At 71.2% G+C, this 56,272-nt stretch carries 52 protein-coding genes, 1 tRNA gene and 1 pseudogene (1 of these 54 cut by a window edge); 31 read left to right on the top strand and 23 right to left on the bottom strand.

The window, feature by feature from the left end; translation table 11 throughout:
* The 7 genes from ACFU53_RS03785 to ACFU53_RS03755 all read left to right on the top strand — a co-directional run.
* Nucleotides 1-19, top strand: the 3' end of a protein-coding gene (locus ACFU53_RS03785) for an MFS transporter (protein ID WP_383985713.1). Its footprint begins 1,238 nt before the window's first position; 19 of the gene's 1,257 nt are visible here — the last part of the coding sequence; its start codon lies off the left edge, out of view; the stop codon is at nt 17-19.
* Nucleotides 20-119: 100 nt separating this feature from the next.
* Nucleotides 120-749 carry a hypothetical protein gene (locus ACFU53_RS03780; protein WP_383985711.1) on the top strand — a complete coding sequence of 210 codons (630 nt, stop codon included), beginning with the start codon at nt 120-122 and terminating at the stop codon, nt 747-749.
* Between the two features lie 58 nt (nt 750-807).
* Nucleotides 808-1,713 (top strand): class F sortase, encoded by a 906-nt coding sequence (locus tag ACFU53_RS03775; protein WP_383985709.1) that lies wholly within the window; start codon nt 808-810, stop codon nt 1,711-1,713.
* A 123-nt stretch (nt 1,714-1,836) separates the two neighbouring features.
* A complete protein-coding gene (locus tag ACFU53_RS03770; RefSeq protein ID WP_383985707.1) occupies nt 1,837-2,379 on the top strand; it encodes a DUF3574 domain-containing protein in 543 nt (180 codons plus the stop codon).
* Nucleotides 2,380-2,574: 195 nt separating this feature from the next.
* Nucleotides 2,575-3,963 (top strand): aldehyde dehydrogenase family protein, encoded by a 1,389-nt coding sequence (locus ACFU53_RS03765; protein ID WP_383985705.1) that lies wholly within the window; start codon nt 2,575-2,577, stop codon nt 3,961-3,963.
* A gap of 129 nt (nt 3,964-4,092) precedes the next feature.
* The gene (locus ACFU53_RS03760) at nt 4,093-5,178 is read left to right on the top strand and encodes a Zn-dependent alcohol dehydrogenase (protein ID WP_383985703.1); all 1,086 of its coding nucleotides are present in this window, start codon (nt 4,093-4,095) and stop codon (nt 5,176-5,178) included.
* 145 nt (nt 5,179-5,323) lie between these two features.
* The gene (locus ACFU53_RS03755; protein ID WP_383985701.1) at nt 5,324-6,667 is read left to right on the top strand and encodes an MFS transporter; all 1,344 of its coding nucleotides are present in this window, start codon (nt 5,324-5,326) and stop codon (nt 6,665-6,667) included.
* Here the strand turns inward: ACFU53_RS03755 and ACFU53_RS03750 are convergent.
* Nucleotides 6,624-7,280 (bottom strand): annotated as a pseudogene (locus tag ACFU53_RS03750) (EamA family transporter); the annotation flags it as partial. The gene ACFU53_RS03755 and the pseudogene ACFU53_RS03750 sit on opposite strands and share 44 nt — an antisense overlap.
* A gap of 166 nt (nt 7,281-7,446) precedes the next feature.
* On the bottom strand, nt 7,447-8,094 hold the full coding sequence (locus ACFU53_RS03745; protein ID WP_383985699.1) for a TetR/AcrR family transcriptional regulator: 648 nt from the start codon (nt 8,092-8,094) through the stop codon (nt 7,447-7,449).
* Nucleotides 8,095-8,159: 65 nt separating this feature from the next.
* Between ACFU53_RS03745 and ACFU53_RS03740 the strand changes: the two genes are divergently transcribed.
* The 5 genes from ACFU53_RS03740 (at nt 8,160) to ACFU53_RS03720 (ending at nt 12,121) form a co-directional block, all read left to right on the top strand.
* On the top strand, nt 8,160-9,311 hold the full coding sequence (locus ACFU53_RS03740; RefSeq protein WP_383985697.1) for an acyl-CoA dehydrogenase family protein: 1,152 nt from the start codon (nt 8,160-8,162) through the stop codon (nt 9,309-9,311).
* Nucleotides 9,312-9,401: 90 nt separating this feature from the next.
* Nucleotides 9,402-9,689: a YiaA/YiaB family inner membrane protein gene (locus tag ACFU53_RS03735; RefSeq protein WP_383985695.1), complete on the top strand. Its 288-nt coding sequence runs from the start codon at nt 9,402-9,404 to the stop codon at nt 9,687-9,689.
* A 118-nt stretch (nt 9,690-9,807) separates the two neighbouring features.
* Nucleotides 9,808-10,434, top strand: coding sequence for a TetR/AcrR family transcriptional regulator (locus tag ACFU53_RS03730; RefSeq protein WP_383985693.1), 627 nt, complete (start codon nt 9,808-9,810; stop codon nt 10,432-10,434).
* 281 nt (nt 10,435-10,715) lie between these two features.
* Nucleotides 10,716-11,420 carry a glycoside hydrolase family 11 protein gene (locus ACFU53_RS03725; protein ID WP_383985691.1) on the top strand — a complete coding sequence of 235 codons (705 nt, stop codon included), beginning with the start codon at nt 10,716-10,718 and terminating at the stop codon, nt 11,418-11,420.
* Complete coding sequence (locus ACFU53_RS03720) at nt 11,417-12,121, top strand: polysaccharide deacetylase family protein (protein ID WP_383985689.1); 705 nt, start codon at nt 11,417-11,419, stop codon at nt 12,119-12,121. The genes ACFU53_RS03725 and ACFU53_RS03720 overlap by 4 nt, the downstream gene beginning before the upstream one ends.
* A gap of 65 nt (nt 12,122-12,186) precedes the next feature.
* Here ACFU53_RS03720 and ACFU53_RS03715 read toward each other — a convergent pair whose 3' ends face one another.
* The gene (locus ACFU53_RS03715) at nt 12,187-12,648 is read right to left on the bottom strand and encodes a MaoC family dehydratase (RefSeq protein ID WP_383985688.1); all 462 of its coding nucleotides are present in this window, start codon (nt 12,646-12,648) and stop codon (nt 12,187-12,189) included.
* Between the two features lie 154 nt (nt 12,649-12,802).
* Between ACFU53_RS03715 and soxR the strand changes: the two genes are divergently transcribed.
* Complete coding sequence (soxR, locus tag ACFU53_RS03710) at nt 12,803-13,366, top strand: redox-sensitive transcriptional activator SoxR (protein WP_383985686.1); 564 nt, start codon at nt 12,803-12,805, stop codon at nt 13,364-13,366.
* Nucleotides 13,367-13,426: 60 nt separating this feature from the next.
* Here the strand turns inward: soxR and ACFU53_RS03705 are convergent, their stop codons facing one another.
* The gene (locus ACFU53_RS03705) at nt 13,427-14,503 is read right to left on the bottom strand and encodes an RNA ligase (ATP) (protein WP_383985684.1); all 1,077 of its coding nucleotides are present in this window, start codon (nt 14,501-14,503) and stop codon (nt 13,427-13,429) included.
* Between the two features lie 151 nt (nt 14,504-14,654).
* Here ACFU53_RS03705 and ACFU53_RS03700 point away from each other — a divergent pair, with 151 nt between their 5' ends.
* Both ACFU53_RS03700 and ACFU53_RS03695 read left to right on the top strand, forming a co-directional pair.
* Nucleotides 14,655-14,948 carry a hypothetical protein gene (locus tag ACFU53_RS03700; RefSeq protein ID WP_383985683.1) on the top strand — a complete coding sequence of 98 codons (294 nt, stop codon included), beginning with the start codon at nt 14,655-14,657 and terminating at the stop codon, nt 14,946-14,948.
* A 238-nt stretch (nt 14,949-15,186) separates the two neighbouring features.
* Nucleotides 15,187-15,708, top strand: a complete 522-nt coding sequence (locus ACFU53_RS03695; protein ID WP_383985681.1) for a hypothetical protein — start codon at nt 15,187-15,189, stop codon at nt 15,706-15,708.
* Nucleotides 15,709-15,778: 70 nt separating this feature from the next.
* Here ACFU53_RS03695 and ACFU53_RS03690 read toward each other — a convergent pair whose 3' ends face one another.
* Entirely contained in the window at nt 15,779-16,381 is a 603-nt protein-coding gene (locus ACFU53_RS03690; RefSeq protein ID WP_383985679.1) for a hypothetical protein, read from the bottom strand.
* A gap of 334 nt (nt 16,382-16,715) precedes the next feature.
* Between ACFU53_RS03690 and ACFU53_RS03685 the strand changes: the two genes are divergently transcribed.
* Nucleotides 16,716-19,529 (top strand): penicillin acylase family protein, encoded by a 2,814-nt coding sequence (locus ACFU53_RS03685; RefSeq protein WP_383985677.1) that lies wholly within the window; start codon nt 16,716-16,718, stop codon nt 19,527-19,529.
* A 24-nt stretch (nt 19,530-19,553) separates the two neighbouring features.
* On the opposite strand, the gene ACFU53_RS03680 is transcribed toward ACFU53_RS03685, so the two are convergent.
* Nucleotides 19,554-20,873: a serine-threonine protein kinase gene (locus ACFU53_RS03680; RefSeq protein WP_383985675.1), complete on the bottom strand. Its 1,320-nt coding sequence runs from the start codon at nt 20,871-20,873 to the stop codon at nt 19,554-19,556.
* Between the two features lie 103 nt (nt 20,874-20,976).
* Complete coding sequence (locus tag ACFU53_RS03675; protein WP_383985673.1) at nt 20,977-22,230, bottom strand: exo-beta-N-acetylmuramidase NamZ domain-containing protein; 1,254 nt, start codon at nt 22,228-22,230, stop codon at nt 20,977-20,979.
* 252 nt (nt 22,231-22,482) lie between these two features.
* On the opposite strand from ACFU53_RS03675, the gene ACFU53_RS03670 reads away from it, so the two are divergent.
* Nucleotides 22,483-23,247, top strand: coding sequence for an SDR family oxidoreductase (locus ACFU53_RS03670; protein WP_383985780.1), 765 nt, complete (start codon nt 22,483-22,485; stop codon nt 23,245-23,247).
* Between the two features lie 140 nt (nt 23,248-23,387).
* Nucleotides 23,388-23,981 (top strand): TetR/AcrR family transcriptional regulator, encoded by a 594-nt coding sequence (locus ACFU53_RS03665; RefSeq protein ID WP_383985671.1) that lies wholly within the window; start codon nt 23,388-23,390, stop codon nt 23,979-23,981.
* A 250-nt stretch (nt 23,982-24,231) separates the two neighbouring features.
* Here the strand turns inward: ACFU53_RS03665 and ACFU53_RS03660 are convergent, their stop codons facing one another.
* The 8 genes from ACFU53_RS03660 to ACFU53_RS03625 form a co-directional block, all read right to left on the bottom strand.
* Nucleotides 24,232-25,446: an acyl-CoA dehydrogenase family protein gene (locus ACFU53_RS03660; protein WP_383985669.1), complete on the bottom strand. Its 1,215-nt coding sequence runs from the start codon at nt 25,444-25,446 to the stop codon at nt 24,232-24,234.
* A 5-nt stretch (nt 25,447-25,451) separates the two neighbouring features.
* On the bottom strand, nt 25,452-26,486 hold the full coding sequence (locus ACFU53_RS03655; RefSeq protein WP_383985778.1) for a phosphotransferase family protein: 1,035 nt from the start codon (nt 26,484-26,486) through the stop codon (nt 25,452-25,454).
* Nucleotides 26,487-26,663: 177 nt separating this feature from the next.
* On the bottom strand, nt 26,664-27,575 hold the full coding sequence (locus ACFU53_RS03650) for an MBL fold metallo-hydrolase (RefSeq protein WP_383985668.1): 912 nt from the start codon (nt 27,573-27,575) through the stop codon (nt 26,664-26,666).
* Nucleotides 27,576-27,712: 137 nt separating this feature from the next.
* Nucleotides 27,713-28,015, bottom strand: coding sequence for a hypothetical protein (locus tag ACFU53_RS03645; protein ID WP_383985666.1), 303 nt, complete (start codon nt 28,013-28,015; stop codon nt 27,713-27,715).
* A gap of 184 nt (nt 28,016-28,199) precedes the next feature.
* Nucleotides 28,200-28,532, bottom strand: a complete 333-nt coding sequence (locus ACFU53_RS03640) for a DUF202 domain-containing protein (RefSeq protein ID WP_383985664.1) — start codon at nt 28,530-28,532, stop codon at nt 28,200-28,202.
* Nucleotides 28,529-28,921: a YidH family protein gene (locus ACFU53_RS03635; protein ID WP_383985663.1), complete on the bottom strand. Its 393-nt coding sequence runs from the start codon at nt 28,919-28,921 to the stop codon at nt 28,529-28,531. The genes ACFU53_RS03640 and ACFU53_RS03635 overlap by 4 nt, the downstream gene beginning before the upstream one ends.
* A 51-nt stretch (nt 28,922-28,972) precedes the next feature.
* A complete protein-coding gene (locus ACFU53_RS03630; protein WP_383985661.1) occupies nt 28,973-29,488 on the bottom strand; it encodes an NUDIX hydrolase in 516 nt (171 codons plus the stop codon).
* Nucleotides 29,489-29,642: 154 nt separating this feature from the next.
* Entirely contained in the window at nt 29,643-30,539 is an 897-nt protein-coding gene (locus tag ACFU53_RS03625; protein WP_383985659.1) for a DMT family transporter, read from the bottom strand.
* Nucleotides 30,540-30,845: 306 nt separating this feature from the next.
* Between ACFU53_RS03625 and ACFU53_RS03620 the strand changes: the two genes are divergently transcribed.
* The 3 genes from ACFU53_RS03620 (at nt 30,846) to ACFU53_RS03610 (ending at nt 34,006) form a co-directional block, all read left to right on the top strand.
* Nucleotides 30,846-32,501, top strand: coding sequence for an FAD-binding dehydrogenase (locus tag ACFU53_RS03620; RefSeq protein ID WP_383985657.1), 1,656 nt, complete (start codon nt 30,846-30,848; stop codon nt 32,499-32,501).
* 91 nt (nt 32,502-32,592) lie between these two features.
* The gene (locus ACFU53_RS03615; protein ID WP_383985655.1) at nt 32,593-33,399 is read left to right on the top strand and encodes a molybdopterin-dependent oxidoreductase; all 807 of its coding nucleotides are present in this window, start codon (nt 32,593-32,595) and stop codon (nt 33,397-33,399) included.
* Nucleotides 33,383-34,006 (top strand): cytochrome b/b6 domain-containing protein, encoded by a 624-nt coding sequence (locus tag ACFU53_RS03610; RefSeq protein WP_383985653.1) that lies wholly within the window; start codon nt 33,383-33,385, stop codon nt 34,004-34,006. Before ACFU53_RS03615 ends, ACFU53_RS03610 begins: the two co-directional genes overlap by 17 nt.
* Before the next feature lie 37 nt (nt 34,007-34,043).
* Here the strand turns inward: ACFU53_RS03610 and ACFU53_RS03605 are convergent, their stop codons facing one another.
* Nucleotides 34,044-35,441, bottom strand: coding sequence for a GntP family permease (locus ACFU53_RS03605; protein WP_383985652.1), 1,398 nt, complete (start codon nt 35,439-35,441; stop codon nt 34,044-34,046).
* A 120-nt stretch (nt 35,442-35,561) separates the two neighbouring features.
* Complete coding sequence (locus tag ACFU53_RS03600; protein WP_383985650.1) at nt 35,562-36,095, bottom strand: gluconokinase; 534 nt, start codon at nt 36,093-36,095, stop codon at nt 35,562-35,564.
* 142 nt (nt 36,096-36,237) lie between these two features.
* On the opposite strand from ACFU53_RS03600, the gene ACFU53_RS03595 reads away from it, so the two are divergent.
* The gene (locus ACFU53_RS03595; protein WP_383985648.1) at nt 36,238-36,963 is read left to right on the top strand and encodes a FadR/GntR family transcriptional regulator; all 726 of its coding nucleotides are present in this window, start codon (nt 36,238-36,240) and stop codon (nt 36,961-36,963) included.
* A 105-nt stretch (nt 36,964-37,068) separates the two neighbouring features.
* On the opposite strand, the gene ACFU53_RS03590 is transcribed toward ACFU53_RS03595, so the two are convergent.
* The gene (locus tag ACFU53_RS03590; RefSeq protein ID WP_383985646.1) at nt 37,069-37,506 is read right to left on the bottom strand and encodes a YchJ family protein; all 438 of its coding nucleotides are present in this window, start codon (nt 37,504-37,506) and stop codon (nt 37,069-37,071) included.
* Nucleotides 37,507-37,559: 53 nt separating this feature from the next.
* Nucleotides 37,560-38,054 (bottom strand): LuxR C-terminal-related transcriptional regulator, encoded by a 495-nt coding sequence (locus tag ACFU53_RS03585; protein WP_383985644.1) that lies wholly within the window; start codon nt 38,052-38,054, stop codon nt 37,560-37,562.
* Between the two features lie 170 nt (nt 38,055-38,224).
* On the opposite strand from ACFU53_RS03585, the gene ACFU53_RS03580 reads away from it, so the two are divergent.
* The 3 genes from ACFU53_RS03580 (at nt 38,225) to ACFU53_RS03570 (ending at nt 41,595) form a co-directional block, all read left to right on the top strand.
* Nucleotides 38,225-39,181, top strand: coding sequence for a hypothetical protein (locus ACFU53_RS03580; protein ID WP_383985643.1), 957 nt, complete (start codon nt 38,225-38,227; stop codon nt 39,179-39,181).
* Nucleotides 39,182-39,266: 85 nt separating this feature from the next.
* Nucleotides 39,267-40,229 (top strand): hypothetical protein, encoded by a 963-nt coding sequence (locus ACFU53_RS03575; RefSeq protein WP_383985641.1) that lies wholly within the window; start codon nt 39,267-39,269, stop codon nt 40,227-40,229.
* A gap of 13 nt (nt 40,230-40,242) precedes the next feature.
* On the top strand, nt 40,243-41,595 hold the full coding sequence (locus ACFU53_RS03570) for a hypothetical protein (protein ID WP_383985639.1): 1,353 nt from the start codon (nt 40,243-40,245) through the stop codon (nt 41,593-41,595).
* On the opposite strand, the gene ACFU53_RS03565 is transcribed toward ACFU53_RS03570, so the two are convergent.
* Nucleotides 41,571-41,894, bottom strand: a complete 324-nt coding sequence (locus tag ACFU53_RS03565; protein WP_383985637.1) for a hypothetical protein — start codon at nt 41,892-41,894, stop codon at nt 41,571-41,573. The two genes, ACFU53_RS03570 and ACFU53_RS03565, sit on opposite strands and share 25 nt — an antisense overlap.
* A gap of 51 nt (nt 41,895-41,945) precedes the next feature.
* On the opposite strand from ACFU53_RS03565, the gene ACFU53_RS03560 reads away from it, so the two are divergent.
* Genes ACFU53_RS03560 through ACFU53_RS03550 form a run of 3 tightly spaced genes read left to right on the top strand, consistent with a single transcriptional unit; the run spans nt 41,946 to nt 47,492 of the window.
* Entirely contained in the window at nt 41,946-44,759 is a 2,814-nt protein-coding gene (locus ACFU53_RS03560) for a carboxypeptidase regulatory-like domain-containing protein (protein WP_383985636.1), read from the top strand.
* A gap of 34 nt (nt 44,760-44,793) precedes the next feature.
* Nucleotides 44,794-45,996, top strand: coding sequence for a hypothetical protein (locus ACFU53_RS03555; RefSeq protein ID WP_383985634.1), 1,203 nt, complete (start codon nt 44,794-44,796; stop codon nt 45,994-45,996).
* On the top strand, nt 45,996-47,492 hold the full coding sequence (locus tag ACFU53_RS03550) for a M20/M25/M40 family metallo-hydrolase (RefSeq protein ID WP_383985632.1): 1,497 nt from the start codon (nt 45,996-45,998) through the stop codon (nt 47,490-47,492). The genes ACFU53_RS03555 and ACFU53_RS03550 overlap by 1 nt, the downstream gene beginning before the upstream one ends.
* A 12-nt stretch (nt 47,493-47,504) precedes the next feature.
* Here ACFU53_RS03550 and ACFU53_RS03545 read toward each other — a convergent pair whose 3' ends face one another.
* From ACFU53_RS03545 to ACFU53_RS03535, 3 genes are all read right to left on the bottom strand, one after another.
* Nucleotides 47,505-48,866 carry a M1 family metallopeptidase gene (locus ACFU53_RS03545; protein ID WP_383985630.1) on the bottom strand — a complete coding sequence of 454 codons (1,362 nt, stop codon included), beginning with the start codon at nt 48,864-48,866 and terminating at the stop codon, nt 47,505-47,507.
* Between the two features lie 77 nt (nt 48,867-48,943).
* Entirely contained in the window at nt 48,944-52,819 is a 3,876-nt protein-coding gene (locus ACFU53_RS03540) for a Pls/PosA family non-ribosomal peptide synthetase (RefSeq protein WP_383985627.1), read from the bottom strand.
* A 282-nt stretch (nt 52,820-53,101) separates the two neighbouring features.
* Nucleotides 53,102-53,186, bottom strand: a tRNA-Leu gene (locus ACFU53_RS03535).
* Nucleotides 53,187-53,384: 198 nt separating this feature from the next.
* Here ACFU53_RS03535 and ACFU53_RS03530 point away from each other — a divergent pair.
* From ACFU53_RS03530 to ACFU53_RS03520, 3 genes are all read left to right on the top strand, one after another.
* Nucleotides 53,385-54,710, top strand: a complete 1,326-nt coding sequence (locus ACFU53_RS03530; RefSeq protein WP_383985625.1) for a M20/M25/M40 family metallo-hydrolase — start codon at nt 53,385-53,387, stop codon at nt 54,708-54,710.
* 228 nt (nt 54,711-54,938) lie between these two features.
* Nucleotides 54,939-55,172, top strand: coding sequence for a chaplin ChpH (chpH, locus tag ACFU53_RS03525; protein WP_257563186.1), 234 nt, complete (start codon nt 54,939-54,941; stop codon nt 55,170-55,172).
* A 132-nt stretch (nt 55,173-55,304) separates the two neighbouring features.
* Nucleotides 55,305-56,234, top strand: a complete 930-nt coding sequence (locus tag ACFU53_RS03520) for a chaplin (protein ID WP_383985623.1) — start codon at nt 55,305-55,307, stop codon at nt 56,232-56,234.
* The last annotated feature ends 38 nt before the right edge of the window (nt 56,235-56,272 follow it).

The following is a 56,272-nucleotide window of genomic DNA, read 5'->3' as shown; positions in this document are numbered from 1 at the left end:
CCGGAAGAGGGATATCTGACGGGTCGTCGGGCGCGGCTCCCCCCGTGCACGGTGCGATGTGACAGAGAGTCAGGCGAAAGAGCGATTTGTGTGAAAATCGTCTGACTCGGAGGTTCTGCATGTCCACCTCGTCCCGCCCGCGCCCCGCTGGATCGCGCGCGAGTGCCGCCGCCGTCCTCGCGGCACTCACCGTCACGGGAGCCAGCCTGATCACGGCGCCGGCCGCCGTCGCCGCCCCGGGCGACCCCGACGTCGTGATCCACAAGGTGGGCTTCCCGTTCGACAACCAGCGCAACCAGCTCCTGGTCTGCGACTTCTACCTCTCCGCCTTCAACTTCCCCGAGGACCCCACGCCGACGCAGCGCATCAACTGGACGATCGACAGAGAGCCCCCCGCCCCGCGCACCGACCCCGTCGCCACGGGCGTGATCACCCTCGCGGCCGACGGCAGCGGACACAGCACGCCCGTGGCGCCCGAGGACGCGGCGCGGCTCCCCGACGGGGAGTACGTGCTGACCTGGAGGACCGTCGGCGGGACGCTCGAGGAGGGGCGCAGGACCATCAACGTCAACTGTCCGCCCGCCGGTCTCGCCGCCGGTCCCGAAGGCGCCGTCCCGGCCGGTGCCGGTGGTCTCGCCATGACCCAGGACTTCGCGCCGGTCGTCGGCGCGGCCGCCGTGGGACTCGCCGCGGTCGGCGGGGTGGCCTACCTGCGGCTGCGCCGTCGCCGCGCCGATGGCGCCGCGTAGACGCCGGCCGAGGCCCTGGTACCGGACGCGCGCCTACCGCCTGACGCGGACGGTCGTGATGACCGTCGCACTGGTGGTGGGCGGTGTCCACCTGGCGGAGGACAGGGAGCGGACCGAACCCGCCGAGGCCCGCTCCGCCTGGGCCGACACCCGGGCGCGCGGTGCGGGGGCATCGCGCGCCCAGGCGTCCCTGTACTTCACGCCCCCACCACCCGACGAGCCCGGGCGCGCCGCGTCCCCGGGAACGGCACCCGAGCGACGGACCGAGCGGACCGAACCGACCGGGCGGACCGAGCGCACCGAGCCGGTCGAGCGGGTGAGCCCGAGGGCCGCCGAGCCGGCGCGGCCCACTCCCGCTGTACCCACCGGACCGACGCCCACCGGACCGACGCCCACGGGACCCACGAGGCCGGCGCCCGCCGAGCCCGTGCGGCCCGCCCCCGCGACCAGGTCGGCCGAGCCGAAGAGACCCGCCCGGCCCCGTACGCTGCCGCCCTCCCCGGCGAAGACCGTCACCATCCAGTACCTCGGCATCGAGGCCCCGGTGATCGGGCTTCGCCTCGACAGCCGACGGAGGCTTCCCGCGCCGCCGGACGACAAGCCCAAGCTGGTCGGCTGGTACTCGCAGGGGCCCGCGCCCGGCGGGCCGGGCACGGCGGTCGTCGTCGGTCACCGTGACACCCGGACGGGCCCCGCCGTCTTCGCCTCGCTGGACGTGCTCAAGCCCGGCCGGATCGTGGAGGTCCTGCGGGCCGACGGCCGCGCCGCCGTCTACACCGTGGACGCCGTGAAGACGTACGAGAAGGACCGCTTCCCCAACAAGGAGGTGTACGGCCATCGCGGCCGCCCCGAGCTGCGGCTGATCACCTGCGGCGGGACGTACGACCGGCGGAAGGGCTACGCGAGCAACGTCGTCGTCTACGCCCACCTCACCGCGACCCGGGGACCCGCGCACAAGCCGTGAACCGGCGCGCAGGGCGCGGTGACGTGCGCCACGGCGAGCCCCGGGGGCGTACGGGGGCACGCACGGCCCGGCCCCGGCGCGGCCGACGGATCCGGAGCCGGTGGTCCCGCTAGAGGTGGACGCATGACCTTGCACTCCACGCGCACGAGCACCACCACCCCCACGAACACCAGCATTTCCACGAACACCAGCACCCGTACCCGTACCCGCCGCTTCACCCGCACCCGAGTCGCCGTCGCGGCCTCCGTCTGTCTGCTGGCCGTCGGCGCCCCGACCGCGTACGCCACCCTCGCCGAGGACCCCTCCGCCGGTTCCGTGCTCGCCCCGGCGCGCGGGACGCCGTACATCGAGACGCGGCTCCTCTTCGGCACCGAGCGACCCGACGGTGGTGCCGGCGTCACCGACGAGCAGTTCATGGCCTTCGTCGACCGGGAGGTCACACCCGGGTTTCCGGACGGACTGACCGTGCAGGAGGGGCGCGGACAGTGGCGGGACGCGAGCGGGACGATCGAGAAGGAGCGGTCGTACGAGCTGATCCTGCTGTATCCGGTGGCGGCGGCCGCCACGAGCGACCGGAGGATCGAGGAGATCCGCGGCGGCTATCTGAAGGAGTTCGCGCAGGAGGCGGTCGCGCGGGTCGACGACAGGACGCGAGTCGATTTCTGAGGCGGGGCGACTTTTCCGCGCCGGGGCGGCGGCCGGGGCCGATGCCGAGGCGCGCCTCACTGCCCGAGGCTGCCGAGGCCTGGCTCACTGTCCGACACTGAAGAGGTCTGCCTCACTGCCCGAGGCCCTGGTGCCGGAAAACTATCAGGGCTAGTTTTTGGGGCGGACGACCACGCCCGCCCGGGAGGCAACACGATGAAGGCACACGACGGCATGTACATCGGCGGTACCTGGCGGCCCGCCGCCGGGACCGACATGATCGAGGTCGTGAACCCGGCCGACGAGCAGGTGATCGACCGGGTCCCGGCGGGCACCGCCGAGGACGTCGACGCCGCCGTACGCGCCGCGCGCGACGCCCTCCCCGGCTGGTCCGCCACCCCACCCGCCGAACGCGGCGCGATCATCGGCGCGCTGCGCGACGCGCTCGCCGCCCGCCGGGAGGAGATCGCCGAGACGGTGACGGCGGAGCTCGGCTCGCCGCTGCCGTTCTCCCAGCGGGTGCACGCGGACCTGCCGGTCGCTGTCGCCGGCTCGTACGCCGAGCTGGCCGCGAAGCACGCCTTCGAGGAGAAGGTCGGCAACTCGACCGTCCACCACGAGCCCATCGGTGTCGTCGGCGCGATCACCCCCTGGAACTATCCGCTGCACCAGATCGTCGCCAAGGTCGCCCCGGCCCTCGCCGCCGGCTGCACGGTCGTCCTGAAGCCCGCCGAGGACACCCCGCTGACCGCGCAGCTCTTCGCCGAGGCCGTCCACGAGGCGGGCGTACCCGCCGGGGTGTTCAACCTGGTCACCGGTCTCGGCCCGGTAGCCGGGCAGGCGCTCGCCGAGCACGACGGCGTCGACCTGGTCTCTTTCACCGGCTCCACGGCGGTAGGTCGGCGCATCGCCGCGACCGCCGGCGCCGCGATCAAGAAGGTGGCGCTGGAACTCGGCGGCAAGTCCGCCAACGTGATCCTCCCGAGCGCCGACCTGACCAAGGCGGTCGGCGTCGGCGTCGCCAACGTCATGTCCAACTCCGGCCAGACGTGCAGCGCCTGGACCCGCATGCTCGTCCACACCTCCCAGTACGACGAGGCCGTCGAGCTGGCCGCCCAGGCCGCCGCGAAGTACGGCGACCGCATCGGTCCGCTGGTCAACGCCAAGCAGCACGAGCGGGTACGGGGTTACATCGAGAAGGGCGTGGCCGAGGGCGCCCGCCTGATCGCCGGCGGCGCCGAACCCCCGCGCGAGCAGGGCTACTTCGTCAGCCCCACCGTCTTCGCCGACGTGACCCCGGAGATGACCGTCGCCCAGGAGGAGATCTTCGGCCCGGTCCTGTCGATCCTCCGCTACGAGGACGAGGCCGACGCCCTGCGGATCGCCAACGGCACGGTCTACGGGCTGGCCGGCGCGGTCTGGGCCGGTGACGACACCGAGGCCGTGGCCTTCGCCCGCCGTATGGACACCGGCCAGGTCGACATCAACGGTGGCCGCTTCAACCCGCTGGCCCCCTTCGGCGGTTACAAGCAGTCGGGCGTCGGCCGCGAACTCGGCGCCCACGGTCTGACCGGTTACCTGCAGACCAAGTCCCTTCAGTTCTGAGCGGGTTCGGGCCGACGGCGGAAGCGGATTGCGAACGGGCGCCGGGTGAAAGCCGGTGCCGGGTGAGCCGTTCCCGCCCGCCGGGCTGAGCGAGCCGTTTCCCAGCGAGCGTAGGAGAGTCGTACCCCCATGGCCGTTCGAGCCGCCGTACTGCCCGCCGTCGGTGCCCCGTTGGAGATCACCGAGATCGAGTTGCCGGATGCCGGGCCCGGCCAGATCCGGGTGCGGCTCGCCGCCGCCGGAGTCTGCCACTCCGACCTGTCGTTGTCCGACGGCACCATGCGGGTGCCGGTGCCCGCCGTGCTCGGCCACGAGGGCGCGGGCACGGTTCTCGCGGTCGGCGACGGGGTCACCCATGTCTCACCCGGTGACGGAGTCGTCCTCAACTGGGCGCCGTCCTGCGGGAGTTGCCACGCCTGCTCGCTCGGCGAGGTGTGGCTGTGCGCGAACGCGCTGCTCGGCGCCGGCAATGTGTACGCCCGGCGCGCCTCCGACGGCGCCGATCTCCACCCCGGTCTGAACGTGGCCGCGTTCGCGGAGGAGACGGTCGTGGCAGCCGGGTGCGTGCTCCCGGCCCCGGACAGCGTCCCGCTCACCGACGCGGCGCTGCTCGGCTGCGCCGTCCTCACCGGTTACGGCGCGGTCCATTACTCGGCGCGGGTCCGCGAGGGCGAGACCGTCGCCGTGTTCGGGGTGGGCGGTGTCGGGCTGGCCGCGCTGCAGGCGGCGCGGATCGCGGGCGCGTCCCGGATCGTCGCCGTGGACGTCTCCCCGGCGAAGGAGGAGCTGGCCCGTGCGGCGGGTGCCACGGAGTACGTCGTCGCCTCCGAGGACACCGCCCGCGAGATCCGTGCCCTCACCGGCAAACAGGGTGTGGACGTCGCCGTGGAGTGCGTCGGCCGCGCGGTCACCATCCGGGCGGCCTGGGAGTCGACCCGGCGCGGCGGCCGCACCACCGTCGTCGGCATCGGCGGCAAGGACCAGCAGGTCACCTTCAACGCCCTGGAACTCTTCCACTGGGGCCGCACCCTCTCCGGCTGCGTCTACGGCAACTCCGACCCGGCGCGTGACGTGCCGATCCTCGCGGACCATGTCAGGGCCGGCCGCCTGGACCTGGCCGCCCTGGTGACCGACCGCATCTCCCTGGACGACATCCCGACGGCCTTCGACAACATGCGAGCGGGCAAGGGCGGCCGGGCTTTGGTGACGTTCTGATTCGGCTGCGGGCGACCAGCCCCCACGTACCCGCAGCCGACAGCGCACCCTTCGAGCGAACTCAACCATGCACGACCGTTGACCTACATACCGTCCGGTCAGTACGTTCCCCGGAACGTCCCCGCACCCATCGGAGTGTGCTCGCATGGACACCGCTCCTTCCTCGTCCATCCCCCAACCGCCCACCCCCGCCACCACCCCCCGCCCCCAGAGCCACCGCAAGGTCGCCACCGCCGCGGCGCTCGCCTCGGCCGTGGAGTGGTACGACTACTTCGTCTTCGGCATAGCCGCGGCCCTCGTCCTGGGCGACCTGTACTTCCCGGCCGGCAGTTCCTCCGCAGGAGTCCTCGCCGCGTTCGCCGCCTTCGCCGTCGGATTCCTCGCCCGCCCCGTCGGCGGAGTCGTCGCCGGTCACCTCGGCGACAAACGCGGCCGCAAGCCGATGCTGGTCCTGGCGCTCACCCTGATGGGCCTGGCCACCACCGGCATCGGCCTCCTCCCCACGTACGAGACGATCGGGATCGCCGCTCCGATCCTGCTTGTCCTCCTCCGCGTCGCGCAGGGCGTCGCAGTCGGCGCCCAGTGGGGCGGCGCGATGCTGCTGGCCACCGAGTACGCCCCCGAGGGCAAGCGTGGGGTGTACGGCAGCTTCGTCCAACTCGGCGTTCCCATCGGCGTGGTGAGCGCCAACACGATGTTCCTCGTCGTGGGCGCGACGACCAACGACTCCGCGTTCACCGCGTGGGGCTGGCGTGTGCCCTTCCTGGTCGGCCTGTTCGTCCTGGGACTCGCCTGGTACATCCACCGCCATGTGGAGGAGACCCCCGAATTCAGGGCGGCGGAACGTGAGTTGGCGGAGAAGGAGAAGGGCGAGCAGAGCTCCCCGCTCAGGACGATCCTCCGCGGTCACCTCGGCACGGTCTTCCTGGCCGGTGGCTCCTTCGCCGTGAACACCGCGACCTTCTACATCCTGATCACCGGCGTCCTCGACTACACCACCCGCGAACTCGACATGAAGCGCAGCGCGGTCCTCGCCGTCTCCCTCTGCGTCAGCCTCACCCAGTTGGTGCTGATCCCCGCCGCCGCAGCCCTCTCCGACCGCGTCGGCCGCATCCGGGTCTACGCGTTCGGCGCGGCCGGCATCGCCCTGTGGGCCGTCCCGCTCTTCCTGCTCATCGACACCGGCTCCCTGCTGTGGCTCGCCGTCGGCACATTCGTCGCCAGCTGCTTCCTCAGCATCATGTACGGGCCGCAAGCCGCCCTGTTCGCCGAGCTGTTCACTCCCGAGATGCGGTACACAGGCGCCTCCCTCGGCTACCAGATCGCGGCGGTGTTCGGCGGCGGCCTCGCCCCCTTCCTGATGGTCCTCCTCCTGGAGACCACCGGCACGTCCATGGCGGTGTCCGCGTACATCATCGGTCTCTCGGTGATCGCCCTCGTGTCGATCAAGATCCTCGCGGGGAGGGCGAGTTCACGAGTGGAGGGTTAGTTCCGTGCGCTGAGGGCCGGTCCCGTGTCGGCCGTCCGGGCCGCGCCCCCGGATCCACATCCGTGGGCGCGGCGCCGACCGCGCCCGCCGCCGCGCCGGCCGTCCCCTTCGTAGGCGCCCGGGACCGCGACACCGCCACACCCGCCAGACACAGCGCGCCACCGGCCGGTGTGAGCGGCCCCGGCACCTCGCCCAGCGCCCGCCACGACACCAGCACGACCAGCACGACCAGCGCGGGCACGGCGCACGTGGTCGCGCCCATGCGGCTCGCGGACGTACGGGCGAGGGCGTACGCCCAGGTGGTGAAGGCGAGGGCGGTCGGGAACACGCCCAGGTACACCATGTTGAGGGTCGCCGAGAGCGGCGCGTCCGCCGCCTGCCGCACCAGCTGCCCGGCGAATGGCAGACACTGCCCCACTCTCGGCCTCGCTCGAGCGGGAGGGGTCCCGTCCGCCCCGACGAGACAGCCGAAGGTGGTCACCTGGAGCGGGCTCGCCGAGGAGGACGACGCCCAGCACCGAGACTCCGCCCTCGCCGGACATCGACAGCCCACGGCGCGTGCGCCCGCGAACGACACCTCGACCTGCTGCTCGCCCCAGTTCAGCGCGACCATGGACCGGGAGTCGTTCGGCATGGGACCGGGGCAAGTGGGGGAGGGGCGTGGAAGCTCGCGGTTGTCAGGCGCCCAGCTCGGGAGGGTGCGTCGCATCGCGGCCGAAGGCTGTCTGTGGCTGGTCGCGCACACGCGGCGGAGCCGCATATGTCACGGCCCCGCGCCCCTAACTGGGGGCGACCTGCCCGTACTGCTGCTCCAACCCGTCCAGCAACGCCGTCAACCCCACCTCGAACGCCCGCTCGTCCACCTTCTCCTGCTGCTCCGCCAGCAGATGGGCCTGCCCGAGATGGGGATAGTCGGCCGGGTCGTACGCGCTCTCGTCGTCCACGAACCCCCCGGCGAACGACCCGATCGCGGACCCCATGATGAAGTACCGCATCAACGCCCCGATGGACGTGGCCTGCGCCGTCGGCCACCCCGCCTCGACCATGGCCCCGAACACGACGTCGGCGACCTTCAGCCCCGCGGGCCGCCGCCCGGGGCCCCGGGCGAGGACGGGCACGATGTTCGGATGGTCGCGCAGGGCGGCCCGGTACGAGACCGCCCAGTCGTGCAGCGCGGTCCGCCAGTCCCGCCCGTCCTCGAACATCGACAGGTCGACCTGCGCGCTCACCGAGTCGGCGACGGCCTCCAGGATCTGGTCCATGGTGCGGAAGTGGTTGTAGAGGGAGGGCCCGCTCACCCCCAGCTCGGCGGCGAGCCGTCGCGTGGAGACCGCCGCCAGCCCCTCCGCGTCCACCAGCGCCCGCGCCGTCTCCACGATGCGGGCGGTGCTCAGCAAGGGCTTGCGCGGTCGGGCCATGGCGCACATAGTAGGGCTGCACCCCTAAAACTAGCAGTGGTAATTTAAATGGGAACGGATGAGAGGCGGGTTACGTGAACCTGGAGCTCAGCGAGGAGCAGACCGCCGTACGCCGACTCGCGAGGGACTTCGTGGAGCGCGAGATCGTCCCGCACGTCATCGCCTGGGACCGCGCCGAGAACGTCGACCGGGCCATCGTGAAGAAGCTCGGCGGGGTCGGCTTCCTGGGGCTCACCGTCGACGAGGAGTACGGCGGCTCCGGCGGCGACCACCTCGCGTACTGCCTGGTGACCGAGGAACTCGGCCGCGGCGACTCCTCCGTGCGCGGCATCGTCTCCGTCTCCCTCGGCCTGGTCGCGAAGACCATCGCCGCCTGGGGCGACGAGAAGCAGAAGCGCCGCTGGCTGCCGGGTCTCACGGCGGGGGAGTACGTCGGCTGCTTCGGCCTCACCGAACCGGGCACCGGCTCCGACGCGGGCAACCTCGCCACCCGAGCGGTCCGCGACGGCGACCACTACGTCATCAACGGCACCAAGATGTTCATCACGAACGGCACCTGGGCCGATGTCGTCCTCCTCTTCGCCCGCTCCACCGACGCCCCCGGCCACAGAGGGATCTCCGCCTTCCTCGTCCCCACCGACACCCCCGGCCTGACCCGCCGCGCCATCCACGGCAAGCTCGGCCTGCGCGGCCAGGCCACCGCCGAACTGGTCCTGGAGGACGTCCGCGTCCCCGCCTCCGCCGTGCTCGGGCCGGAGGGCAAGGGCTTCACCGTCGCCATGTCGGCGCTCGCCAAGGGCCGGATGTCGGTAGCGGCCGGCTGCGTCGGCATCGCCCAGGCCGCGCTGGACGTGGCGGTCCGATACGCCGGCGAGCGCGAGCAGTTCGGCAAGTCCATCGCCCATCACCAGCTCGTCCAGGAACTCATCAGCGACATCGCGGTGGACGTCGACGCCGCCCGGCTCCTCACCTGGCGCGTCGCCGACCTCGTCGACCGGGGGCAGCCCTTCGCCACCGAGGCCAGCAAGGCCAAGCTCTTCGCCTCCGAGGCGGCCGTCCGCGCCGCGAACAACGCCCTCCAGGTCTTCGGCGGCTACGGCTACATCGACGAGTACCCGGCCGGAAAGCTCCTGCGTGACGCCCGCGTCATGACCCTCTACGAGGGCACCAGCCAGATACAGAAACTGCTCATCGGGCGGGCGCTGACGGGGGTTTCGGCGTTCTGAGCCGAATTCGAGTCGGTCTGAGTACGTGAGGCCGCCGACTGAGTATCCCGACGGATGTGGTCCGGGCCACAGCTGCCGAACCATGTCCCCATGAGTGAGACACCGGTCAAGCAGCAGAGCACGGCGGCCTTCTACGGGCAGGCCGTCGCGTCCTTCGGCGTCGCCATGGCGGCCACCACCGTCGGCATCTACAACCTCGACGCCGACACCTGGGTCCGCGCCTTCCTGGCCATCGCGGTCCTCTACCTCGTGACCTCGTCCTTCACCCTGGCCAAGGTGATCCGCGACCGGCAGGAGGCCGGGCGGATCGTCAGCCGGGTCGACCAGGCCAGACTGGAGAAGCTCCTCGCGGAGCATGACCCCTTCGAGAAGCTCTGAGAAGTCCCGGTCCCGCGCCCCACCGCCTGTTCGGCACAGCCCTGAGCGGGCCTTCTAAGCGCTCGCTCACCGTTCGGCGGTATGGTGGTGCCCAGCCATCGGAAGGGGCGAGCGAGCGATGAGTACGGCGGACGACACGGCGGGCGGCGAGCCGCAGCCGTGGGGCGAGGTCAACCCGGACGCGGCCCGGAGGCTACTGGTGGCCGCCGTGGAGGCCTTCGCCGAGCGTGGCTACCACGCGACGACGACCCGTGACATCGCGGGCCGCGCGGGTATGAGCCCCGCCGCGCTGTACATCCACTACAAGACGAAGGAAGAGCTGCTCCACCGGATCAGCCGCATCGGCCACGAGAAGGCCCTCGACGTGCTGCGCAGGGCGGCCGAGGGCGAGGGCAGCCCGGCCGACCGTCTCGCCGAGGCGGTACGCTCCTTCGTGCGCTGGCACGCCGGGCAGCACACCGTGGCCCGCGTCGTCCAGTACGAACTGGACGCCCTCGGCCCCGACGCCCGCGCCGAGATCGTCACCCTCCGCCGCGAGAACGACGCGGCCGTGCGCGGCATCATCGAGGACGGCGTCGCCGCCGGCGACTTCGACGTCCCCGACGTGCGCGGCACCACCATCGCGGTCCTCTCTCTCTGCATCGATGTGGCCCGCTGGTTCAACGTCAACGGCCCGCGCACCCCCGACGAGGTCGGCACCCTGTACGCGGACCTCGTCCTGCGCATGGTGAGCGCGAAGAAGTAACCCCGAGGCGCCGCTCGGCTGATCTTGGCGCGATCGGAATCCTCTTCGAAACATTCGATGTATCTGTGGCCACTGCATGGGTGCGACATTGGGGTTACTGATGTCGCCCCAATCCGAACACGAACTCATGCCTATTGAGCTGGGACTATGCACTCGCGCTTCCTCTTCGGTTGCTCGAATGTTTCGGAGTGGGTGCCGAAACCATTGACAGTTGACAGGGGCAGGCCAACACTCCGTGGTCGACAGGGCGAACCCCACGAGCCCGAGGAGGACGCGCGCGTATGAACGAGGAACCCGCACCCGCACCCACTCCCACCCCGCCCCCGAGCCGCAGGCTCTTCATGAGTGGTCTCTGTACGACCGCGCTGGCCGCCGCGACTGCGGTGGCCCTGCCCGGCACCGCCCGCGCGGACACGGTCGTCACCACGAACCGGACCGGCACCGACAACGGCTTCTACTACTCGTTCTGGACCGATGCCCCGGGCACCGTCTCCATGACCCTGGCCTCCGGCGGCAGTTACCGGACCTCCTGGAGCAACACCGGGAACTTCGTCGCCGGCAAGGGCTGGAGCAACGGCTCCCGCAGGACCGTGACCTACTCGGGCACGTTCAATCCGTCCGGCAACGCCTACCTGACCCTCTACGGCTGGACGGCCAGTCCGCTCATCGAGTACTACATCGTCGACAACTGGGGCACCTACCGGCCCACGGGAACGTACAAGGGCACGGTCACCAGTGACGGCGGCACGTACGACATCTACAGGACGACGCGGTACAACGCCCCGTCCGTCGAGGGCACCCGTACCTTCGACCAGTACTGGAGCGTCCGTCAGTCGAAGCGGACGGGCGGCGCCATCACCACCGGAAATCACTTCGACGCCTGGGCCCGCGCCGGAATGCCCCTCGGCAGCTTCAGGTACTACATGATCATGGCCACCGAGGGATACCGGAGCAGCGGCAACTCCAACATCACGGTGGCCCCATGAACACCGGGCCGCGCCGCTCGTTCCGTCGCCCGGGCAAGCGGTTGGCCGTCGTCCTGACGGCCGTCGCGAGCACCGTCCCCCTCATGCTCACGGCCGCCGCGGCTGCCCCGGCGCGGGCCGCCGCCTGCAACGGGTACGTCGGGCTCACCTTCGACGACGGTCCTTCCGGCAACACCTCGGCCCTGCTCAACGCACTGCAACGGAACGGGCTGCGGGCCACGATGTTCAACCAGGGCCAGTACGCCGCCGCCAACCCGTCGCAGGTCCGGGCCCAGGTCGCCGCCGGCATGTGGGTGGCCAACCACAGCTACACCCACCCGCACCTGACCCGGCTGAGCCAGGCGCAGATCGACTCGGAGATCTCCCGGACCCAGCAGGCCATCGCCGGCGCGGGCGGCGGCACCCCGAAGCTGTTCCGGCCGCCGTACGGCGAGACCAACGCGACGGTGAAGTCGGTCGCGGCCAGGTACGGCCTGACCGAGATCATCTGGAACGTCGACTCACAGGACTGGAACGGCGCCAGTGCGGACGCGATCGTGCAGGCCGCCGCCCGGCTCACCAACGGCCAGGTCATCCTCATGCACGACTGGTCCGCGAACACGCTCGCGGCGATCCCGCGCATCGCGCAGGGACTGGCCGGCCGAGGCCTGTGCGCAGGGATGATCTCGCCGCAGACCGGCCGCGCCGTCGCACCCGTGTAACGGCACACCCGTGGCGCGGCGGTCGCGATCGCCGCGCCACTGCGCCGTCGGCTCGAAAGCCGTCCTCAGAAGTAGTACCGGGACACCGACTCCGCCACACACACCGGCTTGTCCCCGCCCTCGCGCTCCACGACGACCGCGGCCGTGACCTGAACGCCGCCGCCGACCTCCGTGACCTCCTGGAGGGCCGCCGTGGCGCGCAGCCGCGAACCGACCGGCACCGGCGCCGGGAAGCGGACCTTGTTGGTGCCGTAGTTGACGCCCATCTTGACGTTGTCGACCTTGAGGATCTGCGGCACCAGCAGGGGGAGCAGCGACAGGGTCAGATAGCCGTGGGCGATGGTCGTGCCGAAGGGGCCGGCCGCGGCCTTCTCGGGGTCGACATGGATCCACTGGTGGTCGCCGGTCGCCTCGGCGAAGAGGTCGATGCGCTTCTGGTCCACCTCCAGCCAGTCGCTGTGGCCCAACTGCTCGCCCACCGCCGCCTTGAGCTCCTCGGCGGACGTGAAGATCCTCGGCTCTGCCATGTCCCGGCCTCCCGCATCCCGGATGCCTGCCGCATCCGTGTCAACCATGTCCGGCATGCGAGTCCCACATGCCTAAGCAACTGCTTAGCATGGTCGGCCGCGCGGCCCCTGTCAACGGACCGCGACCCTATCGGGTATGGGTAGGCTCGGAGGGGTGCCCCAGATCCCTGAGAAGATCCACGAGTTGACCGTCGGCCAGCTGTCGGCCCGTAGCGGTGCCGCCGTCTCCGCGCTGCACTTCTACGAGTCCAAGGGGCTGATCAGCAGCCGCCGCACCACGGGCAACCAGCGCCGCTACAGCCGGGACACCCTGCGCCGCGTCGCCTTCGTCCGTGCCGCCCAGCGCGTCGGTATCCCGCTCGCCACGATCCGCGAGGCGCTCGCCGAGCTGCCCGAGGAGCGGACGCCGACCCGCGAGGACTGGGCCCATCTCTCCGAGGTCTGGCGGTCCGAGCTGGACGAGCGGATCAAGCAGCTCAACCGGCTGCGCGACCACCTCACCGACTGCATCGGCTGCGGCTGTCTGTCCCTGGCCACCTGTGTGCTGTCCAACCCCGACGACGTCTTCGGCGAACGGCAGAGCGGCTCCCGCCTCCTGGTCGAGCGCCCGGCCGCCGACGCCCGGCGGGAGACACCGCAGGAGGTACCGCAGGGGGCACGGGAGCCGTCGCGGCGGACGGTCGAACAGGAACAGGAGGAGCCCGGGAGCTGCCGTTGAGCAACTCCCGGGCTCCCGGGCCCCACGAGCCCCCCGAAGATCCCGCGGGGGGCTGGCGGTTCAATCGTACTCGGTGCCGCCCTTACGGGTCAGATACGCCGGGCTGACCGCCTTCGCGACGGCCCGCCCGCCGGTCACGGGGCTGTACCGCTCGGTGGCCGGCCGGATCACGACACCCTCGCGCAGATGCAGATCGCGCCCGGAGACCGTCTCCCGGCCGGTGGCCACCTCCAGCACCCGGTCGATGGCGTACGGGCCCTCGTACAGCCTCGGCACCAACGGCAGTTCGCCGTCGAGCTGTTCGGACAGCTCCGCCGGGTCCAGCCAGCGGACCCGGCCGTCGATCTCGGCGGAGACGTCGAACACGGCGTACCCGAGCGTGTCGCGACGGCCGTCGGCGCCGTACGACAGGTCCTGCACCCCGGCGCCGTACACCTCGCCGAAGATCCCGACCCGGCGCGCCCCGAGCCGCTCGGCGAGCCGGGCCGAGGCCTCGGCGACCTTGTGCCCGTGGACGGCGCGCCAGTACAGGTTGCGCGGGTCCTCCTTCAGCGCGAGGGACTTCGAGCCGAAGCCCTTCGAGGACACCTGGACGCGGCCGTCCTCGGCGAAGTACGTCACCAGGCAGGCCGTTCCGTGCAGCTTCTCCGTCAGGACGATCCGCTCGCCGGGCGTGAAGATGTCGGGATAGCGCTGGATGTTCTCGATGTCGACCCAGGGCAGCAGATCCGGCGCCGACTCGACCTCGCCGCTCATCGTGGGCGGGATCGGCGGCACCCATTTGACGATGCCGAGCCGTTCCGCGAAGTCCGTGCCGTCCGTGACGGCGGCCGTGAGATCCACGTCCGCGAGCGCCCGCGGGCGGCAGACGATCCCCTGCGACAGCTCGCCCCGCAGCCGTACCGCCTTCACCCGGTCCGACTTGCTCCCCGCGAGCCGTCCGGTCAGCCCCAGTTCCTCGATCAGCGCGGCCGGGAGCACGGACTGCTCCGGGATGTAGACGGCATGGTCACCGGTGCGGTACGCGCCCTTGGCCACGACGGCTCGGTACAGGCCGACCTGGGCCAGTTCGAGTGCGTCGGCGTTCGGGTGTTCGTGGATCGTCAGCACTTCGGCGGTGACACGCAGCGTCGACATCGGGGCTCTCCTCGGTTCCTGGGTGTTCTCAGGGCTGTTTCATCGCCCCCAACTGTCCGTACGGGAAAGGGGTGGAGCGAGGTGATTTGCGGCTGGTAGGGTCGCGATCTTCGGTCCGCGGACACGGGGGCTGAGCCGGACGGACTGGCGCATGTGGCCCGCCGACCAGGCCGCTGCCATCGCGGCGTTCCTGTACGCGTGGTGGGAGGGGATGCTGCTGACGCCGGAGCCGCCGTACTCGCTCGACGACGTACTGGAGACCAGTGCCGGCATCGGCGGATCGGCGACGGTCTTCCTCGACCGGTGGCCGGTACATCCCGTGGCCGACGCCCACCTCGTGAACCGGGCGCGTGCCTGGGTCCGCCAACTGCTCGATGACGATTCGCCGCTCCACTGGTACGACCACGCCCGGACCGTGGCGTACAGGAACTCGGGTCGTGGCTGATCCGGGACGCCTCCGCCCGGCTGGCCGCCCTGGGCGAGTCGGCCCTCGCCGCACGTGTCGCCCTCATCGCCCTCCCGTACGACGAGTGTTGGTCTCCGCGGGACCTGCACACGGCCTTGGTATCGACTGACGGTGCCCCGGCGGGTCGCCTCTCCCGGGCAACCGCTTTCGCGGAGACTGTGTCATGAACACGGAGGGGGCGAGGCGGCATGCCCTATGGCAAGGGGAAGGGGCGCCGATGAGCGTCGTCATATGTTCGCTGAAGTGGGAGAAGGCGCACTCGGGCGTGCAGAAGATCACCTACGACTCGGACGGCTACCACCTGGTGCGCTTCCCGTACGACAAGACCGAGGAGTCGTACGACCCTTGGAAGATGCACGACCCGGCGAACGGCGGCGACACCGCGTCGAAGTTCCCCGACCCGCGCTCCGGACTGATCTGGCCCAGCCACGACGGCTGGGGCGTGCTGTCGGCGATGGTGTTCTGGGAGGCGGACCCCAAGACGCTGGAGTACCGGGCCCGCTTCGTGCGCGATCCGCTGAACCTGACGAAGAAGAAGTACGACTCGACGGGCACGACGGACAGCGCGCTCACCCGGGGCGGCCAGTTCCGCACCTACATGTGGCAGATGTTCGTGCACAAGGGCATGCCGCTCGGCCTGAAGATATCCGCGCGTGGGGCGGGGGACACCAAGCGGGCCACGACGCTCACCCTCGCGGAGTTCAAGCTCGCCATCCACACGGACGTCAAGAATCCGTAGTCATCACGCCGTTCCACGTCGTACACGCATATACACGGGGGTGCGGCATCCCCGGCGCACCCCCGTCGCGCTACGCCGAGATCAGCAGCCGTCCGCGCCTGGACTCCGCCAGGGCCTCGGCTGTGAGCACCGGTCGTGGCACCACGATTCCGCACTCCGTGCAGACCGGGCCCGAGGACGGTTCGTGGGCCAGGTCGTACATCCAGACGAGGCGCTCGCCCTCGCACACCGGGCAGGCCGCGCCCGGTTCGCGCTCCAGCGCGGCGATGAGCCGGCGCAGCACCTCCGCCATCGGTTCATGGGGATGGACCTTCGGGTCGTCGCACCAGGCGACTCCGAACCCGCCCCAGGTCAGCCGGTGCCAGTCGTCGACACTGCCCGGCCTGCGCAGCCCGTCGTGCTTCTCCTTCTTGCGCCGCTGCGCGAACTGCACCTCGTAGTCGAGCCAGACGGAGCGGGCCTCCTCCAACTCCTCCAGTGCGGCCACGAGCCGCGCTGGGTCGGGGTTGCGGTCCTCGGGGCCGAACCCGGCCCGTGAGCACAAGTGGTCCCAGGTCGCCCGATGCCCGTAGGGGGCGAACCTTTCAAGGCACTTGCGCAGCGAATAACGCCGCAGTGCCAGGTCGCACCTGGGATCTCGCACCTGTCTTGCCAGACTTCGGAAACCCGCCATCGCCCTGCACCTCCGTCACACCTGCACCTGTACTTCGGTCACTTCGGCGTCGTCGTCGGGACGTCGCCGAATAGACGTATCGACACGCGATTCGGCTCCATCCGATTTCCGATGACCTCCATAAGTCGTCTACTGAGCCGTTCACGGACCGTTCCTGCCTACGCCTGACTGTCTCTGACTTCTTCTTGTCTGCTTACGACTACTTCTGAGTACCTGTTCACGCTGTCAGTCACCTGTCCGGCGGCGGTGATCGCAAAAACGTGACGCATGTTCATCTTCAAAGCCGGGGATACCGGCGGTAACATCCGGCCCACCCCCGTCGGGAGGAGCTGCCATGCCCTGGCGCACCCCACGCACCTCACGCAACGCACCGGACAGACTGAGAACTCCCCGTAGATTCCCGGAGTTCCTCAAGGCCGCTTCGATATGCGCACTCGTTGCCGGTCTTTTGTCGCCTCTTTCCCCGGCTTCCCCAGCGGCGGCCGCCGACACCGGCGCCGTCGAGGCGGCAGCGGTGACCGACCACTGCGGCGGACAGTGCTCCGACATCCTGCCGCCCGGCCAGAACGGCAACGCGACCCTCGCCCAGATCCTCCTCAACCAGGCCTTCGGCTCCATGCCGGAGAACGCGAGCAACCAGCTCGGCCCCTACAACAACCTGGCCACCGGCTACTCGGGCCTCACCAACTCCACGATCAACACCTTCTTCAACGACGCCTCCTTCGGCGTCGCCTCCGACCAGGTCGCCTCCACCCTGAACCCGGCCGGCCGCACCGACGTCACCATCGTCCGCGACAAGAAGACCGGTGTGCCGCACATCACGGGCACCACCCGCTACGGCACCGAGTTCGGCGCGGGCTACGCCGCCGCCCAGGACCGGCTGTGGCTGATGGACGTCTTCCGGCACGTCGGCCGCGGGAAGCTGACCCCGTTCGCGGGCGGCGCCGAGTCCAACCAGGGCCTGGAGCAGGAGTTCTGGCGCCACGCCCCCTACACCGAGGCCGACCTCCAGGCCCAGATCGACAAGGCGGTGGCCACCAACGGCGAGCGCGGGCAGCTGGCCCTCGCCGACGTCAACGCCTACGTCGCCGGGATCAACGCCTACATCGACGCCTCCGACAGCGGCCGCTACTTCCCCGGTGAGTACATCCTGACCGGCCACAAGGACTCCGTCACCAACGCCGGCACCATCGAGAAGTTCAAGCCCACGGACCTGGTCGCCCTGGCCTCCGTCATCGGCGCCCTCTTCGGCTCAGGAGGCGGCGGCGAGGTCAACAACGCCCTGTCCCTGCTGGCCGCCCAGGAGAAGTACGGCGTCACCGAGGGCACCGAGGTCTGGGAGTCCTTCCGCGAGCGCAACGACCCCGAGGCCGCCCTCACCGTCCACGACGGCAGCTTCCCGTACGCCACCAAGCCCGCGAACCCGCAGGGCATGGCCCTCCCCGACGACGGCACGGTCACCGAGGAGCCACTCGTCCACGACCGCACCGGCAGCGCGGCCACGGCCGCCTCCACGAGCGTCTCGGCCGAGGCCACCGACAGCGCCCTCAGCTCCGCCCGGCGCGGCATGTCCAACGCCCTCGTCGTCAGCGGCGAGCACACCGCGAGCGGCCGCCCCATCGCCGTCTTCGGACCCCAAACAGGCTACTTCGCCCCGCAGTTGCTCATGCTCCAGGAGATCCAGGGGCCGGGCATCAGCGCCCGCGGCGCCTCCTTCGCGGGCCTGAGCATGTACATCGAACTCGGCCGGGGCCAGGACTACGCCTGGAGCGCCACCACCTCCGGCCAGGACATCATCGACTCGTACGCCGTCGAGCTGTGCCAGGACGACGTCCATTACCTGTACCGCGGCACCTGCACGGCCATGGAGAAGATCGAGCAGACCAACGCCTGGAAGCCCAGCACCGCCGACGACACCCCGGCCGGCTCGTACCGCATGCAGGTCTGGCGCACCAAGTACGGCCCCGTCACGCACCGGGCCACGGTCGACGGGAAGAAGGTCGCCTACACCACCCTGCGCTCCTCGTACCTGAACGAGGCCGAGTCGATCATCGGCTTCCAGATGCTGAACGACCCGGACTACGTCAAGGGCCCGGAGACCTTCCAGAAGGCCGTCCAGAACATCAACTACACCTTCAACTGGTTCTACGCCGACTCCACCCGCACCGCGTACTACAACAGCGGCGACAACCCGGTGCGCGCCGCGAACGTCGACCCCGAGTTCCCGGCCTGGGCACAAGCGGCCAACGAGTGGCGGAACTGGAACCCCGCCACCAACACCGCCGACTACACCGCGCCCTCCGCCCACCCCAACTCCACCGACCAGGACTACTACATCTCCTGGAACAACAAGCAGGCCGCGGACTACACCACCGCCCCCTGGGGCAACGGCTCCGTCCACCGCGGCAACCTCCTCGACGACCGGGTGAAACGGCTGGTCGCCGCGGGCGGAGTCACCCGGGCCTCACTGACGAAGGCCATGGCAGAGGCGGGCCTCGCCGACCTGCGGGCCGAGGACGTGGTCCCCGATCTGCTGAAGGTCATCAACAGCAGCACGGTCACGGACTCCACGGCCGCCGCGGCGGTCACCAAGCTCCAGACCTGGGTCACCTCCGGCTCCAAACGCACGGAGACCTCTGCCGGCTCGAAGACCTACGCCAACGCCGAGGCGATCCGTGTCCTGGACGCCTGGTGGCCGCTGCTGGTGAAGGCCGAGTTCGAACCCGGCCTCGGCACCGATCTGTACACCGCCATCACCGCCAACCTCCCCATCGACGAGTCCCCGTCGGCCGCGCACGGCCCGACCGGCTCCCACGCAGGCAGCTCCTTCCAGTTCGGCTGGTGGAGCTACGTCGACAAGGACATCCGCTCGGTGCTGGGTGAATCGGTACAGGGCCCGTTGGCGAACGAGTACTGCGGCGGTGGCAGCCTCAGCGCCTGCCGCACTCTCCTGATCAACACTCTCAAGGAGGCGGCCGGCAAGACCGCCGCGCAGGTCTACCCCGGCGACGAGTACTGCTCGGCGGGCGACCAGTGGTGCGCCGACTCGATCATCCAGCAGCCCCTGGGCGGTATCAAGCACAACAAGATCAGCTGGCAGAACCGGCCGACCTACCAGCAGGTGGTGGAGTTCACCTCACACAGGTGACGTCCGACTGGCGGTGGGCCGATGTCACGCGATACGGCCCGCCGCCAGTACCACCCGGGCGAGTTCCCGGTGGCAGATGTCGCTGTGCGCCCCGGACGGTGCGCCGCCCCGCTTCACCACCGCCGAGGCGTCGATGTTCACACAGCCCGCTGTCGGCAGTTGGGCCTTGAGGGCGTCGGCCAGCCTGAACGACCGGGTGCCCTGCACTGCCTGGATGCCGCCGTAGCCGAGGGCACCCCACTTGGCGCCAAGGAGGCTGTTCACGCTCAGGCCCAGCACCGTGCGCGCGTCGCCCGCCATGCGGGAGGCCAGCGGATAGATCGTGCCGAGCGCCGAGTCGTGCTTGGAGTGGCAGCACACCAACGGGCCGTCGATACGCTTCTGCCGGCCGTTCAGAACACCGCTCGCGCGTGTGTCGTGGGGCAGCCGCGCCGCGAACGCGTAGTGGGAGAAAGCTGCCTGAAGGAGCGTCACCGATTTCAGGGTGTGCACCCCTTCGGGCAGCCCGCGCAGCGCGAACGACACGAGACGCGCGCCGAAACTGTGCCCGACGAGGTGCACCCGTACGTTCGGTGCCGTCCGCGCGAGCTGCCCGAGCAGCCGCCCGAGCCCACGCTCGCCGACCGTGCCCGCCCGGCGCTTCATCGCGAAGTACGTCGCCTGGCGCAGGAGTTCATGGGCGCCGTCCCAGGCCTGCGGCGGGGTGACGGCGGCCCCGGTCATCACCCCCGTGCCCTCGACCTCCGCCAGCGCCGCCGCGAAGTCCGCGCACACCGTCACCGCGTCCCCGCACAGCATCCTGGGCATGCCCTCGGGGACCCCCTCCGTGAGGGTGTCCGCCGTGAACGCGCCCTGCGGCCCCTGCGGCGGCACCTCCACCAGCAGCCGTACGAGCCGCCCGAACTCCTCCAACGAGGCATCGTCGTCCGGCCGTTGGTCCAGCAGCCGCGCGAGCTGCTCGACGACGGTGGCCCGCCCGGGGAAGATCTCCAACAGCGCGTGCCGGGTGTTCTTGTCGAGCACGGGGCGGCTGGGCGCCACGGCCGGGACCGGCTTGATGTCCGGGATCGGCTCGTCCGAGAACCGCATCGAGGGCCACAGCACGCCCACGTACCCCAGCTTCGCGTGCGGCGCGAGCGCCGGGAACGGGGCGAGGAAGCGGCTGTAGAGCCGGGTCGCGCCGGACCGGTCACTGTTCCAGCCGTGCGCGAAGACGACCAGGTCCACGACTGCGCGCTTCCCGACCCCGTCGAGCAGCCGGTCCCGCTGACCGGCGTCCACGTCCCCGTCCGCGTCGAAGGTCAGCTCCCAGTAGGGAGTCACGCTCATTTCCGGATCCGCCATGACGAGCCCCCTTCGGCCCCCGTTGGCAATGCGCTCAGGCGCATGGTCCTGCCAACGGCGAAGGATGGCCATACGTCACGGACGCATGCCCTTGATGCCCCGGCTACCGGTACAGCAGATACTCCTTGCGCACCCTGCGGAACGCGGCCAGCTCCTCCTGCCAGCCCGCCACGACCTCGTCCGTGTCCGCACCCGCGTCGATCGTCGTGCGCACCCGCGTCGAACCGGTCAGCTTGTCGATCCAGTTGTCCGGACGCCAGGCGAAGCCGCTCCACACCTTCTTGGCGGTCACGAGGAGGCCGATCCCGGTGCGCACGGGGTCGTACGCGGCCCGGTCGTGGACATGGATCTGTATGCCCCCGATGGTCTTGCCCTGGAACTTGGAGAACGTGGGCGCGAAGTACGCCTCCCTGAAGTGCGCGCCGGGCAGGGCGAGTTCGTTCGCCGCGGCGGCCCACCGCCGGTCGATGCCCTCCGCGCCGAGCAGTTCGAACGGCCGCGTGGTGCCGCGCCCCTCCGACAGGTTCGTCCCCTCGAAGAGACACGTCCCGGAATACACGAGCGCGGTGTCCGGCGTCGGCATGTTCGGGCTCGGCGGCACCCAGGGCAGCCCGGAGTCGTCGTGGAACCGCGACCGCTTCCACCCCGACATCAGCACGGTGTCCAGCGGAACGGGGGTGGTGAGAAACTCGCCGTTGAACAGCCGTGCCAGCTCCGCCACCGTCATCCCGTGCGCCTGCGAGATCGGCTGCCGTCCGACGAACGTCGCGAACTCCTTGTGCAGCACGGGCCCCTGAGCGCTCCGCCCGGTCACCGGGTTCGGCCGGTCCAGTACGACGAAACGCTTCCCGGCCAGCTGGGCCGCCTCCATGCAGTCGTACAGCGTCCAGATGTACGTGTAGAAGCGGGCGCCCACGTCCTGGATGTCGAAGACGACCGTGTCCACGCCGGAGGCGGTGAAGATGTCCGCCAGGGGCCGGCCGCTCTTCAGGTACGTGTCGTAGACCGGCAGTCCGGTCGCCGGGTCGTCGTGGCGGCCCTCGGAGCCGCCGGCCTGGGCGGTGCCGCGAAAGCCGTGCTCGGGGCCGAATACGGCTCTGAGGTCCACGCGGTCGTCGGCGTGCATCGCGTCGACGATGTGGCGGGCGTCTCTGGTGATGCCGGTGGGGTTGGTGACGATGCCGACCTTTTGGGCGCCGAGGAGTTTGTAGCCGTCTTGTGCGAGGCGCTCGAAGCCGGTGCGGAGCCGTGGGCCGGCTGCCTCGGCCGGGGGAGCGGTGGTGAGGCCGGCCGTGGCGGCCGTGGACGCGGTCGCCGCGGTGGAGGCGGCGAGGAAGGTGCGGCGGGAGAGGTGCATGGGGGTGACCTCCGGGTCGCGGTCGCGGGAAGCGGCGTACAGGCAAGCTAAGCGCTTCCGCGGTGGTTCGTAACCTGCGGGGCGGTTGCGGCTGGTCGCGCCCACTCGGCGGAGCCGCACATGGTGCAGCCCCGCGCCCCTTCGGGGCGATTCTGCCAGGCGTGCGCTCGAGTGGCTCTTCTCTGCTGCATACCGACCGGTTAGTCTGGCCGTCTGAGTGGAGCCGTTCGTGTGTCGTGTCGAGGGAGAACGATCGTGGATGTCGTGCGGGGTGCGGGTGTGGTCGTCACAGGGGCCGGTGGCGGGATCGGGGCCGCTCTGGCGCGCCGGTTCGCGGCTGAGGGTGCCCGGGTCGTCGTGAACGACCTCGACGGGGACCGGGCCAAGGCCGTGGCCGACGAGATCGGCGGGATCGCGGTGCCCGGGGACGCGTCCGCGATCGTCGCCGAGGCGCGGGAGGCGCTCGGCGGGACCGTGGACGTGTACTGCGCGAACGCGGGGCTCGCCTCGGGCGGCACGGAAGCGGCCGACGAGAAGGTCTGGGCGCTCGCCTGGGACGTGAACGTGATGGCGCATGTCCGGGCGGCCCATGAGCTGCTGCCGGCGTGGCTGGAGCGGGGCAGCGGGCGTTTCGTCTCGACGGTCTCGGCGGCGGGGCTGCTCACGATGATCGGCGCGGCACCGTACAGCGTCACCAAGCACGGGGCGTACGCCTTCGCCGAATGGTTGTCCCTCACCTACCGGCACCGGGGGATCAAGGTCCACGCGATCTGCCCGCAGGGAGTGCGCACCGACATGCTGACGGCCTCCGGCAGCGCGGGCGACCTGGTGCTCACGCCGACCGCGATCGAGCCGGAGGACGTGGCCGACGCGCTCTTCGAGGGCATCGACAAGGACCGCTTCCTGATCCTGCCGCACCCCGAGGTGGCCGGTTTCTACCAGGCCAGGGCCGCCGACCCGGACCGCTGGCTGACCAACATGAACCACATCCAGCAGAAGTGGGAGACGACGGGCTGACGGCCCTGCCCGGCGGACGGGTGCCGGAGAGTGGGATGATCCTCCGGCGGGAGCGCCCGATTCCGGCCGGTCGGGAACCGATCGGCGGCCGGCGGGCGACCAGTAGGCGACAACAGAACCTCGGAAGGCAGGTGGCGGCAGTGCCCAGGACGACGGACGGGGACGGTACCCCCGTCCCGCAGCGGTTGCTGGCCGCCGCCACCCGGCTCTTCGCCGAGCGGGGCTACGACCGCACCTCCGTGCAGGAGATCGTCGAGGCGGCCGGAGTCACCAAGGGCGCGCTGTACCACTACTTCGGTTCCAAGGACGACCTGCTGCACGAGGTGTACGCGCGCGTGCTGCGCATCCAGCAGGAGCGGCTCGACGCGTTCGCGGGGGCCGACGCGCCCGTCGAGGAGCGGCTGCGGGGTGCCGCCGCCGATGTCGTCGTCACCACCATCGACAACCTCGACGACGCGATGATCTTCTTCAGGTCCATGCACCACCTGAGCCCCGAGAAGAACAAGCAGGTCCGCGCCGAACGCCGCCGCTACCACGAACGCTTCCGCGCGCTCGTGGAGGAGGGCCAGGAGGCCGGCGTCTTCTCCAGGGCCACCCCGGCCGACCTGGTGGTCGACTACCACTTCGGCTCGGTCCACCACCTGTCGACGTGGTACCGCCCCGGTGGCCCGATGGGCCCACAGGAGGTGGCGGACCACTTGGCGGACCTGCTGCTGCGGGCGCTGCGGCCGTAGGGCGCGCCTGAGAGCTCGGGGGTTCGGTGCGTCGGCGGGTGCGGGCCCGGTGGGGCTTCTCGCGCAGTTCCCCGCGCCCCTGAAAAGCAGGGGCCGCGCCCAGTGCTTTTCAGCGGCCCGCAGGGCCGTTGCCTTTCAGGCCCGCAGGGCCTGGTCTTTCAGGGCCGCAGGGCCTGGTCTTTCAGGGGCGCGGGGAACTGCGCGACCAGCCCCCACTCACCCGCACCCGACAACGCACCCCCCTCGACACTCACACGTACCGCTTCAGCTCCCGCCGGGCGAGCGACCGCTGATGGACCTCGTCCGGCCCGTCCGCGATCATCAGCGTCCGCGCCCCCGCGTACAGCTCGGCCAGCGGGAAGTCCTGACTGACGCCTCCCGCACCGTGCAGCTGAATCGCCCGGTCGATGATGTCCACGACCGTCCGCGGCGTAGCGATCTTGATCGCCTGGATCTCCGCGTGGGCCCCCTTGTTGCCCACCGTGTCCATCATCCACGCCGTCTTCAGCACCAGCAGCCGCAACTGTTCCACGGCCACCCGCGCATCGGCGATCCAGTTGTGCACGACCCCCTGCTGCGCCAGCGCCTTGCCGAAGGCCTCGCGGGCCACCGCCCGCCGGCACATCAGCTCGATCGCCCGCTCGGCCATCCCGATGAGCCGCATGCAGTGGTGGATACGCCCGGGCCCGAGCCGCGCCTGGGCGATGGCGAAACCGCCGCCCTCCTCGCCGATCAGGTTCGACGCCGGCACGCGCGCACCCTCGAAGATCACCTCGGCGTGGCCGCCGTGGGAGTGGTCCTCGTAGCCGAACACCTGCATCGCGCGCTTCACCGTGACACCCGGAGTGTCGCGCGGGACCAGGATCATCGACTGCTGACGCCGGATGTCGGCCCCGTTCGGGTCCGTCTTGCCCATGACGATGAAGATCTGGCAGTCCGGGTTCATGGCCCCGGAGATGTACCACTTGCGCCCGTTGACGACGTAGTCGTCACCGTCCCGCTCGATCAGCGTGGTGATGTTGGTGGCGTCGGACGAGGCCACCTCCGGCTCGGTCATCGCGAAGGCCGAGCGGATCTCACCGGCGAGCAGCGGCTCCAGCCACTGCTTCTTCTGCGCCTCGTCGCCGAACTGGCTCAGCACCTCCATGTTGCCCGTGTCGGGCGCGGCGCAGTTCAGCGCGGTCGGCGCCAACTGCGGGGACCGCCCGGTGATCTCGGCGAGCGGCGCGTACTGGAGGTTGGTGAGCCCGGCCCCGTACTCGGAGTCGGGCAGGAAGAGGTTCCACAGGCCCTGCCTGCGGGCCTCGGCCTTCAGCTCCTCCACCACGGCCGGCGTGTCCCACGGCGAGGCCAGCTGGGCCCGCTGCTCCTCGGCCACGGCCTCCGCCGGGTAGACGTACTCGTCCATGAAGGCGAGGAGCTTGGCGCGCAGCTCCTCCGTGCGGGCGTCGAATGCGAAGTCCATGCTGATCAGCCTTCCTGGGAGCCGGCGCGGAGAGTCGTCAGACCGTGTTCGATGAAGACGGGGACCAGGTCGCCGATGCGGTCGAAGCCGCGGCCGACCGTCTGGCCGAGTGTGTACCGGTAGTGGATGCCCTCCAGGATCACGGCGAGCTTGAACCACGCGAACGCCGTGTACCAGGACACCGAGGAGACGTCACGGCCCGAGCGCGCCGCGTACCGCTCGACGATCTCGGCCGGATCCGGGTGCCCGGCGGCCGCCGCGGTGGTGGAGACGGGGGAATCGGGCGTTTCGAGCGGCACGCTGTACATCACCAGCAGGCCCAGATCGGTGAGCGGATCGCCGAGCGTGGACATCTCCCAGTCGAGGATCGCGGTGATCTCGTCGTCCCGGCCGAGCAGCACGTTGTCGAGCCGGTAGTCGCCGTGCACGACGGTCGGGGCGGGGGAGTGGGGCAGTCGGCGACCCAGGGCCGCGTGCAGCTCGTCGACGCCGGCCAGCTCGCGGTTGCGGGACGCGTCCAACTGTTTGCCCCAGCGCCGCAGTTGCCGGTCCAGGAAGCCCTCCGGGCGCCCGAAGTCGGCGAGACCCACCTCGGCCGGGTCCACGGCGTGCAGCTCGACGAGGGTGTCGACCAGTCCCAGCACGGCGGCCCGGGTGCGCTCCGGGCCCAGCGGGGCCAGCTGCTCGGCGGTGCGGTACGGGGTGCCCTCGACGAAGTCCATGACGTAGAAGGGCGCGCCGAGCACGTCCTCGTCCTCGCAGAGCAGCACAGGACGCGGCACGGGTACGTTCGTCGGGTGCAGCGCGCTGATCACGCGGTGCTCGCGCTTCATGTCGTGCGCGGTCGCCAGCACATGGCCCAGCGGCGGCCGTCGTACGACCCACTTCGAGGCGCCGTCCGTGAGCTCGTACGTCAGGTTCGACCGTCCGCCCTCGATCAGCCGGCCGGTGAGCGGACCGCCCACGAGTCCGGGCCGCTCGGCGTCGAGCAGGGCGCGGAGCCGGTCGGGATCGAGACCTGGCGGGTGGTCTGGGTGCATCATCGCTCCTACACGCGGTTTACCGGGACCCGACTCATGATGCCGACCGGTCGGTATGTCGTCCAGTGGGCGACACGAAAGTGATCGGAGTCTCGACGGGATCCGGCCGGGCGCGGCCGGATCCCGATGGAGTCGTCGGAGCGCCGGCCGACCCGGTCCGCCGACCCCTCCCGAGCGTCACGCGTGGCAGGTCATCATCTCCCCGCCGTTGATGGTCGCCATGTCCATGAACCCGGCGAACGGGTCGACGCCCTCACCCTCCGGTGCCCCGTCCAGTTCGGCGTACGCCCGGCGCAGGTTCGCCACCAGCCGCTCGCTCTCCGGCAGCGCGGCGTACTCCCCGAGATCCGTGCTCCGGGCCGCCTCCAGCGGCGTGAGCCCCGCCGCGTGCGACTTCTCGGCGACCTCGGCCACGAACCGCATGTACCGCTCGGCCTTGTCGAAGGCGGACGGGTCGGTGACCGGCCCGTGCCCCGGTACGACGGTCTCGGCGCCCAGCTCACGCAACAGTGCCAGCGCCCGCAGCGAACCGCTCAGCGACCCCATCAGGAAGAACGGCGTCCCGCCCTCGAAGACCAGGTCCCCCGCGAACAGCACCCGCCGGTGCGGCAGCCACACGACGGAGTCGCCGACCGTGTGCGAGATGCCCGGGTGGATGACCTGCGCCTCGATGTCACCGACGTGGAGCGTCACACGGTCGTCGTACGTCAGGTCCGCGCCCTGGATGCTGACGTCGCCGAAGTCGGTCTGCGGCCACAGCAGATGGAGGTGCTGTCCGCTGGCGAGGGCCTCGCGGCGGCAGGCCGAGTGCGAGACGAGGGTGGCGGACGGCGTGAAGAAGCCGTTGCCGTAGGTGTGGTCCCCGTGGTGGTGGGTGTTGACCAGGAAACGGGGCTTCGGGACGCCGGTCGCGTCGAGCGCGGCGCCCAGGGCGCGGGTCCGGCGCTCCGTCGCCGCCGTGTCCACGAGCAAAGTGGTGGTCCCGTCACTCACGAAACCGGAGTTGTTCAGACACCATCCGCCGTCCGGCTGCACATACGCGTACACGTCGCTCGCGAGCTCGACGGTGTACGGCTCTCCTGCGGTCATAGTGATCCCCTTCATCCCCCGGATCGTCGCCAACTGGTGGTCAGAGCCTGCCAGTCGGCGGCGATCCGGTGGAATCCGGGGTGTACGGAAACGGCGCAGGTGATTGTGCTGACGCCCGCCGTCGGCCGTCAGTGCCGTCAGTGGTCGTCCCAGTGCCCGTCGTGGGCGGCGTGCCGGTGTCCGTCGTGCACATAGTCCACGTGGTCCCCGTGCGTGACCGCCTGGTGCCCACAGTCCTCGCCGTGCTCATGGGCGTGCCCCTCGTGCGCGGTGTGCCCGCTCGGCTCGCATTCGTCCCAGTGGCCGGAGTGCTCGCGGTGCAGATGCCCGTCGTGCGCGTAGTCGGTGTGGTCACCGTGCGACACGGCGGTGTGCCCGCAGGTCGGGCCGTGGCCGTGGCCGTGGTCGTGGACGGGGTGTTCCTGGTGCAGGGTGGTCATCGTGCTCACCTTCGGTGGTGCGGGGGTGACATATCCAGGCTAGTCACAGAAGCCCCAGTTCTTCCTTTTTGAAACTCCATGCACACACCAAGGCTTGCCCCCGCTTCGGTTTGCTCGATTGCTCCCCGTTGCTCTCCGTCACGCCTCGCTGCTCGCCGGAGTCCCGTGACGTCAGGGCTCGGTGTCAGAGCACCAAGGCCGCGCCGCACACCGCGAGGGCGATCACGCACAGGACGGCCGTCGCGGCCATCCGGGGCACGAGAACGGGCGGGCGGGAGGCCGTCAAGGCGTGGATACGGCGGTGGGCGAGCGCCAGGAAGCCCAGCCACAGCACCGCGCACAGGGCCGCGGCCACCACTGCGGCCGTCGACGGCCCGCCGTGCAGCGCGGACTTCGCGGCGAGTACGGCGATCACGGCGCCAGTGAGGGTCGTACGCCGCCAGGCGAGCCGGGTGCGCTCGGGCTGGAGGCCGGGGTCGCGGTCGGGAGCCCCAGGGGGAGCGGACGGTGGACTCACCCCTCCCACCCGAGCAGGACCACGGCGACCATGACGACGGCGACCACGGCGACGACGAGGCTGAGCAGCACCGGGAAGCGCGACACCGGCAGATCCTCCCCGCGCCGCATCGCCTGCTCGCAGCGCACCCAGTGGTTGACCGCCCGCAGCGCGCACAGCACCCCGGCGGCCAGCAGCGCGAGCGCGAGCCCGACGCGCCAGCCCCAGCGCAGGTCCGGCAGGAACTGGTCCACCGCGAAACCGCCGCCGACGAGGGCGAGCGAGGTGCGCAGCCAGGCCAGGAATGTCCGCTCGTTGGCCAGGGAGAACCGGTAGTCCGGGGTCCGGCCGTCCTCCCGGACCTCCTCGGGGACGAACCAGAGCCGGACGTTCCGTACAAATTCGATCACGTGTAGGACAGTACCGGTCGGCTTCGGAGCGCAGGTTGCCCTCCCCGTGCTTCACTCCGTGGTTCTGCGCGCCCTCAGCCGCTCGTACGCCGCCACCCCGTCCGGCACCCACTCCCACTCGCCCAGCTGCCGCTCCACCTCGGCCTCCGCCAGGAACCCGTGCCAGGCGACCTCCTCCACCTGCGGGTTCACCGCCGGCTCGCAGCGGACCTCGTACACGGCCGACCACCAGGTCCGCCCGGCTCCGTCGTCGTACAGGAACTTGAAGAGCGGGTCGGGCCGGGGCAGCCCGGAGACGCCCAGCTCCTCCTCGGCCTCCCGGAGGGCCGCGTCGTCGTAGGACTCGCCCGCCCCGACGACCCCGCCCACGAACATGTCGTACAGCGACGGGAAGATCAGCTTCGTGGCCGTCCGGCGATGCACGAAGACCCGCCCCTCGGCGTCCCTGGCCAGCACGAACACGGCCCGATGCCGCATCCCACGCGCGTACACCTCCCCGCGCGGGGCCTGCCCGATGACCTGGTCGTTCTCGTCCACGATGTCGAGGATCTCGTCGGCGGCGCTCATGGCTCCATCCAAGCAGGGGGTGGCGGAGCGTGTGGGCCGGCTGCGCCCCGTGCTTTTTTCGGCCCGCAGGGGTCGTGTCCATATCAGGGGCGCGGGGAACCGCGCGACCAGCCCCACCCACCCGCACTCGCCATGTCACAGGTACCCCGAGCCATTAGGCGCCCGGCTGCAGTTCCTTCTGCCGTACGACCCCGGCCGAGCCGCACGGCATAGCTGGATGCATCCCGAGAAACACCACCCCGACGATGATCCCCGCCAACCCCGCCGCCTCCCACGCGAGCGCCCCCGCGTCCATCCGCAGCCGATCCCCCAGGAACCCCACTCCGCAGGCGATCCCCGCCAGCGGCTGCGCGGCGGTCAGGGCCGGCAGGGACATCCGCAGCGGCGCCGTCTCGAAGGCGCTCTGGACGAGCAGGAGCCCGGTCACGCCGAGGAACACGACCCCGTACGGCTGCCACGAGGTGAACAGCCCGCCCCAGCCGACCTCGGCGAACAGCTGCCCGCTGACCCGGGTGAGCGCGTCCTGGACGCCGTAGAGGAGCCCGGCCGCGACCGCCAGGAGTACCGGCGCGGCACTGAGCCGCGACCGCTTCGCGTACGCCGTGAGCAGCAGCGCGAGCCCCAGCATGACGCCGATGATCAGCCACTGCCGGAAGGGCCCGCCGACCGCCGCCCCACCCCCCGGCTGCCCGGCGACGATGAAGGCGGTGACGCCTCCCGCGAGCAGTACCAGCCCCGCCCAGCCCTGGCGCCCCAGCGGCTGACGGGTCTGCCGGCGGGAGAGGGCGAGCGCGAAGAGCAGGTTCGTGGCGAGCAGCGGCTCGACGAGGGTGACCTCGCCCTGGCTGAGCGCGATCGCGCCCAGGGCCATGCCGCACACCATCAGCCCGATCCCGCCGAGCCAGCGCGGCACCCGGATCAGGTCGAGCAGCAGCCGGGGCGAGAGGAAGTCGCCCAGCGGGGCGTGCGCGGCGGCCTGCTGCTGGAGCACGAAGCCGAAGCCCAGACAGCAGGCGGCGCCCATGGCGAGAAGAAGAACGAGAACCGACACGCGGAATACCTCGGGTCGTCGGACGGGCGGCGGCGAGTATCCCCAAGGGGCGTCCGCTCGGCATCCCGGTCGGAGAGCGATTTGTGCCCCGACGGGTGGCCCGATACGTATTCAGACGACTGTAGCCGCCCCGCCGGAGGCTGTCCGTAAGAGGAGACACATCTCGGCAGTTGACTAGGTCACTCCTTCTGCCGAAGGATCTGATGCCAAAGCTGCTGACCGGCCGGTAACAAAGCGTGGGGCCGTGCCTGGCCTGCTTCGGCCTGCCCCCGCTTGCCTGACCCGTTCCCGAGAGGACGTCCTCCAATGTCGTACGACGCAGATGTGATCGTGATCGGGGCGGGCCTCGCGGGGCTCGCGGCGACCGCGGAGCTCGTCGACGCGGGTCGCAAGGTGATCCTCCTCGACCAGGAGCCGGAGCAGTCGATCGGCGGCCAGGCGCACTGGTCCTTCGGCGGACTCTTCTTCGTCGACTCGCCCGAGCAGCGCCGCCTGCGGATCAAGGACAGCCACGCCCTCGCCCTCCAGGACTGGATGGGAACGGCCGCCTTCGACCGCGAGGAGGACCACTGGCCGCGCAAGTGGGCCGAGGCGTACGTCGACTTCGCGGCCGGTGAGAAGCGGTCCTGGCTCCACCGGCAGGGCGTCCGGTTCTTCCCGGTGGTCGGCTGGGCCGAGCGCGGCGGCTACGACGCCAACGGCCACGGCAACTCCGTCCCCCGCTTCCACATCACCTGGGGCACCGGCCCCGGCCTCGTCGCGCCCTTCGAGCGGCGCGTGCGGGAGGGCGTGGCCCGGGGGCTGGTCCAGCTGAAGTTCCGCCACCGGGTGACCGGTCTGTCGCGCAGCGCGGGCGCCGTCGACACCGTCACCGGCGAGATCCTGGAGCCGTCGACCATCGAGCGCGGTCAGGCCAGCAACCGCAACGTCACCGGCGCCTTCGAACTGAAGGCCCAGGCCGTGATCGTCACCTCCGGCGGCATCGGCGGCAACCACGACCTCGTCCGCGCCAACTGGCCCGAGCGCCTCGGCAACCCCCCGGAGAAGATGATCTCCGGCGTGCCCGCGCACGTCGACGGCCGGATGCTCGGCATCGCCGAGGAGGCGGGCGCCAACCTCATCAACCGCGACCGCATGTGGCACTACACCGAGGGCATCCAGAACTGGAACCCCATCTGGGAGAACCACGGCATCCGTGTCCTCCCCGGCCCGTCCTCGCTCTGGCTGGACGCCCGCGGCAAGCGGCTCCCGGTCCCGCTGTTCCCCGGCTTCGACACCCTCGGCACGCTCGAGCACATCATGAAGACCGGCTACGACTACACGTGGTTCGTCCTCGACCAGAAGATCATCGGCAAGGAGTTCGCCCTTTCCGGCTCCGAGCAGAACCCCGACCTGACCGGCAAGTCCATCAAGGACGTCTTCATCCGGGCCCGCGCGGACGTCCCCGGCCCGGTGAAGGCATTCATGGACAACGGCGTCGACTTCGTCGTCGAGAAGGACCTCGGCTCCCTGGTCCGCGGCATGAACGCGCTCACGAAGGAACCGCTGATCGACGAGGCCGAGCTGCGCCGCGAGATCGTCTCCCGGGACCGTGAGGTCGCCAACCCCTTCACCAAGGACCTGCAGGTCATGTCGATCCGGGGGGCCCGCAACTACCTCGGCGACAAGCTCATCCGCACCGCCACCCCGCACCGCATCCTCGACCCCAAGGCGGGACCGCTGATCGCCGTCCGCCTGAACATCCTGACCCGCAAGACCCTCGGCGGCCTGGAGACCGACCTCTCCTCCCGCGTCCTCACCGAGGGCGGCGACCCGCTGGAGGGCGTGTACGCGGCCGGCGAGGCCGCCGGCTTCGGTGGCGGCGGTGTCCACGGCTACCGCTCCCTGGAGGGCACGTTCCTCGGCGGCTGCCTGTTCTCCGGCCGCACGGCGGGCCGGGCGGCTGCGAAGGCGACGGGCTGACCCCCAGGGGGTGATCACGCCCGGGTGAGTATTTCCGACGAATTTCCGCCGTTCCTGGCTCGACGGGGGCGGCGGATGTTCGAATCAGTATGTGAACCCTGAACATCCCGAAGCGCGGGAAGCGCCGACGGAGCACCTCGAAGACCAGAAGGGCCAGGAGGGCCAGAAGGGCCAGGAGGGCCAGGGCGGCCGGGAACAGGGGAAGCCCATCGGCCGCCGTATCCTCCTCGGCACCCTCGGACTCGGCGCCCTCGGCGTGGTCTCCGCGCCCGTCCTCCAGCGCGGCATGGAGGCGTTCCTCGGCGAGGCGGCCCAGAAGGACCCCACCGGTCTGACCGGCCTGCTCCCCAACGGGGGCGGCTTCCGCTACTACTCGGTGACGTCGTCCGTCCCCCGCAAGACCGCCAAGAACTACCGCCTCACCGTCGGCGGCCTGGTCGACAAGCCCGCCTCGTACACCCTCGCCGACCTGCGGGCCCTCCCGCAGACCCGGATGGTGAAGGACGTCCAGTGCGTCACGGGCTGGCGGGTGCCGGACACCCCGTTCGAGGGCGTACGCCTCTCCGCGCTGCTGGACGCGGCCGGCGTGCGCTCCTCGGCGGGCGCGGTCCGCTTCACCTGCTTCGACGGGGCGTACAGCGAGAGCCTCACCCTGGAGCAGGCCCGCCGCGCGGACGTCCTGGTGGCCCTCCGTATGCAGGACAAGGACATCAGCCACAACCACGGCGGCCCCGTGCGCCTGTACGTCGCCCCGATGTACTTCTACAAGTCGGCCAAGTGGCTCTCCGGCATCGAGGTGACGGAGAAGGTCGAGCCCGGCTACTGGGAGGAGCGGGGCTACGACATCGACGCGTGGGTAGGCCGATCGAACGGGCGGGACGATGAACCGACGACTTGAGGTGCCACCCGTCCGGGTGGAGGCCCGTGTCCGGCGCTTCACAAGCGCCGAACGCTGGATCCACCGCACGACGGCCGCCCTGATGGGCATCTGCGTGGCGACGGCGGCCTGCCTCTACGTCCCCGCCCTCGCCGAACTGGTCGGCCGCCGGGCCCTCGTGGTCACGGTCCACAAGTGGACGGGCCTGCTCCTGCCCCTCCCGGTCCTGGCGGGCCTGGCCTCCCGCGCGTTCCGCGCGGACCTCGGCCGGCTCAACCGCTGGGGCCCACACGACCGCGTCTGGCTCCGCGCCGCCCGCCGCCGCACCCCCGGCACCCGCCCCGCCGCCAAGTTCAACGCCGGTCAGAAGCTCTACGCCTCCTGGATCGCCGGCGCCACCCTCGTCATGCTCGCCACGGGCCTGATGATGTGGTTCACGCACCTCACCCCCCTGATGTGGCGCACCAGCGCGACCTTCGTCCACGACTGGCTGGCCCTGACGATCGGCATCGTCCTGGCGGGCCACATCGGCATGGCCCTGGGCGACCCCGAGGCACGCCGGGGCCTGCGGACGGGCTCGGTGAGCAAAGAGTGGGCGGACCGGGAACACCCGCTGTGGCGGCCGTAGCGCGGGACACAGCCGGGAGCCCCCGGTCCCGTACCGCCTAGATCACCAGCGACAGCAGCAACACGATCGCCCCCGCCACCACCGAGATGATCGTCTCCATCACCGACCAGGTCTTGATGGTCTGGCCGACGGTCATCCCGAAGTACTCCTTCACCATCCAGAACCCGGCGTCGTTGACGTGGCTGAAGAAGAGCGAGCCGGCGCCGATCGCGAGCACCAGCAGGGCCGTGTGGGTGGTCGACATGTCCGCGGCGAGCGGGGCCACCAGCCCCGCCGCCGAGATCGTGGCGACCGTCGCCGAGCCGGTCGCCAGCCGGATCGCCACCGCGATCAGCCACGCCAGGACGAGCGCGGGAATCGACCAGTCCTCGGAGATCTCCAGGATCATCTGCCCGACCCCGGAGTCGATGAGCGTCTGCTTGAACCCGCCACCCGCACCGACGATCAGCAGGATCCCCGCGATCGGCGCGAGGGACGTCTCGACCGTCGAGGACAGCCGCCCCTTGGTGAACCCGGCCGCCCGCCCCAGCGTGAACATGCCCACGATGACAGACGTGAGCAGCGCGATCAGCGGCGAGCCGACCACGTCGAAGACCCGCTGGACCATCTGCTCGGGATCGTCCACGACGATGTCCACCAGCGCCCTGGCCAGCATCAGCACCACCGGCAGCAGCATGGTCGCGATGGTCGCGCCGAACCCGGGCCGCTTCTCCAGTTCCTCCGAGGCACGCACGGGGATCATGCGCTCGGGGACGGGCACATCCACCCAGCGCGCCGCGTACTTCGAGAACAGCGGTCCGGCGATGATCACGGTCGGTATCGCCACGAGGAGCCCCAGTGCCAGCGTGACGCCCAGGTTGGCCTGCACCGCGTCGATCGCGACCAGCGGACCGGGGTGCGGCGGGATCAGCCCGTGCATGACGGACAGACCGGCGAGGGCCGGGATACCGATGCGCATCAGCGAGTAGTTGCCGCGCTTGGCGACCATCAGCACCACCGGGATGAGCAGCACGATCCCGACCTCGAAGAACAGCGGCAGCCCGATCACGGAGGCGATCAGCACCATCGCCCACGGCATCGCCCGCCCGCCGGCCTTGGCGAGGATCGTGTCGACGATCTGGTCGGCGCCACCGGAGTCCGCCAGCAGCTTGCCGAGGATGGCGCCCAGCGCGATGAGCACGCCCACCCCGGCCACGGTCGATCCGAGCCCGGTGGTGAAGCTGACGATCGCCTTGTCCAGCGGCGCCCCGGCGAACGCGCCGAGCGCGAGCGAGCCGATGGTCAGCGCCAGGAAGGCGTGCACCTTGAACCTGGTGATGAGTACGACGATGACGGCGATGCCCGCCAGTACGGCGATGCCCAGCTGCGCGTGTCCCGCCGAGGTGATCGGCTCGACGGGGTCCGCTGCCAGCAGCTCGACGTTGAGTCTGGTCACGGTGAATCCTTGAATGGGGGGAAGTTGAGGGAGAGGTGAAGAAGGGAGACAGAGAGAACGAGACGAAGAGCACGAGGCGAAGAGCACGAGACGAAGAGAACGAGGCAGAGCGACAGGGGTCTACGACGTCCGGGTCTGCGACGTCGCCGGGTCGAGTTCCCGCAGCGCGGCGACCGCCCGCTCGGCGATCTCCTCGGGCGCGCCCGAGACATCGACCGCGACGCCCGCCTCGTCCGCTTCCAGCGGCTGCAGCGTGGCGAACTGCGAGTCGAGCAGCGCCGTGGGCATGAAATGGCCCTGGCGGTGGGACATCCGGTCCTCGATGAGCGCACGATCACCGGCGAGATGCACGAAGACGACTCCGGGCGCGGCGGCCCGCAGCCGGTCCCGGTACGCGCGCTTCAACGCGGAACAGCTGACCACCCCGCCGAGTCCGTCCCGGCCGTGGGCCCACGCGCCGATGGCGTCCAGCCACGGCCCCCGGTCCGCGTCGTCCAGCGGTGTCCCGGCCGACATCTTGGCGATGTTGGCCTCGGGGTGGAAGTCGTCGCCCTCGGCGTACGGAACGCAGAGCCGGGCCGCCAGCAGGGGACCGATCGTGGTCTTCCCGGTCCCTGCCACGCCCATCACCACGACGACATGAGGGGTACGCATCACTACCTCGCTGTCTGCGTCGACATCTAGACGTCACCCGACGTCGACGACACTGAAACCCATTAGGTACGACGAATTCAAGCCCCGGACACAAATAAGTCTGACTTTTTCTTCGCTCTCCCCTCCTCGTACCCTGATCCCCATGACCACACCGGGCCGGGGGCTGCACGGCCGAGTACTGGAAACCCTCGGACCGGCGATCACGGCGGGCGAGTACCCGCCGGGGAGCGTGCTGCGCACGGACGAACTCGCCCAGACCTTCGAGGTGTCCCGCTCGGTGATGCGCGAGGCCGTCCGCGTACTGGAGTCCATGCACCTCGTCGAGTCCCGCCGCCGGGTCGGCGTGATCGTCCGCCAGGCCGTCGAGTGGAACGTCTACGACCCCCAGGTCATCCGCTGGCGCCTGGCCGGCGCGGACCGCCCCCGCCAGCTGCGCTCGCTCACGGTCCTGCGCTCGGCCGTCGAACCGATCGCCGCGGGCCTCGCCGCGCGCAACGCCACGGCCGAGCAGTGCGCCGCGATCACCGAGTGCGCCATCGGCATGGTCGCCCACTCACGCGGCCACAAGCTGGAGGGCTACCTCCACCACGACGTCGCCTTCCACCGCCTGATCCTCGACGCCTCCGGCAACGAGATGTTCGCCCGCCTCGGCGACGTCGTCGAGGCGGTCCTCGCCGGCCGCACCCACCACGCCGTCATGTTCGACGACCCCGACCCCGCCGCCGTGACCCTCCACGTCCAGGTCGCCGAAGCCATCCGCGAACACGACGCCCCCCGAGCCGAACAACTCACCAGGGAAATCACCACGGGCGCCCTCCAGGAACTCGACATCCTGGCACCCAACGGCCACTCCCCGGCCTCCGGTTGAGGGCTTCCGGCTGACGGCCTTCGATTGACGGCCTTCGACTGACGGCCTTCGAACGGTGGCTTTCGACTGACGGCTTTCGACTGACGCTGACGGTCTTCGGCCGACCTAGTCCAGGAACTCCCCGTCCACGTACGCCCAGGCCCCGTCCACCCGCTCGAAGCGGCTCCGCTCATGCAGCGAGCCGCCCCGGAACGAGGCACGGAAGGTCACCGTCCCGGTGGTGTGGAAGGCCGAACCGTCCCGCCTCTCAAGGATTTCGAGGCCGGTCCAGCGCATGGTCGTGTCGAACTCGACGGCGGCCGGCCGCGTGCGGGGGTGCCAGGTCCGCAGCAGATACCCCTCGTCCCGCAGGACGAACGCGCTGTACCGCGACCGCATCAGCGCCTCGGCGGTTGGCGGGGCGGCGGCGCCGACGGGGGTCTCCCCGGCCGGGCTTGTCCGAGACCGGAGGAGGTAGCGGCCGCAGCACTTCTCGTACGGTTCGGGCAGCCCGCACGGGCAGCTGTTCAGGGGCTTGGGGGAGCGGGTGGTGCGTCGGGCCATGGCCACCATTGTGCAGGTCGACTTCCCACCCGCGGTATCTCCCCTCCCCGACCTCACCCCTGGGACAGGAACGGCGCGGCCGCCAAATCCACCGCCTCAGGCCCGGGTACCGGCCGCGGCTGTGGGTCGCCCGTCACGAGGCGGTTGACCATCGCGGCCCGGGAGGACACCTGTAGCTTCACGAAGATGCGGCGCAGATGGGAGGCGACCGTCCAGGTGCTGATCTCCAGGACCGAGGCGATCGTCTTGTTGGGGTGACCGCAGGCGACCATCCGGGCGATCTCCCGTTCACGGGGACTCAGCAGGGCCATCGGGCCCGCGCGGTCGCTGCGGATGACCACGCAGCGAACGTCGTCGACCTCCAGATCGAGCAGCACCCGCCCCTCCGACCCGGACAGTCGGGTGATCAGCTCCAGGACCAGTGCCTCGACGTCGCCCCGGGCCTTGCCCCTGACCAACAGATCGGTGCTCGCCCCGTTCTTCACCGTCGGCCCCCCTTGCCTCGGTCGGCCCGGCCGCCCGGCCGGATCCACACCTGTGACAGGCATGTTGCGCACTCTAACAGCGGAGAAATGCGCTTCATACGCGATTCGGGCGTAGCACGTCCGAGTGACACTCATCCGGACGTCACCGGACCGATCGACGGCAGGACGTGCGACTGGTTCCCCAACGCGCCGCCAGAGACGCTGAGTTGTCCGAACGTGTGGAGGGAGGCGCCATGCAGATGCGCCAGGCCGAGCCGGAGTACGAGGTCGAGGCGGCCCTGGAGGGCGAGTTCGAGGGCGCCGGCGAAGAGGAGGACGAGTACCTCTACGAGGAGGAGGGCGAGGGCGAGGAGTTCCTCGGCCGCGTCATGGGCGCCGTCGGTGGCCTGCTCGGCCAGGGCGAGGAGGAGTACGAGTACGAGGGCGAGTACGAGTACGAGGGCGAGTGGGAAGGCGAACTGGAGGGCGAGTTCGAGGGCGAGGAGTTCTTCCGCCGCATCGGTGCCTTCGTCCGCCGCGCCGCCCCGGTCCTGCGCCGGGTCGCCCAAGTTGCCGCGCCCCTGGTCGGCACCGCGATCGGCGGACCGCTCGGCGGCACCATCGGCAACCTCGCCGCGCGGGCCTTGGGCGAGGGCGAGTACGAGTACGAGGCGGAGGGCGAGTTCGAGGCCGAGGCCGAGGAGGAGGCGTCCCGGCCGCTCACCCAGCAGGAGGCGATGGCCGAGATGATGGCCGCGGTCGCCGCCCAGGCCCGCTCCGAGGCGGAGGCCGAGGCGATGATCGGCGCGGCCACGGTCGCGGCCCTGTCCCCCCAGGATCGCGCCACCCTGCGCGGGCTGACCCCGCACCTGGTCCGTGCCACCTGCGTCCTGACCCGGCTGCTGCGCCGCCGCCGGACGACCCGCCCGGTGATCCGCGCCGTGCCGCTGATCGTCCGCCGTACCGCCCGGGTCCTCGGTGCCCGCGCCGCGACCGGACGGCCCGTGAACCGCCGTACCGCGGCCCGCGTCATGGCCGGGCAGACCCGACGGGTGCTGGGCAGCCCGCAGCAGACCACCCGCGCGTTGCAGCGCAACGTCCGTGCCGCCACCGCCGTCCGCCGCGCCGCAGGCCCCGCAGCACGTGCCCCTCGCCGCCCCTACGCCGGCGCGCGACCGCGCCGCCCCGGATACGCGGCGGGCCTGCGCTGACCACCGGCCCAACCCAAGCCCTGGACCCAAACCCAGCCCTGGACCCAGCCCGGGGCCCGGACCACGACCATGAAGGACGGCGGCCATGAGCGTGAGCACGAACGGAGCCGGCCCCCGGACGTCCGGCGCCGCACCGCTCCCCGAGCTGGAGGGTGAGTGGGAGTCCCTGTACGAAGGCGAGGGCGAGCACCTCTTCGAGAACGAGTACCTCTTCGAGGCGGAGGGAGAGGCCGAGGAGGAGTACCTCCACGAAGCCGAGTACGAGGGTGAATACGAAGCCGAGTACGAAGGTGAGTACGAGGGTGAATACGAAGCCGAGTACGAGGATGAAGCCGAGTACGAGGCCGAGGATGAAGCCGAGTACGAGTACGAGGCGATGAACAACCCGCTCCGCAGGCTCGCCCGCCCGGACGCTCTGATGGAGCACCTCGGCCACGCCGCGGCGGAAGCCGAGTCGGAGGCGGAGGCGGAGGCGCTCATCGGTGCCATCGCCCCCATCGCCGTAGGCATGGCCCGGCGCGCCGCGCCCGCCCTCGTCCGGGCCACCCCCCAACTCGCGCGCGGCCTCGCCAACGTGACCCGCGCTTTGCGCCGCAACCCCGTGACACGGCCACTCGTCCGGGCGCTGCCCACCATCGCGGTCCGCACCACCCGCAGCCTCGCCCGTCAGGTGGCCCGAGGACGTCCCGTCACCGCGCGCAGCGCCTTCCGCACCCTCGCCGGACAGACCGCGGCCGTCCTGTCCGACCCGAGGCGCCGCCGTGCGGTCGTCCGGCGTTCCCGGGCCCTCGACCGCCGGTACCACCGGGCCGTACGGGCCGGTGCCCCGTCCGTGGCGCCGGTCTCGGCGGGAGCGGTCCGCAGGGTCGCCACGGTCCTGCCGGCCGCCGTGCCGTCCGCCCGGCGGCCGTACGGGATCAGGCGTACGGCCCCGGTCCGCCGCGCCGGGATGCCGCCCAGGCCCGCCGGGATGCCGCCGATGTCCGTCGCCTGGGTGCCGGTGCTCGCCTACCGTCCGGTCCGCCCGCGCGGGCCGCACACCTTCTGACAGGCGGCGGGCCATGACCGCGCCCACGGCTCCCGTCCAGCCGGCCGGCACACCGGATCCGGGCACCGCCACCGCCCGGTCCGGCCGGCCGGTACGCCGGCCCCGGACCACCGAGCCCGTGCGCGGGCCCTGGCTGCGGGCACAGGGACTGAACGTCACCCGGCACGCCGCGGCCCTCCGACCCTTCCGCGCGGGCGAGTTCGGCACCGGGGCCGCGGCACCGACCGCCGGCCATCTCCAGGCCGTCAACGCCCTGCTGAACCGGCTCCGCGCCGAACTGCTGCGGATCAGCGAACAGGTGGGACAGCAGGCGCGGCAGGCCGCCGGGCGACCGGACACCCGGCGGCTGCAGACCCTCCTCACCACCAAGGAGCAGGCCCACACCTGGGTGCGTGAGGTCGAGCGCATCTGGGACTTCTACTTCGAGCTCTTCGGCCAGCGGCAGTCCGTCTTCGCCGACGCGCTGCTCTCCTGCGACCGCATCGCGCTCTCCTGCTACCAGGCCGCGTACCTGGGCGTCGGCGAGGCCAAGCCGCTGCCCGCGCCGCCCCCGTTCTCGTTCATGCGCACCGGCTTCTCCCCGGCGACCTTCCGCCGTGGCATCCCGTTGCGCCGCCTCGGCCGGCGGCTCAACCCCTTCCCGCTGGTCCAGCTCCCGTACCACCGCCTGGTCAACCCCTGGACACTGGGTGCCGTCCTGCACGAGGTCTCGCACAACCTGCAGAGCGACCTGGGCCTCGACCGGGCGGTGCCGCGCGCGATCGCCCGCCGCCTGCTCGCCGAGGGCTGCCCGCCCACGGTGGTGCGAACCTGGGTCCGCTGGAACCGGGAGATCTACGCCGACCTGTCGGCCCTGCTGCTCGGTGGTCCGGCGGTGCTGGGCTCCCTGCTGGACGTGGTCGGCCGCTCGCCGTCGTCCGTGCTGGCGTACAACCCCCGCGGCCCGCACCCCACACCGTGGTTCCGTGTGTGGATCTCCGTGGAGCTGCTGCGCCGGATGGGGTTCGCCGAACTGGCCGACCGCTACGGCAGGTTGTGGTCGTCGATCTACCCCGACCCCCGCGCGGGCACGCTGCCCCGCGAACTGGTCTCGACGTTCGCCACCGCCCACCCGGCGGTCGTGGACGCCCTCTGCTTCCGGCCCTTCCCGCAACTCGGCCGACGCAGCCTCGCCCGGGTGCTCCCGTTCGGCGGCAAGGAGTACGCCATGCAGCTGGAGGCCGCCGAACGCCTCGCCGCCGGCACCGATCCCGGGATCATCCCCGCCCGCTTCCTGATCGGAGCCACCCGCTCCGCCCTCGACCGCCGCCTGGCCCGCCCGGGCGTGATCACCCGCAACTTCTACAGCGAACTGGCGAGGCGATGACGGTGACCGCCCGCTCCCCGTACGCCGACTCCGGCACGGCCGTCCGACACCTCGGGGCGTCGGCCGCGGCCCTGCGCCCGTCGCACGTCCGGCCCCTGGCCGCTCAGCCGACCGCCCCCGGCCGCCTCGCCGAACCGGCCGCCACCCTCGGCGCCGGACACGGCCCGCGAGGCCGATGCCCGTGCGGACGAGGTGGTCCCCCGCCACGCCCGAGGGCGGTCGTCGTGGAGCGACGCGCCGCCACCGACGACGCTCGCCCACCGGCAGGAGTTGGCCGCGCCGAACCGCCCGTGTCCCACGTCCGCCGCCCGGCGCTGACCTGGAGAGACTCGCCGAGGAAGGAGAGCACGATGCCGAAGGTCACGATCCGGGTCTTCCTGTGCCCCCGATACGTGAAGAACTGGGGTAAGGAGCCCGAGAGTTGGCAGCGCGGCTGGCCCACACCGGCCGACGTGGTGCTCGAACTGACTCCTTCGGGCGACGTCCACAAGGGCGCGACCGGTACGGCGTCCCGGAGCACGTCGTACGAACTCCCGCCCTCGGACGACAAGGGGTTCGTCCACCACGACGACCTGCCCAGGGGGGAGTACCGGGTGACCGTCAGGGACGGCACGTCCCCGACGGGATTCGACCAGCCGTACGTGGTGCACGGAGGTCCCGGGACGACGCTGGTCGTAGGCCCGAAAGGCGTGGAGGACGCCGAGGTCGTCCTGCTCGCCGCCGACGGCAGGCGACTGCTCCGGCTCAACACCCGCTACAGGGACGGGACGTCCCTTCCGGGTGCCAAGGTCGAGATCGACGGCACCGTCTTCGTCAGCCGACCGAACGGAGACGTCTACGCGGCCTGCCTGGACACGCCGGTCGAGATCCGGCTGAGCACCCACGAGCAGGCCGACGCCGTCCCCGAGCACTCCGAGCTCAACGTCCATCGAGGCGGAAGCTCACCCTCCCAGGACACCCTCTACGTCTACTACAGCCCGAGCGCCCACATCTCCATCGCGCCGCAGCTGGACGGAAAACCCGTCCTCGGCGCCCGGTTCACCCTGACCCGCGCCGACGACCGTGAAGTCGCGGCGGAGACCCTGACCACGGATGAAATGTCGCCCGGGTGCGTGTTCCGAAACGTTCCCGACGGCACTGTCACGGTGACCGTCGACGACGCGCAGGCGACTGTCGGGCAGATCCGGGTGGCCTGTGCCGGGAAGAAGTCGGCCAGGTGGCACCTGAGCCCCGGGCAGGACCTCCCGCTGTCCTTCGTGTTCCAGGTGCTCGAAGAGGAGACGCACAGCATCGAGGGAGTCATTCAGGACGAGGAGGGCCGGCCGCTGGCGGGGGTCGGGATTCTGATCCGGGACGCTTCCACGAGTGAGAGGCTGGACATGGTGTGGACCGACGAGACGGGTCACTACACGTGGTCCTGGTCCACCGCCGGCACCTTCCTGGTGGCCGCACTGGGCGAGAACGGCGAACCGGTGGACGAGTTCACGGTCGAGGTCGCCTCGACCGTGAAGCAAAACTTCACCCTTGCCCGCGGCCGTGGATCCGGCTCCGTGCCCTCGGGACCGACGCCCGCTCCGAGCGGCCGACTACCCGGCCCGTTGTCCGGGGCCGGCCCGGGTGCCGGGTCCGTGGGCGGCACAGGTGCTCCGCCCGGGACCGGATCCGGTGTCAGCGGGGCCGGTGGCCCGGGCGCCCGGCCGGGTGGTCCGCCCGGGGCGCCTGCGAACGGATCGTCATCGGCGTCGACGGACGGCGAACTCTCCCGCCTGTTCGAGTTCCCCCTCCTCACCGAGGACATCAGTGGTGGCGGCCGGGCACCCGCCTCCCGTGGCACCGACCGGTCCGCGCCCTACCAGCAGGCCGTGGAGGGCGCGTTGCGCGACGTCCTCGGCTGGCGTCCCGGCTCCCACGTCTCCGGCTTCCAGGCCGCGCTGGCCGGCGCCTTCGAACTGCGCGAGGTGCAGGGGCACACCGAGTTCACCTGGCATCCCCGCGGCTACGCCGTCCAGGCTGACCTGGGGGCCCTGACCGGGGCACAGGCCAGCATCCACAACCGGGCGAAGAACGCCCTGGACCAGATCACCCCGCTGCTCACCGGCCTGACCCCGCTCGACCCCGCCGCCGATCCGCAGGACACCGAGTCGGTGCGCACCATCGTACGGACGGAACTCGGTGAACTGGTCGACGAGTTGGCGATCGAGGGCGGCCCGCGCGTGCAGCGCGTCGACGAGCTGTTCTTCCTGCTGCTCGGGCGACAGGCGTTCGCACCGGGGCTGGACGCGGATTCCGTCGGCGGCCAACTCGCGCGGCTGCGGGACCGGTTCGGTCTGAAGAGCACCTACATCGCCACCCTCGACGAGGAACGGGCGGTCACCAACTTCCGTATCGTCGTCGACCACCTCGTGGCCCTCGCGGTCGGCTGGGACGGATACCGGGACCTCTTCTCCGGCACCGACCGGACCTCACTCGGTACCGTGCTGATCCAGCTGTCCCGGAGCCTGGACGTCGTCGCGCAGGGGGTGGAGGAGACGGTATTCGCCCTGGAGTCCGTCTTCATCGACGCCTCCCAGCGCCAGACGATCCGGCTGAGGTTCCCCGACGACAAGCCACCGTCGATCCTGCTGTCCGACCTGCTGGACTGGGTCGTCAGGGTCTCCACCAGCGAGGGGCCCCGGCTGATCAGGGAAGCGGGCAGGGACGGTGTGCTCGCGGTCGTCCCCGTCCTTGAGCAGCTCGCCCGACTGGCCGAAGCCACCGAGCAACTGATCGCCACCGACCCGAGGTTGCCCGGCGGCATCCGCACGCCACGCGTCCGGCGCGCCCTGGGCGAGCTGCGCACACAACTGAAGGACTCGGCAGACCTGGCAGGCTTCGCGCAGCGGACCGAGCCACCGGTGATCGTCTTCGTCGACGATGTCAGGATCGAACGCGGCGCTGCCGTCGTCAAACTGGTCGGCCGCGGCTTCACGGACCCCGCCCAGGCCGCACTGACCGCCGAGGACGCTCCCGAAGCCGGGGAGACCATCACCGACTTGGTGAACCTGCACAGGTCCGGCCGCGCGGTCGCCACCTTCAGCCCCGTGCCGCCGGGCCACACCTGGCTGGTCACGCTCATCAACCCGGACGGCAACCGCAGCAACACGGTCGAGGCCCTGAGGCCCTGAAGACACCGTCGTCGACCTGACGAGGAGACCCACGATGGCGAACGTACAGGACTACCAGGCCTTCCTCGACCGCATCGCGGCCCTCCGGGAGACCGTCACCGACCGGCTGTCCTCGCAGCTCGTCGCCGACCCACAGCTCGCGGACGTACTGAACAAGCAGATCGACGACCTGCTGCAGTCCGCGATCACGGCCGATCTGCAGCAGAAACCACCGCCGGACAAGGGACTCGCCCAACTCGTCGGCCTCGGCGAACAGGCCGCCGAGGCGCTCGGCGAGGCGCGGCTGCCGCAGGCGATCGAGCCGTACGACGAGGCGGTCTCGTCCGAGCGGCTCGTGGCGATGGCCGACCTCTACTACATCTACCAGCACGAGATGATCGGCGTCTTCCGCGCGGTGCAGAAGCTCCAGGAGCTGTTCCGCGCGGGTGCCGTCTATCTCTCCAGCGGCGCGGGCGCCTACGCGCTCTACCAGTTCGACCGCAGGGAGGTCCTGCGCTACACCCGGCGAGACCGGCTCGCCGCGTACCGTCGTGCCTTCGGCTACGGTCGCACACCGGTGCCATCGGGCTCGCGGGTCAACAGCGACTTCCACGGTCTGTTCCAGCACTTCACCCACCAAGTGGCCCTCTTCCACCGCGACAAGCGGATCTCGGACGTGCTGCGCGAACGGGCGTACGACCCGAGCTTCGGCAGCATCGCGGTGGTCCGCCGGGCGGGACTCGACCTGCGCAACAACCTCAAGTTCACCTCGTACGGCCATGTCAACGTGCTGCGCGTCGAAGTGATGCAACTGCTCGACGAGGCGTACCGGATCCTCGGCTCCGACGACATCAGGAAGTTGTACGGCGCCGACACCGCGTGGGACGTCGTGGAGATCGTGCTCGCCCAGTACTTCGGCGACCGTCTCGTCACCTCGCCCCGGCAGCGGATGGCCATCGCGGGCCGCGAGGTGCTGCGCTGGCTGGCGCAGCCGCACCTGCTGCAGAACCAGCGGTCGACGTTCGAGACGCTGCTGCTGGAGATCGCCGAGAGCGCGGAGGAATGGCTCACCAGCGCCCAGTCGCTGGGCCTGACGCCTCCCCGTGACGACCGGCGCGCCGCCCTGCCCTGGGACCGCCCCGCCGCCCCCGCCGCCGCAGCGCAGCGCGTCACCCGCCGCCCACCCGCACCCCCGGCCGTCCGAGGCGCCGCCCCGCGAGGCCGCGTCACGGCACCGCTCAACGGGGCACGCGTGTGATGGCATCCGGCGCCTCCCGGGCAGCCCCCACCCGGGAGGCGCGCACAGCCGCCCAGCACCGGGCGCGCACCCCCGCGCGAACCCCACCGCATGCCGCCCGCGCCCCCACCGAAGCCGCCCTGCGCATCGCCCGCGCCCGCCGCCCCGCCACCCTCGGGCTGCTGTGCGCGCTCCTGCGCCACCCCACGGTCAGCGCGGCGCCCGCGCACCGAACGGACCTCCGCCGCTGCGCCGAACGCCTCGCCGGGTGCCTGCGCGCTCTGGGGCTCGACGCGGTCGCCGTGCGGCCGGGCCGCGTCGCGCCCGTCGTCACCGGCGAGTGGCTGCGCCGGCCGGGGGCGCCGGTACTGCTGATCTACGGGCACTACGACGTCCAGCCCGCCGGGCCGTGCGGCGCCTGGACGACGGACCCCTTCCGCCCGGTCGTCGACCGCAGCCACGTGTACGGACGCGGAGCCGCCGACGACAAGGGCCAGTTCACGGCCCACCTCGCCGCCCTGGAGGCCTGGCTCACCGCGACCGGCGGCCTTCCGGTGAACGTGCGCGTCGTCCTGGACGGCGAGGAGGAGATCGGCAGCCCCACCCTGCTCCACGAGCTGCGCCGCACACCCGCGTACCTGTGTGCCGACCTCGCGGTCGTCTCCGACACCCGTATGCGCGACGCGCACACCCCGACCCTCGTCAGCGCCCTGCGCGGCTCGCTCGCCGCCCGCATCGAGGTCACCGGCCCCGCCACAGAACTCCACGCGGGTGCCTTCGGCGGCGCGGTCGCCGAACCCACCCGGGCCCTGTGCGCCCTGGTGGCGAGCCTGCACACCCCCGACGGCCGGATCGCGGTCCCGGGCTTCTACGACGACGTACACCCCCTGGCACCGGCCGAACGAGCCCGGCTGGCCCGCGTCGGCCCCTCGGCCCACGAACTGCTGGCCCCGGCCGGCGCCGTCACCGGGCACGGCGAGCCCGGCCACTCCGCCTTCGAACGCACCACCGTCCGCCCGGCCGTCGTCGTCACCGCGCTGTCCGGCGCGGCCAGATCCGCGATCCCGGTCCGGGCCGCCGCGGACCTGAGCGTCCGCCTGGTCCCCGGCCAACGCCCGGCCACCGTGGCCCGGGCCCTGCGCGCCCACCTCGCCGAGCACACCCCGCGCGCCGTGCGCAGCCGCCTGGTCGTCCTCGCCGACTGCCCGCCCTACACCCTGGACCGGCACGGCCCGGGCGTCACGGAGGCGGCCCGGGCCTGCACCCGCGTGTTCGGGCGAGCCCCCCTGCTCCTGCCCTCGGGCGGTTCGATCCCCTTCGTGAGCGAACTCGCTGCCACCACCGGCACCCAGACCCTGCTCCTCGGCTTCGGCCTCCCGGACGACGGCATACACGCCCCCGACGAGCGCTTCGCCCTGCGCAACCTGCACCGAGGCACCGAGACCTGCGTCGAACTGTACGGAGCGCTGGGCCACCCCACCGAAGCATCCGGCCGGTCCCGGACCGAGTGCCGGTAGAAGACCGGTGCGCTAGGGCCTGCCGTCCGGCGACCGCAGGGGCGGCGGAGGCGTCCGAGCCAGCGGCGGCAGCCTGGTCCCGTGCACCCAGGCGGCGAACAGCTCGTCCAGCGGCCCGTCCGCGTACCGCGCGGCATGCGCGGTGAACGCCGTCGTCGTGACCGCGCCGCCGCGGTAAACGGTCGCCCAGCCGCGCAGCATGCGGAAGAACGCGTCGTCGCCGAGCGCACAGCGGACGGCGTGGACGGTGAGGCCGCCGCGCTCGTAGAGCCGGTCGTCGAACATCAGCTTGCGGCCCGGGTCGGCCAGTCGCAGATCCTGGGGGAGCGCGGAGAGCTTCTGGTGCGCGGCGGCGGCCAGTTGGTGTGCCGTACGCCCGCCGGAGCGATCCGACCACAGCCACTCCGCGTACTTGGCGAACCCCTCGTTCAACCAGATGTGCCGCCAGTCGGCGATGGACACGCTGTTGCCGAACCACTGGTGGGCCAGCTCGTGCGCGACCAGCCGCTCCCAACCCCGCGCCCCGTCCACGTGGTTGGCGCCGAACAACGACAACCCCTGTGCCTCGACCGGGACATCGAGTTCCTCCTCGGTCACCACCACCGCGTACTCACCGAACGGGTACGGCCCGAAGAGCTCCTCGAACAGCTCCATCATGGCGGGTTGCCGGGCGAAGTCCCGCGAGAACTCCGTGAGGAGATGGGCGGGGATGTGCCCGTGCTGCGGCACCCCGCCCGGCCTCGGGTCGCCCAGCAGCACCGTCTGGTACTTGCCGATCGACAGGCCGACCAAATAGCTGGACGTCGGCGCCGACTGCTCGTACACCCACGTCGTCGTGGACGCCTTCGTCGTACGGGTGAGCAGGCGCCCGCCCGCCACCACCTGGTACGCGGACGGCGTCGTGATCGAGATCTGGTACGAGGCCTTGTCGGCGGGCCGGTCGTTGCACGGATACCAGGACGGCGCCCCGACCGGCTGGCTCGCCACCAGCGCCCCGTCGGTCAGCTCCTCCCAACCGAGCCCGCCCCAGGGGCTGTTCACCGGCTTGGGATTGCCCGACCAGTGGACCTCGACCGTGAACGCGGCCCCGGGCCGGATCGGCTTCGCGGGCCGGATGCGCAGCCTGCCGCCCCGGTGCGTGTAGTGCGGCGTCCGGCCGTCGACCCGCACCCGGCCGATCTTGAAGTCGGCGAGGTTCAGCTGGAACTCGGCGAGCGCGGCCCGGCCCGCTATGGCGTTGAGCCGCGCGGTGCCCGACAGCCGGTTCGGCCCTGGTCGATAGTCCACAGCCAGCTCGTACCGATGCACCCGGTAACGGGAATCACCGTTCGCCGGGAAGTACGGGTCCGGACCCACTGACTGCTGAACCGCCACTGCCGCTTCTGCTCCCCGCTGTGCTCTCGTACGACGTCCATCGTCCCCCGAATGGCCCGACGTCGCACGAGCCGCCCTCAGCGGCGCCATGCTTCGATCGGGTTGCCCAGCCACCGGGTGTCGTCCGGAACGGACTCCGCGGCCATGACCAGCGACGCCGGACCCAGCGTGGTGCGGGCCCCGACCACGCTGCCGGGCAGGACGATTCCGCCCGGGCCCAAAGTGGCACCCTCACGGAGTTCAACAGTATCCGTCCGCAAGATCCGGTCGTGGAAGAGGTGGGTCTGGAGCACACACCCCCGGTTCACCGTCGCCCCGTCACCGAGCGTGACGAGGTCGGTCTCGGGTAGCCAGTAACTCTCGACCCACACCCCCTTGCCGATGTTCGCACCGAGCCCGCGCAGCCACACGTTCAGCACCGGCGTACCGGGCACCGACCCGGCCAGCCACGGCACGGCCAGCACCTCCACGAAGGTGTCCGCCAGCTCGTTGCGCCACACGAAACCGCTCCACAGCGGATGCTCACCGCTCCGGTGCCGCCCCACGAGCAGCCACTTCGCGACGATCGAGAGCACACATCCGAGGGCCCCGACACCCAGCAGCACGACCCCGCCCAGCAGCCACGCCCAGCCGCCCAGCACGCTCAGCGCCGCCACCGTCAGCAGCACCAGCCCCGCCGAGCAGAACACCGGCACGATCCGGCACAGCTCCACCAGGGCCCGCGCCCACAGCAGCCGCGCGGGCGGCTCGTACGTCAGGCTCTGGTCGCCGTCCGCGGCCGACCGGGGCAGCCTCACCGGTGGCAGCCCCAGATACGAGCTGCCCTTCTTGGCCTTCTTCGGCGTCGCCGACAACACACCCACCAGGCCGCCGTCCGGCACGGACCGTCCCGGCGCGGTCATCCCCGAGTTCCCGAGGAACGCCCGCCGCCCGATCTCAGCCCGCCCGATCCGCAGCCAGCCACCACCCAGCTCGTACGGCGCGGTCAGCGTGTCGTCCGCGAGGAACGCCCCGTCGCCGACCGTCGTCAGACTCGGCAGCGCGAGAACGGTCGACACCTCGGCGCCCCGCCCGATCCGCATCCCCAGCAGCCGCAGCCACACCGGTGTGACCAGCCCGGCGTACAGCGGGAACAGCGTCTGCCGCGACCGGTCCATCAACTGCGTGACCGTCCACGCCTGCCACCCGACCCGGCTGTGCGTCGGATGCGTGCCCTCCCGCAGCCCCAGACTCAGCAGCCGTACGGCGACGAGCAGCAGCAGCGCGTACGCCGCCCCGAACGCGAGCGTGGCCGGCACCAGCCCGAGCGCCGCACCTCGCATCGCCTTGCCGAGCCCGGCGTCCGGGTCGACGAACAGCGTCAGCACGGCCAGCGCGGCCACCCCGGCGAGCACCGGCAGCGCGGTCAGCGCGACCCCCGTCACGCCGTACGACACCCGCCAGAACAGGCCACGCTGGGGCCGCTCCTCGGGCCAGTTCCGCTTCGCCTTGCCCAGCTTGACCGCCGGTGCCCCGGCCCAGCGCTGCCCGGTGGTGACCTGCCCGGCCACGGCCGACCCGGGAGCCACCTCGGCCCGCTTGCCGACCCTGGCCCCCGGCAGCAGCATGCTCCGCGTCCCCACGACCGCGCCGGCGCCCACCTTCACGGGTCCGATCTCCAGCCGGTCCCCGTCCAGCCAGTACCCGGAGAGATCCACCTCGGACTCCACGGCCGAACCCCGCCCGAGCTTGAGCATCCCGGTCACCGGCGGCAGCGCGTGCAGGTCGACATCGGCCCCCACCTTGGCGCCCAGCGCCCGCGCGTACCGCTCCAGCCACACCCCGGTCAGCGAGGTCGCCCCGCTGAACTCGGCCAGCCGCTCGGCCGCCCACAGCCGCAGATGCACGCTCCCGCCGCGCTCGTACCGCCCGGGCTCGACCCCGCGCAGCAGCAGCCGCGCCCCGCCCGCCGCGATCGCCAGCCGCCCCGGCGGGGTGTAGAACAGCACCGCCCCGGCCGCCACGGCCCACCAGGAGGCGGTCGGCAGCCAGGCGTACGGCCCGAGCAGATTCCCGAGCGCGGCCAGCGGGACGACCCACCGCAGCCCGAGCAGCGTGAACAGCGGTACGAGCAGCAGGAGCTGGACGAGCCGCGCCCGCACGGGTACGGGTGCCACCGCCCGGCTGGAACCGTCCTCCTCGCGGGACTCCTCCAGATACCGGGCCAGCTTCCTGAGCGTGGGCCGCTGGTAGATGTCCACCACCGCGACGCTCGGGTACCGGGTCCGCAGCCGGGTCGTCAGCTGTGCGGCGGCAAGGCTGCCGCCGCCTATCGCGAAGAAGTCGTCGCCCGCGCCACCGACCGGGATGCCCAGCACCCCGGTCCACTGCTCGGCGAGCCACGCCTCGGTCCCGTACAGCTCCTCGGTCGGCCCGGCGGTCTCCAGATCCGCCAACGGCCACGGCAGGGCGTTCCGGTCGACCTTCCCCGACGTCCGGGTCGGCAGCTCTGCCACCGGCGCCAGCAGCGGCACCAAGGCGGCCGGCAGCTCCGCCCGCAGCTTCTCGACGGCCGTCGCCTGGTCCCACCCGTCCTGGGTGACCACATAGCCGACGAGCAGCTGGTTCCCGCTCCGCGCGGTCCGTACGGCGGCCGCGGCGCCCGCGACCCCGGGCAGCCCCTGCAGCGCGGCGTCGACCTCGCCCAGCTCGATCCGCCGCCCGCCGAGCTTGATCTGCTCGTCGGCCCGCCCGAGGAAGACCAGCCCCTCGGGCTCGGCCTTCACCAGGTCACCGCTGCGGTAGGCGCGCTCCCAGCCCAGCGACTCCAGCGGCGCGTACTTCTCCGCGTCCTTCTCGGCGTCGAGATACCGCGCGAGCCCCACGCCACCGATCACGAGCTGCCCGCTGCCACCCATCGGCACGAGCTCCCCGGCCTCGTCGACGACGGCCAGCTCCCACCCGTCGAGCGGCAGCCCGATCCGGATCGGCTCCTCGCCGGACATCAGCGAGGCGCAGGCGACGACGGTGGCCTCGGTCGGCCCGTATGTGTTCCAGACCTCGCGCCCTTCCGTCACCAGCCGCTGCGCCAGCTCCGGCGGGCAGGCCTCACCGCCGAAGATCAGCAGCCGTACGTCGTTGAGGGTCTCGGGCTCCCAGAGCGCGGCCAGTGTCGGCACGGTCGACACGACCGTGATCTCCTGCTCGACCAGCCAGGGCCCCAGATCGGCGCCGCTCCTGACCTGCGAGCGCGGCACCGGCACCAGACAGGCCCCGTATCGCCAGGCCAGCCACATCTCCTCGCAGGACGCGTCGAAGGCCACGGACAGCCCGGCCATCACCCGGTCACCGGGCCCGATCGGCTCCTCGGTGAGGAACAGCTCGGCCTCGGCGTCCACGAACGCGGCCGCGCTGCGGTGGCTCACGGCCACACCCTTGGGCCTGCCCGTCGACCCGGACGTGAAGATGATCCACGCGTCGTGCTCGATCCCGGGCCTGGCGGCGGGGGAGTCGGACGCGCCGTGCACGGTGAGCCCGTGCCCGGCTCCGACGACCGCCCGCACCTCCGCCTCGCCGAACACCAGCTCGGCCCGCTCATCGGGGTCCTCGGCGTCGACGGGCACATAGGCGGCCCCGGCGGCGAGCACCGCGAGGACGGCGACATACAGCTCGTTGGTGCCCGACGGCACCCGCACCCCGACCCGGTCCCCGAGCCCGACCCCGGCCGCCGCCAGCCGCCGCCGCAGGGTCTCCACCTCGACCGCCAGCGCGCGATAGGTCAGCCGACGCTTCCCGTCGTCCAGCGCGGGCTCGTCCGGGTACGACCGCACGGACGCCTCGAAGACATCGACGAGGGTGCGCGGGGAGGCCGCCGGACCGGCCGAGAATCGCGCCGCCCCGCCGAACCCCCCGGCTCCCTCCGCCAGCTCTCCGTCGAGCAGCGTCAGGTCAGGACTCTCGTATACGGCGGCCATCGGATCCTCGCCTCTCGAACCCGGACCATCCGGGGGTGCCGACGGGCCCGCAGGTCTGCCTGAGGATATTTCCGTACCGACACCGAACAAGCCCAATACTCTAGTGCTCGGGTGACTACGGCCTGTCGTGTCGACCAAGCGGGGGTGTCCGCAGGACGACCCGGAGGGGTGGGGGGATGGGTCGTGACCTGGGGTTTTCCCCGTGGGGAGAGACGTCGCCCACATTTCGTCAGTGTAACGCCCGAAGGCCACGACCTGATGGTCGCGGCCTTCGCCACTATGTGTCCGAGGGGGGACTTGAACCCCCACGCCCGATAAAGGGCACTAGCACCTCAAGCTAGCGCGTCTGCCATTCCGCCACCCGGACAAGGTGTCTGTCGTGCGGGCTCTCCCCCGCGGCGACGAAGGAAACATTACCAGGCTTTCCGGGGCCCCCGATCACACCCCGTCCCGGGTGCGGCCGGGCGTGAACGGCTTGTGACGGGCCGGTCCCGGTCTTGGGGCGAGCGGTGGGGCAGGAGGAGGATGAGGGGAACCACCAGCAGCGACAGCGGGAGGAACCAGCGTGAGTGAGACGGACACGGGCAGGCGCGTGACCGGCGAGGACGAGGTCGTGGACCTCTGCCGCGAGCTGATCCGGATCGACACCAGCAACTTCGGCGACCACTCGGGCCCGGGGGAACGCAAGGCCGCCGAGTACGTCGCCGAGAAGCTCGCCGAGGTGGGGCTGGAGCCGAAGATCTTCGAGTCGCACCCGGGCCGCGCCTCCACGGTGGCCCGTATCGAGGGCGAGGACCCGTCCCGGCCCGCGCTGCTCATCCACGGCCACACCGACGTCGTACCGGCCAACGCGGCGGACTGGACCCACCACCCGTTCTCCGGCGAGGTCGCGGACGGCTGTGTGTGGGGCCGGGGCGCGGTCGACATGAAGGACATGGACGCGATGACGCTGGCGGTCGTGCGCGATCGGCTGCGCAGCGGCCGCAAGCCCCCGCGTGACATCGTGCTCGCCTTCCTCGCGGACGAGGAGGCCGGCGGCACGTACGGGGCGAAGCACCTCGTCAAGAACCATGCCGATCTCTTCGAGGGCGTCACCGAGGCGATCAGCGAGGTCGGCGGGTTCTCGTTCACGGTGAGCGAGCAGCGGCGGCTCTATCTGATCCAGACGGCCGAGAAGGGCATGCACTGGATGAAGCTCACCGTGGCCGGTACGGCCGGGCACGGGTCGATGATCCACCGGGACAACGCCATCACCGAGCTGTCGGAGGCCGTCGCGCGCCTCGGCCGCCACCAGTTCCCGGTGCGGGTCACCAAGACCACCCGGGCCTTCCTCGACGAACTCGGCGACGCGCTCGGCACCGAGCTCGACCCGGAGGACATGGAGGGCACCCTCGCCAGGCTCGGCGGCATCGCCAAGCTCATCGGCGCGACCCTGCGGAACACCGCCAACCCCACGCAGCTCGGCGCCGGCTACAAGGTCAACGTCATCCCGGGCGAGGCCACCGCACATGTCGACGGGCGGTTCCTGCCCGGGTTCGAGGAGGAGTTCCTCGCCGACCTCGACAAGATCCTCGGCCCGACGGTGCGACGCGAGGACGTGCACTCCGACAAGGCGCTGGAGACCTCCTTCGACGGGGCGATCGTCGACGCCATGCAGTCCGCGCTGCTCGCCGAGGACCCGGCCGCGAAGGCGGTCCCGTACATGCTGTCCGGCGGTACGGACGCCAAGTCCTTCGACGACCTCGGCATCCGCGGCTTCGGCTTCGCGCCGCTCAAGCTGCCGCCGGAGCTGGACTTCGCGGGCATGTTCCACGGCGTCGACGAACGGGTGCCGGTGGAGGGGTTGAAGTTCGGCGTGCGTGTGCTCGACCGTTTCATCGACGCGTCCTGACCTTCTGTACCTTCCGCGACGGGTCCCTGGTTGGACCCCGGCCGGTCCTGAACCGCCTTTGTTCTGTCCGGAATTGTGTGCTGAAACGAAACTCCTTTATTCGGCAGCGCGTACGAGGGTCGACCGGGTTGGGTGAATCGGACCATCAGCTCGTAGCTCGATTACTCCCTCCTCGTTACAGGTGATGCGACTCGCTACTTGGAGTCGCTTTGCCAACAAGGAGGAACAATGATCAAGAAGGTCGTCGCCACTGCGGCTGCCACCGGTGGCCTGGTTCTCGCGGGTGCGGGCCTGGCTGTCGCCGACGCCGGCGCCCAGGGTGCCGCCGTCCACTCCCCGGGTGTCGCGTCCGGCAACGTCGTCCAGGTGCCGGTTCACGTCCCCGTGAACGTGTGCGGCAACACGATCTCGGTGATCGGGCTGCTGAACCCTGCCTTCGGCAACACCTGCATCAACAAGTGACGTTGTGCCTCACCCGGTGAGGGCCTGAAAAAACCGTCGGCCCCGGAGTGCGCGCCATGCGCTCCGGGGCCGATCGGTCTCTCGACAAGGTACAGAAGATCAGAACATAGGGCTAAGGCAGGTAAATCAGCAATGCGACAGGTCACCCGCAAAGGCCTCATGACGGTGGCGGCCGCGTCCGGCGTCCTCGCCGCGGCGGGCGGTTACGCCCACGCCGACTCCGGCGCGCAGGGCTCCGCCACCCACTCACCCGGCGTGCTGTCCGGCAACACCGTCCAGGCGCCGGTGGAGGCCGAGGTCAACGTCTGCGGCAACACTGTGAACGTGGTCGGACTGCTCAACCCGGCGGCGGGCAACAAGTGTTCCAACGGCGGTGGGGGCGGCTACGGCGGTGGTGGTTCCGGTTCGTCGTACGGCGGTTCCCAGGCCGACGGTCACGCGGGCAACTCGCCGGGTGTGGCTTCCGGGAACACTGTGCAGGCTCCGGTGAGCGTGCCGGTGAACGCGTGCGGCAACAGCGTCAATGTGGTGGGCGTCGGCAACTCGGCCATGGGTAACGACTGTTCCAACGGCGGTGGGGGCGGCTACGGCGGTGGTGGTTCCGGTTCGTCGTACGGCGGTTCCCAGGCCGACGGTCACGCGAGCAACTCGCCGGGGGTGGCTTCCGGCAACCACGTGCAGGTTCCGGTCGATGTGCCGGTCAATGTGTGCGGCGACAACATCAGTGTGGTCGGGATCGCCAACGGGGTCGCGGGCAACGACTGCGGGAACTCGGGCGGCGGAGGGGCGCACGAGAACCCGGGTGGCGGCCACCAGAACCCGCCGGGCGACTCCGAGGAGGCGTCCCCGCAGCAGCCCGGGAAGCCGGGCAACCCAGGTGGTGAGGTCCCCGGTGGTGACACCAACACCCCGGGTACGCAGACCGTCACTCAGCCCCACGGCGTCGCGCAGCTCGCCCAGACCGGCGGCGACGTGCCCCTCGGCCTGGCGCTGTCGGTGGGCGCGGGGACGCTCCTCGGGGGCGCCCTGATCTACCGCAAGGCACGGGCCGCCGCTCTGTAGCCGGACCGGGCGCACACAAACGGAGCGGGCCCCGCACC

The sequence above is a fragment of the Streptomyces sp. NPDC057474 genome, assembly GCF_042802555.1.
Taxonomy (GTDB): domain Bacteria; phylum Actinomycetota; class Actinomycetes; order Streptomycetales; family Streptomycetaceae; genus Streptomyces.
The sequence above is the reverse complement of the archived record's forward strand: the minus strand, read 5'-3'. Positions and strand labels throughout refer to the sequence as shown.

Bases quoted from the DNA above. Each gene is read 5' to 3' on its own strand.
- ACFU53_RS03570 (WP_383985639.1), top strand. From the start codon at position 40,243: ATGACCGCGCCCACGGCTCCCGTCCAGCCGGCCGGCACACCGGATCCG.
- ACFU53_RS03775 (WP_383985709.1), top strand. From the start codon at position 808: ATGACCGTCGCACTGGTGGTGGGCGGTGTCCACCTGGCGGAGGACAGG.
- ACFU53_RS03675 (WP_383985673.1), bottom strand. From the start codon at position 22,230: ATGCACCTCTCCCGCCGCACCTTCCTCGCCGCCTCCACCGCGGCGACC.
- ACFU53_RS03620 (WP_383985657.1), top strand. From the start codon at position 30,846: ATGTCGTACGACGCAGATGTGATCGTGATCGGGGCGGGCCTCGCGGGG.
- ACFU53_RS03680 (WP_383985675.1), bottom strand. From the start codon at position 20,873: ATGGCGGATCCGGAAATGAGCGTGACTCCCTACTGGGAGCTGACCTTC.
- ACFU53_RS03600 (WP_383985650.1), bottom strand. From the start codon at position 36,095: ATGCGTACCCCTCATGTCGTCGTGGTGATGGGCGTGGCAGGGACCGGG.
- ACFU53_RS03585 (WP_383985644.1), bottom strand. From the start codon at position 38,054: ATGCCTGTCACAGGTGTGGATCCGGCCGGGCGGCCGGGCCGACCGAGG.
- ACFU53_RS03540 (WP_383985627.1), bottom strand. From the start codon at position 52,819: ATGGCCGCCGTATACGAGAGTCCTGACCTGACGCTGCTCGACGGAGAG.
- ACFU53_RS03760 (WP_383985703.1), top strand. From the start codon at position 4,093: ATGGCCGTTCGAGCCGCCGTACTGCCCGCCGTCGGTGCCCCGTTGGAG.
- ACFU53_RS03720 (WP_383985689.1), top strand. From the start codon at position 11,417: ATGAACACCGGGCCGCGCCGCTCGTTCCGTCGCCCGGGCAAGCGGTTG.
- ACFU53_RS03610 (WP_383985653.1), top strand. From the start codon at position 33,383: ATGAACCGACGACTTGAGGTGCCACCCGTCCGGGTGGAGGCCCGTGTC.
- ACFU53_RS03725 (WP_383985691.1), top strand. From the start codon at position 10,716: ATGAACGAGGAACCCGCACCCGCACCCACTCCCACCCCGCCCCCGAGC.
- ACFU53_RS03650 (WP_383985668.1), bottom strand. From the start codon at position 27,575: ATGACCGCAGGAGAGCCGTACACCGTCGAGCTCGCGAGCGACGTGTAC.
- ACFU53_RS03735 (WP_383985695.1), top strand. From the start codon at position 9,402: ATGAGTGAGACACCGGTCAAGCAGCAGAGCACGGCGGCCTTCTACGGG.
- ACFU53_RS03745 (WP_383985699.1), bottom strand. From the start codon at position 8,094: ATGTGCGCCATGGCCCGACCGCGCAAGCCCTTGCTGAGCACCGCCCGC.
- ACFU53_RS03595 (WP_383985648.1), top strand. From the start codon at position 36,238: ATGACCACACCGGGCCGGGGGCTGCACGGCCGAGTACTGGAAACCCTC.
- ACFU53_RS03555 (WP_383985634.1), top strand. From the start codon at position 44,794: ATGGCGAACGTACAGGACTACCAGGCCTTCCTCGACCGCATCGCGGCC.
- chpH (WP_257563186.1), top strand. From the start codon at position 54,939: ATGATCAAGAAGGTCGTCGCCACTGCGGCTGCCACCGGTGGCCTGGTT.
- ACFU53_RS03770 (WP_383985707.1), top strand. From the start codon at position 1,837: ATGACCTTGCACTCCACGCGCACGAGCACCACCACCCCCACGAACACC.
- ACFU53_RS03780 (WP_383985711.1), top strand. From the start codon at position 120: ATGTCCACCTCGTCCCGCCCGCGCCCCGCTGGATCGCGCGCGAGTGCC.
- ACFU53_RS03645 (WP_383985666.1), bottom strand. From the start codon at position 28,015: ATGACCACCCTGCACCAGGAACACCCCGTCCACGACCACGGCCACGGC.
- ACFU53_RS03695 (WP_383985681.1), top strand. From the start codon at position 15,187: ATGAGCGTCGTCATATGTTCGCTGAAGTGGGAGAAGGCGCACTCGGGC.
- ACFU53_RS03630 (WP_383985661.1), bottom strand. From the start codon at position 29,488: ATGAGCGCCGCCGACGAGATCCTCGACATCGTGGACGAGAACGACCAG.
- ACFU53_RS03755 (WP_383985701.1), top strand. From the start codon at position 5,324: ATGGACACCGCTCCTTCCTCGTCCATCCCCCAACCGCCCACCCCCGCC.
- ACFU53_RS03655 (WP_383985778.1), bottom strand. From the start codon at position 26,486: ATGCACCCAGACCACCCGCCAGGTCTCGATCCCGACCGGCTCCGCGCC.
- ACFU53_RS03575 (WP_383985641.1), top strand. From the start codon at position 39,267: ATGAGCGTGAGCACGAACGGAGCCGGCCCCCGGACGTCCGGCGCCGCA.
- ACFU53_RS03660 (WP_383985669.1), bottom strand. From the start codon at position 25,446: ATGGACTTCGCATTCGACGCCCGCACGGAGGAGCTGCGCGCCAAGCTC.
- ACFU53_RS03590 (WP_383985646.1), bottom strand. From the start codon at position 37,506: ATGGCCCGACGCACCACCCGCTCCCCCAAGCCCCTGAACAGCTGCCCG.
- ACFU53_RS03705 (WP_383985684.1), bottom strand. From the start codon at position 14,503: ATGTCGACGCTGCGTGTCACCGCCGAAGTGCTGACGATCCACGAACAC.
- ACFU53_RS03690 (WP_383985679.1), bottom strand. From the start codon at position 16,381: ATGGCGGGTTTCCGAAGTCTGGCAAGACAGGTGCGAGATCCCAGGTGC.
- ACFU53_RS03520 (WP_383985623.1), top strand. From the start codon at position 55,305: ATGCGACAGGTCACCCGCAAAGGCCTCATGACGGTGGCGGCCGCGTCC.
- ACFU53_RS03560 (WP_383985636.1), top strand. From the start codon at position 41,946: ATGCCGAAGGTCACGATCCGGGTCTTCCTGTGCCCCCGATACGTGAAG.
- ACFU53_RS03550 (WP_383985632.1), top strand. From the start codon at position 45,996: ATGGCATCCGGCGCCTCCCGGGCAGCCCCCACCCGGGAGGCGCGCACA.
- ACFU53_RS03765 (WP_383985705.1), top strand. From the start codon at position 2,575: ATGAAGGCACACGACGGCATGTACATCGGCGGTACCTGGCGGCCCGCC.
- ACFU53_RS03580 (WP_383985643.1), top strand. From the start codon at position 38,225: ATGCAGATGCGCCAGGCCGAGCCGGAGTACGAGGTCGAGGCGGCCCTG.
- ACFU53_RS03730 (WP_383985693.1), top strand. From the start codon at position 9,808: ATGAGTACGGCGGACGACACGGCGGGCGGCGAGCCGCAGCCGTGGGGC.
- ACFU53_RS03685 (WP_383985677.1), top strand. From the start codon at position 16,716: ATGCCCTGGCGCACCCCACGCACCTCACGCAACGCACCGGACAGACTG.
- ACFU53_RS03715 (WP_383985688.1), bottom strand. From the start codon at position 12,648: ATGGCAGAGCCGAGGATCTTCACGTCCGCCGAGGAGCTCAAGGCGGCG.
- ACFU53_RS03700 (WP_383985683.1), top strand. From the start codon at position 14,655: ATGTGGCCCGCCGACCAGGCCGCTGCCATCGCGGCGTTCCTGTACGCG.